The organism is Pseudomonas sp. S1_G07 (genome assembly GCF_054668565.1).
In genome coordinates this window covers 1826691-1883625 of the sequence record NZ_CP162778.1, presented here as the reverse complement: position 1 = coordinate 1883625, position 56935 = coordinate 1826691, and the positions used below count along the sequence as shown (strand labels likewise).

At 59.1% G+C, this 56935-nt stretch carries 52 protein-coding genes, 4 tRNA genes, 3 rRNA genes and 2 pseudogenes (2 of these 61 only partly in view); 33 read left to right on the top strand and 28 right to left on the bottom strand.

The features are described from left to right. The 18 genes from lolB to AB4O05_RS08495 form a co-directional block, all read left to right on the top strand. On the top strand, positions 1 to 474 hold the 3' portion of the coding sequence (lolB, locus tag AB4O05_RS08580) for a lipoprotein insertase outer membrane protein LolB (RefSeq protein WP_460131622.1). The gene continues 144 nt to the left of window position 1, outside the view; only the last 474 of its 618 coding nucleotides appear in the window; the start codon falls outside the window, past its left edge; the stop codon is at positions 472 to 474. Between the two features lie 49 nt (positions 475 to 523). After that, positions 524 to 1327: a 4-(cytidine 5'-diphospho)-2-C-methyl-D-erythritol kinase gene (ispE, locus tag AB4O05_RS08575; protein WP_460137639.1), complete on the top strand. Its 804-nt coding sequence runs from the start codon at positions 524 to 526 to the stop codon at positions 1325 to 1327. 37 nt (positions 1328 to 1364) lie between these two features. Then, positions 1365 to 1439 (top strand) — tRNA-Gln (locus AB4O05_RS08570). A 46-nt stretch (positions 1440 to 1485) separates the two neighbouring features. Continuing rightward, positions 1486 to 2427: a ribose-phosphate pyrophosphokinase gene (locus tag AB4O05_RS08565; RefSeq protein ID WP_003171603.1), complete on the top strand. Its 942-nt coding sequence runs from the start codon at positions 1486 to 1488 to the stop codon at positions 2425 to 2427. 139 nt (positions 2428 to 2566) lie between these two features. Further along, complete coding sequence (locus AB4O05_RS08560; RefSeq protein ID WP_460131623.1) at positions 2567 to 3166, top strand: 50S ribosomal protein L25/general stress protein Ctc; 600 nt, start codon at positions 2567 to 2569, stop codon at positions 3164 to 3166. A gap of 168 nt (positions 3167 to 3334) precedes the next feature. Next, positions 3335 to 3919 carry an aminoacyl-tRNA hydrolase gene (gene pth / locus AB4O05_RS08555; protein ID WP_460131625.1) on the top strand — a complete coding sequence of 195 codons (585 nt, stop codon included), beginning with the start codon at positions 3335 to 3337 and terminating at the stop codon, positions 3917 to 3919. Between the two features lie 22 nt (positions 3920 to 3941). Beyond that, positions 3942 to 5042 carry a redox-regulated ATPase YchF gene (gene ychF / locus AB4O05_RS08550; protein WP_460131627.1) on the top strand — a complete coding sequence of 367 codons (1101 nt, stop codon included), beginning with the start codon at positions 3942 to 3944 and terminating at the stop codon, positions 5040 to 5042. A 313-nt stretch (positions 5043 to 5355) separates the two neighbouring features. Further along, on the top strand, positions 5356 to 6300 hold the full coding sequence (locus AB4O05_RS08545; RefSeq protein WP_460131629.1) for a sigma 54-interacting transcriptional regulator: 945 nt from the start codon (positions 5356 to 5358) through the stop codon (positions 6298 to 6300). Between the two features lie 173 nt (positions 6301 to 6473). Further along, positions 6474 to 6674, top strand: a complete 201-nt coding sequence (locus tag AB4O05_RS08540) for a hypothetical protein (protein WP_460131630.1) — start codon at positions 6474 to 6476, stop codon at positions 6672 to 6674. Between the two features lie 110 nt (positions 6675 to 6784). Next, positions 6785 to 7150 (top strand): EscI/YscI/HrpB family type III secretion system inner rod protein, encoded by a 366-nt coding sequence (locus AB4O05_RS08535; protein ID WP_460131632.1) that lies wholly within the window; start codon positions 6785 to 6787, stop codon positions 7148 to 7150. Between the two features lie 5 nt (positions 7151 to 7155). Then, entirely contained in the window at positions 7156 to 7947 is a 792-nt protein-coding gene (gene sctJ, locus AB4O05_RS08530) for a type III secretion system inner membrane ring lipoprotein SctJ (protein WP_460131634.1), read from the top strand. Between the two features lie 20 nt (positions 7948 to 7967). After that, entirely contained in the window at positions 7968 to 8516 is a 549-nt protein-coding gene (locus AB4O05_RS08525) for a type III secretion protein (RefSeq protein ID WP_460131635.1), read from the top strand. Positions 8517 to 8527: 11 nt separating this feature from the next. Further along, a complete protein-coding gene (gene sctL, locus AB4O05_RS08520; RefSeq protein WP_460131636.1) occupies positions 8528 to 9121 on the top strand; it encodes a type III secretion system stator protein SctL in 594 nt (197 codons plus the stop codon). A gap of 81 nt (positions 9122 to 9202) precedes the next feature. Then, a complete protein-coding gene (locus AB4O05_RS08515; RefSeq protein WP_460131638.1) occupies positions 9203 to 9421 on the top strand; it encodes a hypothetical protein in 219 nt (72 codons plus the stop codon). A 1-nt stretch (position 9422) separates the two neighbouring features. Further along, positions 9423 to 9815 (top strand): type III secretion protein, encoded by a 393-nt coding sequence (locus tag AB4O05_RS08510; RefSeq protein WP_460131640.1) that lies wholly within the window; start codon positions 9423 to 9425, stop codon positions 9813 to 9815. Between the two features lie 14 nt (positions 9816 to 9829). Next, positions 9830 to 11971 (top strand): type III secretion system outer membrane ring subunit SctC, encoded by a 2142-nt coding sequence (gene sctC / locus AB4O05_RS08505; RefSeq protein ID WP_460131641.1) that lies wholly within the window; start codon positions 9830 to 9832, stop codon positions 11969 to 11971. Beyond that, positions 11968 to 12171, top strand: a complete 204-nt coding sequence (gene hrpT / locus AB4O05_RS08500) for an HrpT family type III secretion system protein (protein WP_460131642.1) — start codon at positions 11968 to 11970, stop codon at positions 12169 to 12171. Before sctC ends, hrpT begins: the two co-directional genes overlap by 4 nt. Further along, positions 12168 to 12536 carry a transcriptional regulator gene (locus tag AB4O05_RS08495; RefSeq protein WP_460131643.1) on the top strand — a complete coding sequence of 123 codons (369 nt, stop codon included), beginning with the start codon at positions 12168 to 12170 and terminating at the stop codon, positions 12534 to 12536. Before hrpT ends, AB4O05_RS08495 begins: the two co-directional genes overlap by 4 nt. On the opposite strand, the gene sctU is transcribed toward AB4O05_RS08495, so the two are convergent. The 11 genes and pseudogenes from sctU to sctW form a co-directional block, all read right to left on the bottom strand. Then, positions 12537 to 13634: a type III secretion system export apparatus subunit SctU gene (sctU, locus tag AB4O05_RS08490; protein WP_460164862.1), complete on the bottom strand. Its 1098-nt coding sequence runs from the start codon at positions 13632 to 13634 to the stop codon at positions 12537 to 12539. After that, positions 13631 to 14419 (bottom strand): type III secretion system export apparatus subunit SctT, encoded by a 789-nt coding sequence (gene sctT, locus AB4O05_RS08485; RefSeq protein WP_460131644.1) that lies wholly within the window; start codon positions 14417 to 14419, stop codon positions 13631 to 13633. The genes sctU and sctT overlap by 4 nt, the downstream gene beginning before the upstream one ends. Positions 14420 to 14429: 10 nt before the next feature. Further along, a complete protein-coding gene (gene sctS, locus AB4O05_RS08480; RefSeq protein ID WP_032886096.1) occupies positions 14430 to 14693 on the bottom strand; it encodes a type III secretion system export apparatus subunit SctS in 264 nt (87 codons plus the stop codon). Between the two features lie 7 nt (positions 14694 to 14700). Then, the gene (gene sctR / locus AB4O05_RS08475) at positions 14701 to 15354 is read right to left on the bottom strand and encodes a type III secretion system export apparatus subunit SctR (protein WP_460131646.1); all 654 of its coding nucleotides are present in this window, start codon (positions 15352 to 15354) and stop codon (positions 14701 to 14703) included. Beyond that, positions 15351 to 16364, bottom strand: a complete 1014-nt coding sequence (locus tag AB4O05_RS08470; protein ID WP_460131647.1) for a FliM/FliN family flagellar motor switch protein — start codon at positions 16362 to 16364, stop codon at positions 15351 to 15353. Before AB4O05_RS08470 ends, sctR begins: the two co-directional genes overlap by 4 nt. Next, positions 16361 to 16711, bottom strand: a complete 351-nt coding sequence (locus AB4O05_RS08465) for a type III secretion system HrpP C-terminal domain-containing protein (RefSeq protein WP_460131648.1) — start codon at positions 16709 to 16711, stop codon at positions 16361 to 16363. Before AB4O05_RS08465 ends, AB4O05_RS08470 begins: the two co-directional genes overlap by 4 nt. Before the next feature lie 101 nt (positions 16712 to 16812). Then, positions 16813 to 17241, bottom strand: a complete 429-nt coding sequence (gene sctO, locus AB4O05_RS08460; protein WP_460131650.1) for a type III secretion system stalk subunit SctO — start codon at positions 17239 to 17241, stop codon at positions 16813 to 16815. Continuing rightward, positions 17228 to 18586 carry a FliI/YscN family ATPase gene (locus AB4O05_RS08455; RefSeq protein ID WP_460131652.1) on the bottom strand — a complete coding sequence of 453 codons (1359 nt, stop codon included), beginning with the start codon at positions 18584 to 18586 and terminating at the stop codon, positions 17228 to 17230. Before AB4O05_RS08455 ends, sctO begins: the two co-directional genes overlap by 14 nt. Continuing rightward, positions 18583 to 19482 (bottom strand): FHA domain-containing protein, encoded by a 900-nt coding sequence (locus AB4O05_RS08450; RefSeq protein WP_460131654.1) that lies wholly within the window; start codon positions 19480 to 19482, stop codon positions 18583 to 18585. Before AB4O05_RS08450 ends, AB4O05_RS08455 begins: the two co-directional genes overlap by 4 nt. 34 nt (positions 19483 to 19516) lie before the next feature. Continuing rightward, positions 19517 to 21610 carry a type III secretion system export apparatus subunit SctV gene (gene sctV, locus AB4O05_RS08445; RefSeq protein WP_460131655.1) on the bottom strand — a complete coding sequence of 698 codons (2094 nt, stop codon included), beginning with the start codon at positions 21608 to 21610 and terminating at the stop codon, positions 19517 to 19519. After that, a pseudogene (gene sctW, locus AB4O05_RS08440) lies at positions 21607 to 22667 on the bottom strand (type III secretion system gatekeeper subunit SctW). The gene sctV and the pseudogene sctW overlap by 4 nt, the downstream one beginning before the upstream one ends. Positions 22668 to 22929: 262 nt before the next feature. Between sctW and AB4O05_RS08435 the strand changes: the two are divergent. Beyond that, complete coding sequence (locus AB4O05_RS08435; RefSeq protein WP_460131656.1) at positions 22930 to 23481, top strand: RNA polymerase sigma factor; 552 nt, start codon at positions 22930 to 22932, stop codon at positions 23479 to 23481. A 43-nt stretch (positions 23482 to 23524) separates the two neighbouring features. Here AB4O05_RS08435 and AB4O05_RS08430 read toward each other — a convergent pair. Then, positions 23525 to 23760 (bottom strand): annotated as a pseudogene (locus AB4O05_RS08430) (MFS transporter); the annotation flags it as partial. 183 nt (positions 23761 to 23943) lie between these two features. Between AB4O05_RS08430 and AB4O05_RS08425 the strand changes: the two are divergent. From AB4O05_RS08425 to AB4O05_RS08405, 5 genes are all read left to right on the top strand, one after another. After that, positions 23944 to 24020 (top strand) — tRNA-Met (locus AB4O05_RS08425). A 115-nt stretch (positions 24021 to 24135) separates the two neighbouring features. Then, a complete protein-coding gene (locus AB4O05_RS08420; protein ID WP_460131658.1) occupies positions 24136 to 24969 on the top strand; it encodes an EamA family transporter in 834 nt (277 codons plus the stop codon). Between the two features lie 163 nt (positions 24970 to 25132). Next, complete coding sequence (locus AB4O05_RS08415; protein ID WP_460131660.1) at positions 25133 to 25912, top strand: PhzF family phenazine biosynthesis protein; 780 nt, start codon at positions 25133 to 25135, stop codon at positions 25910 to 25912. A gap of 36 nt (positions 25913 to 25948) precedes the next feature. Beyond that, a complete protein-coding gene (gene ggt / locus AB4O05_RS08410; protein ID WP_460131661.1) occupies positions 25949 to 27778 on the top strand; it encodes a gamma-glutamyltransferase in 1830 nt (609 codons plus the stop codon). A gap of 25 nt (positions 27779 to 27803) precedes the next feature. Next, positions 27804 to 28526, top strand: a complete 723-nt coding sequence (locus AB4O05_RS08405; RefSeq protein ID WP_460131663.1) for a polyphenol oxidase family protein — start codon at positions 27804 to 27806, stop codon at positions 28524 to 28526. Positions 28527 to 28584: 58 nt separating this feature from the next. Here AB4O05_RS08405 and ddlA read toward each other — a convergent pair whose 3' ends face one another. Continuing rightward, positions 28585 to 29679, bottom strand: a complete 1095-nt coding sequence (gene ddlA, locus AB4O05_RS08400) for a D-alanine--D-alanine ligase (RefSeq protein ID WP_460131665.1) — start codon at positions 29677 to 29679, stop codon at positions 28585 to 28587. A 44-nt stretch (positions 29680 to 29723) separates the two neighbouring features. Then, positions 29724 to 30362: a LysE family transporter gene (locus AB4O05_RS08395; RefSeq protein WP_460137641.1), complete on the bottom strand. Its 639-nt coding sequence runs from the start codon at positions 30360 to 30362 to the stop codon at positions 29724 to 29726. Positions 30363 to 30500: 138 nt separating this feature from the next. Here AB4O05_RS08395 and AB4O05_RS08390 point away from each other — a divergent pair, with 138 nt between their 5' ends. Next, positions 30501 to 31310 carry an AraC family transcriptional regulator gene (locus AB4O05_RS08390; protein ID WP_460131666.1) on the top strand — a complete coding sequence of 270 codons (810 nt, stop codon included), beginning with the start codon at positions 30501 to 30503 and terminating at the stop codon, positions 31308 to 31310. Positions 31311 to 31325: 15 nt separating this feature from the next. Here the strand turns inward: AB4O05_RS08390 and AB4O05_RS08385 are convergent, their stop codons facing one another. After that, complete coding sequence (locus AB4O05_RS08385) at positions 31326 to 31901, bottom strand: flavin reductase family protein (protein ID WP_460131668.1); 576 nt, start codon at positions 31899 to 31901, stop codon at positions 31326 to 31328. Positions 31902 to 32014: 113 nt separating this feature from the next. After that, entirely contained in the window at positions 32015 to 33304 is a 1290-nt protein-coding gene (locus AB4O05_RS08380; RefSeq protein WP_460131669.1) for an MFS transporter, read from the bottom strand. 186 nt (positions 33305 to 33490) lie between these two features. Between AB4O05_RS08380 and AB4O05_RS08375 the strand changes: the two genes are divergently transcribed. The 4 genes from AB4O05_RS08375 to AB4O05_RS08360 all read left to right on the top strand — a co-directional run bounded on the left by AB4O05_RS08375 (position 33491) and on the right by AB4O05_RS08360 (position 38706). Next, a complete protein-coding gene (locus AB4O05_RS08375) occupies positions 33491 to 34909 on the top strand; it encodes a short-chain fatty acid transporter (protein WP_460131671.1) in 1419 nt (472 codons plus the stop codon). Between the two features lie 141 nt (positions 34910 to 35050). Then, on the top strand, positions 35051 to 36751 hold the full coding sequence (gene acpA / locus AB4O05_RS08370; protein ID WP_460131672.1) for an acid phosphatase: 1701 nt from the start codon (positions 35051 to 35053) through the stop codon (positions 36749 to 36751). A 121-nt stretch (positions 36752 to 36872) separates the two neighbouring features. Continuing rightward, entirely contained in the window at positions 36873 to 38042 is a 1170-nt protein-coding gene (locus tag AB4O05_RS08365; RefSeq protein ID WP_460131673.1) for a hypothetical protein, read from the top strand. 142 nt (positions 38043 to 38184) lie between these two features. Further along, positions 38185 to 38706 (top strand): SET domain-containing protein, encoded by a 522-nt coding sequence (locus tag AB4O05_RS08360; RefSeq protein WP_460131675.1) that lies wholly within the window; start codon positions 38185 to 38187, stop codon positions 38704 to 38706. Here the strand turns inward: AB4O05_RS08360 and can are convergent. Beyond that, positions 38703 to 39347, bottom strand: coding sequence for a carbonate dehydratase (can, locus tag AB4O05_RS08355; protein ID WP_003188288.1), 645 nt, complete (start codon positions 39345 to 39347; stop codon positions 38703 to 38705). The two genes, AB4O05_RS08360 and can, sit on opposite strands and share 4 nt — an antisense overlap. Before the next feature lie 138 nt (positions 39348 to 39485). Between can and AB4O05_RS08350 the strand changes: the two genes are divergently transcribed. Then, entirely contained in the window at positions 39486 to 39890 is a 405-nt protein-coding gene (locus AB4O05_RS08350; protein WP_460131677.1) for a serine kinase/phosphatase, read from the top strand. A gap of 121 nt (positions 39891 to 40011) precedes the next feature. On the opposite strand, the gene rimI is transcribed toward AB4O05_RS08350, so the two are convergent. Next, the gene (rimI, locus tag AB4O05_RS08345) at positions 40012 to 40464 is read right to left on the bottom strand and encodes a ribosomal protein S18-alanine N-acetyltransferase (protein WP_460131679.1); all 453 of its coding nucleotides are present in this window, start codon (positions 40462 to 40464) and stop codon (positions 40012 to 40014) included. Then, on the bottom strand, positions 40457 to 41200 hold the full coding sequence (locus tag AB4O05_RS08340) for an energy transducer TonB (RefSeq protein ID WP_460137642.1): 744 nt from the start codon (positions 41198 to 41200) through the stop codon (positions 40457 to 40459). The genes rimI and AB4O05_RS08340 overlap by 8 nt, the downstream gene beginning before the upstream one ends. Positions 41201 to 41387: 187 nt before the next feature. Here AB4O05_RS08340 and mksB point away from each other — a divergent pair, with 187 nt between their 5' ends. Genes mksB through mksF form a run of 3 tightly spaced genes read left to right on the top strand, consistent with a single transcriptional unit; the run spans position 41388 to position 46214 of the window. After that, a complete protein-coding gene (gene mksB / locus AB4O05_RS08335) occupies positions 41388 to 42680 on the top strand; it encodes an Mks condensin complex protein MksB (protein WP_460131680.1) in 1293 nt (430 codons plus the stop codon). Then, entirely contained in the window at positions 42670 to 43377 is a 708-nt protein-coding gene (gene mksE / locus AB4O05_RS08330) for an Mks condensin complex protein MksE (protein ID WP_460131682.1), read from the top strand. Before mksB ends, mksE begins: the two co-directional genes overlap by 11 nt. Further along, on the top strand, positions 43374 to 46214 hold the full coding sequence (gene mksF, locus AB4O05_RS08325) for an Mks condensin complex protein MksF (protein WP_460131684.1): 2841 nt from the start codon (positions 43374 to 43376) through the stop codon (positions 46212 to 46214). Before mksE ends, mksF begins: the two co-directional genes overlap by 4 nt. An 89-nt stretch (positions 46215 to 46303) precedes the next feature. Here mksF and AB4O05_RS08320 read toward each other — a convergent pair whose 3' ends face one another. The 9 genes from AB4O05_RS08320 to AB4O05_RS08280 all read right to left on the bottom strand — a co-directional run. Then, positions 46304 to 48607, bottom strand: a complete 2304-nt coding sequence (locus AB4O05_RS08320) for a PqiB family protein (RefSeq protein ID WP_460164861.1) — start codon at positions 48605 to 48607, stop codon at positions 46304 to 46306. Then, a complete protein-coding gene (locus AB4O05_RS08315) occupies positions 48600 to 49223 on the bottom strand; it encodes a paraquat-inducible protein A (protein WP_460131686.1) in 624 nt (207 codons plus the stop codon). Before AB4O05_RS08315 ends, AB4O05_RS08320 begins: the two co-directional genes overlap by 8 nt. After that, a complete protein-coding gene (locus AB4O05_RS08310) occupies positions 49210 to 49863 on the bottom strand; it encodes a paraquat-inducible protein A (protein WP_460131687.1) in 654 nt (217 codons plus the stop codon). The genes AB4O05_RS08315 and AB4O05_RS08310 overlap by 14 nt, the downstream gene beginning before the upstream one ends. A gap of 165 nt (positions 49864 to 50028) precedes the next feature. Further along, positions 50029 to 50144 (bottom strand): 5S ribosomal RNA (rrf, locus tag AB4O05_RS08305). 170 nt (positions 50145 to 50314) lie between these two features. Beyond that, a 23S ribosomal RNA gene (locus tag AB4O05_RS08300) occupies positions 50315 to 53206 on the bottom strand. Positions 53207 to 53446: 240 nt separating this feature from the next. Continuing rightward, positions 53447 to 53522 (bottom strand) — tRNA-Ala (locus tag AB4O05_RS08295). 10 nt (positions 53523 to 53532) lie between these two features. Continuing rightward, positions 53533 to 53609, bottom strand: a tRNA-Ile gene (locus AB4O05_RS08290). A gap of 123 nt (positions 53610 to 53732) precedes the next feature. Further along, a 16S ribosomal RNA gene (locus AB4O05_RS08285) occupies positions 53733 to 55269 on the bottom strand. The 16S, 23S and 5S rRNA genes sit together here with 2 tRNA genes alongside, the layout of an rRNA operon. Positions 55270 to 55839: 570 nt before the next feature. Then, positions 55840 to 56935 carry the 3' portion of a CoA-acylating methylmalonate-semialdehyde dehydrogenase gene (locus AB4O05_RS08280; RefSeq protein WP_460131689.1) on the bottom strand. 398 nt of this gene lie beyond the right edge of the window, so the window shows 1096 of its 1494 coding nt (coding positions 399-1494); the start codon falls outside the window, past its right edge; it ends in the stop codon at positions 55840 to 55842.

The window sequence follows — 56935 nt, the reverse complement described above, 5'->3', positions numbered from 1 at the left end:
TGGCAGATCGAAGGTAAGGTCGGGGTTCGCGCGCCGAAAGATTCCGGCAGCGGTACCTTGTTCTGGCTGCAACGCCAGGATTACTACGACATTCGCTTGTCGGGCCCGCTGGGCCGTGGCGCCGCGCGCCTGACCGGGCGCCCGGGGCAAGTCAGCCTCGAAGTGGCCAACCAGGGGCGCTATGAGGCGACCTCGCCGGAAGCGCTGCTGGAAGAGCAGATTGGCTGGAAGTTGCCCGTCTCGCACCTGGTCTGGTGGGTACGCGGCTTGCCCGCGCCGGACAGCAAGAGCCGCCTGAGCCTCAACGCTGACAGCCGCCTGGCGTCGCTGGAGCAGGACGGCTGGCAGGTCGAGTACCTCAGCTACGTCGAACAGGGCGGCTATTGGCTGCCCGAACGGATCAAGCTGCATGGCACCGACCTTGACGTCACGCTGGTGATCAAGGACTGGCAACCGCGCAAGCTGGGGCAATAACGTGACCGCACCGAAACTGACCCTGCCCTCCCCCGCCAAACTCAATCTCATGCTGCACATCCTCGGTCGCCGTGAAGACGGCTACCACGAATTGCAGACGCTGTTTCAATTTCTCGACTACGGCGATGAACTGACCTTCGCCGTGCGCGATGATGGCGTCATCCAACTGCACACCGAATTCGAAGGTGTGCCCCACGACAGCAATCTGATCGTGAAGGCGGCAAAAAAACTTCAGGAGCAATCCGGCTGCACGCTCGGCATCGATATCTGGATCGATAAGATCCTGCCCATGGGTGGCGGTATCGGAGGCGGCAGCTCGAATGCCGCGACTACCCTGCTCGGCCTCAATCACTTGTGGCGGCTGGGCTGGGATGAAGATCGCCTGGCCGCGCTGGGCCTGACATTGGGTGCCGACGTCCCGGTTTTCGTGCGTGGGCACGCCGCATTTGCCGAGGGTATCGGCGAAAAACTCACCCCCGTAGAACCCGAAGAGCTGTGGTATGTCGTGCTTGTCCCGCAAGTATCTGTAAGTACAGCAGAAATTTTTTCAGATCCGTTGTTGACACGTAACTCTTCTCCCATTAAAGTGCGCCCCGTTCCCAAGGGAAACAGTCGAAATGACTGCTTGCCGGTTGTAGCAAGGCGTTATCCAGAGGTACGTAACGCTTTGAATTTGTTAGGTAAATTTACCGAAGCAAAATTAACCGGAACTGGAAGTTGTGTGTTTGGGGGCTTCCCAAGCAAAGCTGAAGCTGATAAAGTCTCGGCCCTTCTTACAGAGACCCTTACAGGGTTTGTAGCAAAGGGAAGCAACGTTTCGATGTTGCATCGCAAGCTGCAAAGTCTGCTCTAAAAGGAACCGAGTACTGGGTACTCGTTGCAACAGATACAGGGGCGTCGCCAAGCGGTAAGGCAGCAGGTTTTGATCCTGCCATGCGTTGGTTCGAATCCAGCCGCCCCTGCCATTTTCCTATACTCATCCAGGTTACCCTCAGCCTCTAGGTACTGCGCGTGTCCAAGATGATGGTCTTTACGGGGAACGCCAACCCCGATCTGGCTCGACGTGTCGTACGTCAGCTGCATATCCCTCTCGGTGATATCTCTGTCGGTAAATTTTCCGACGGCGAAATTACTGCCGAGATCAATGAAAACGTTCGCGGTAAAGACGTCTTCATTATTCAGCCGACCTGCGCTCCGACCAACGATAACCTGATGGAACTCGTCGTGATGGCTGATGCCTTCCGCCGCTCCTCAGCAACTCGAATCACAGCTGTAATCCCTTACTTTGGTTATGCCCGTCAGGATCGCCGTCCGCGTTCCGCACGTGTGGCTATCAGCGCGAAAGTCGTTGCCGACATGCTGACCGTGGTAGGCATCGACCGTGTTCTCACGGTTGACCTGCACGCTGACCAAATCCAGGGGTTCTTCGATATTCCGGTAGATAACATCTACGGCTCCCCCGTACTGGTGGACGACATCGAAGACCAGCGCTTTGAAAACCTGATGATCGTGTCCCCGGACATTGGCGGCGTCGTGCGTGCACGGGCTGTTGCCAAATCCTTGGGCGTCGACCTCGGGATCATCGACAAACGCCGCGAGAAAGCCAATCACTCTGAAGTGATGCATATCATCGGTGATGTCGAAGGGCGTACCTGTATTCTGGTTGATGACATGGTCGACACCGCCGGCACCCTGTGCCACGCGGCAAAAGCCTTGAAAGAGCACGGTGCGGCAAAAGTCTTCGCCTACTGCACACACCCTGTGCTGTCGGGCCGAGCGATCGAGAACATCGAGAATTCCGTGCTGGACGAGCTGGTGGTGACCAACACCATCCCGCTGTCCGCCGCTGCTCAAGCCTGTGCGCGTATCCGCCAACTGGATATCGCACCGGTAGTTGCCGAAGCGGTTCGCCGTATCAGCAACGAAGAATCGATCAGCGCGATGTTCCGTTAAGGGTCAAACCTTTCGGAATACCTCACTGACGAAAAGCGCCCCGCCCCAGCATACTGTTGGGGCGGGGCTTTTTTGCCCATATCGCCTTTAGCGCTGGTCGCAAACGCTGGGGCGAATGTGGTTATTTTGGAGATACAACATGAACGAATTTACCCTGAATGCTGAAGTGCGTTCCGACCTGGGGAAAGGTGCGAGCCGCCGCCTGCGTCGTCTCGCAAGCCTGGTTCCAGCTGTAGTTTACGGTGGCGAAAAAGCCCCTGAATCCATCAGCATGCTGGCTAAAGAAGTTGCCAAACTGCTCGAAAACGATGCTGCCTACAGCCACGTTATCGAACTGAACGTTGGCGGCAAAAAGCAGAACGTTATCATCAAGGCCCTGCAGCGCCACCCGTCCAAGGGTCACGTACTGCACGCTGACTTCGTGCGCGTTGTAGCCGGTCAGAAACTGACTGCTGTCGTGCCTGTACACTTTGTTGGTGAAGAAGCTCCGGTCAAGAAAGGCGGCGAGATCTCTCACGTTCTGAACGAAATCGAAGTGACTTGCCTGCCGAAAGATCTGCCTGAGTTCATCGAAGTCGACCTGTCGGCTCTGGAAATCGGCGCAATCGTTCACCTGTCCGACCTCAAAGCCCCTAAAGGCGTTGAGTTCGTTGCACTGGCTCACGGTGACGACAAAGCTGTTGCAAACGTTCACGCTCCACGCGTTGCACCAGAAGCTGAAGAAGGCGCTGCAGAGTAATTCACTCTGTCTTGCCGGAGCTTGAGGCAACATCGCGGACCGAAACGTAGCGAGAAAGCGGGCGATAACGCGAAGTTTATCTCTGGATAAGTTAGCTCCTGTCGCCCACTTTCGCCGCACAACCGTTGCGGCGATGTTATCCACAACTCCAAAGGAAGGGCCCCTGTCGTGACTGCCATTAAACTGATCGTTGGCCTGGGAAATCCAGGCGCCGAATACGAACAGACCCGGCATAACGCAGGGGCCCTTTTTGTTGAGCGCATCGCCCACGCCCAAGGCGTGAACCTTGCGGCCGATCGCAAATATTTTGGCCTGACCGGGCGCTTCTCGCACCAGGGTCAGGATGTTCGTCTGCTGATTCCCACCACCTACATGAACCGCAGCGGCCAGGCTGTCGCGGCGCTTGCGGGTTTCTTCCGGATCAAACCCGAAGAAATCCTGGTGGCCCATGACGAACTGGACCTGCCACCCGGCGTTGCCAAGCTCAAGCAAGGCGGCGGGCATGGCGGGCACAATGGTCTGCGCGACATCATTGCGCAGTTGGGCAATCAGAATAATTTTTACCGTCTGCGGCTCGGCATTGGCCACCCAGGCGTCGCCAGTATGGTTTCAAATTTCGTCCTGGGTCGCGCGCCACGCGCCGAACAGGAAAAACTCGATGCCAGCATCGACTTTGCCCTCGGCGTGCTGCCGGATATCTTCGCCGGGGAATGGAACCGCGCGATGAAAAACCTGCACAGCCAGAAGGCCTGACTTTTTTCCGAGGGGAAACACCATGGGATTCAATTGCGGCATCGTCGGCCTGCCCAACGTCGGCAAATCCACCTTGTTCAACGCTTTGACCAAGTCCGGTATTGCGGCGGAGAACTTCCCCTTCTGCACCATCGAACCCAACAGCGGTATCGTGCCGATGCCGGACCCGCGCCTGGAGGCGCTGGCAGCGATCGTCAATCCCAAGCGCATCCTGCCGACCACCATGGAATTCGTCGATATCGCAGGCCTGGTCGCCGGCGCATCGAAAGGTGAAGGCCTGGGCAACAAGTTCCTGGCCAACATCCGCGAAACCGATGCCATCGCCCACGTGGTCCGCTGCTTTGAAGACGACAACGTGATTCACGTCTCCAACAGCGTCGACCCGAAACGCGACATCGAGATCATCGACCTGGAACTGATCTTCGCCGACCTCGACAGTTGCGAGAAACAACTGCAGAAAGTCGCGCGCAACGCCAAGGGCGGCGACAAGGACGCCGTGGTACAGAAAGGCCTGCTGGAGCAGTTGATCGCTCACTTCACCCTGGGCAAGCCGGCACGCAGCCTGATGAAGACCATGGGCGTTGACGAGAAGGCCGTGATCAAGGGCTTCCACCTGCTGACCACCAAGCCGGTGATGTACATCGCCAACGTCGCTGAAGACGGCTTCGAGAACAACCCGCTGCTCGACGTGGTCAAGGCCATCGCCGACGAAGAAGGCGCGATCGTGGTGCCGGTGTGCAATAAGATCGAAGCGGAAATCGCCGAACTCGATGACGGCGAAGAGAAAGACATGTTCCTCGAGGCCCTGGGCCTGGAAGAACCTGGCCTGAACCGCGTGATCCGCGCTGGCTACGAAATGCTCAACCTGCAGACCTACTTCACCGCCGGTGTCGAAGAAGTCCGCGCCTGGACCGTCAAAGTCGGCGCCACCGCGCCACAGGCCGCCGGCGTGATCCACACCGACTTCGAAAAAGGCTTTATCCGCGCGGAAGTGATCGCCTACAACGACTTTATCCAGTTCAAGGGTGAAGCCGGCGCCAAAGAAGCAGGTAAATGGCGCCTGGAAGGCAAGGATTACATCGTCAAGGATGGTGATGTGATGCACTTCCGCTTTAACGTGTAATCCTTAAGCGCAATTACCGCCACAAATAAAAAAGCCGATGCAATGCATCGGCTTTTTTATGCGCGCTTTAAATCCACAAAAAACAAACACTCGTACTCAATCATCAGACGTTCCCTACTGACGCACCCTGCTATTCCAACCAACCGAACTTCTGTGCAACTTCATACATAACCGTATCGACATAGTCCTACAACATTCCGGTATATGACTACTTAAAGAACGGATGACACTTTATACAATCTGCGTTCTACTGACCGGCACCTGCCTACCGTTTTCAACAGTGAAGTAATCGCGATAATGGAGCACCCTCTCGATGTCGGCCGTCTTCAACAAGGAAAATGAAACAGACATCTCGCTTATAGAAAGCCTGGATATCGAAAAAACGCTTAACAGCACTGCCTCTCTCAATATTGACATCTTACTCTTGGGTGAAACCGGCACCGGTAAAGACACATTGGCGCAGCGCGTCCATCGCCTATCGGGGCGCCGCGGAAATTTTGTTGCCGTCAATTGTGCGGCCATCCCTGAAAGCCTCGCCGAAAGCCAGCTGTTTGGCGTCAACAGCGGTGCGTATACCGGAGCGATGCAATCACGCGCCGGGGTTATCGAGGCTGCCCACCTGGGCACCCTATACCTGGATGAGATCGACAGCATGCCATTGAACCTGCAAGCCAAGCTGCTGCGGGTGCTGGAGTCTCGGGGAGTGGAACGACTGGGCTCAACGCGCTTTATCCCGGTGGACATGCGCGTCATAGCGTCAGCGCAACAGTCGCTCGGCGAAATGGTCGAGCAAGGCGCCTTCAGGCGTGACCTGTACTTTCGCCTGAATGTTGTCTGCGTCGAGCTTCCGGCCCTGCGGGCTCAACGTGAGCGCATCATTCCGTTGTTCCTTGAAATGATCGAGCAGGAAGCTGAGCAGTTCAAATGCACGGCGCCGCTGCCTTCTGAAGGGCTACTGCAACAGCTGATATGCCACCCCTGGTTGGGCAATGTGCGCGAACTGCGCTCGACTGCCAAACGGTTCGTGTTGGGCCTGCCACCGCTGTCTCCCGCCGTGAGCAGTCAGCAAAATATCCAAATAGGCCTTAAGGCACGCCTTCAAGAAATTGAAAAAGCACTGATTGAAGAGTCGATGTACCGACACAACCACTGCGTAGACACCGTGGCTGTCGAACTGAGACTTGCGAAACGCACGTTGTACTACAGGATGAAACAATTGGGTATCTCACTGGGACAACGCACCGTACCGCTTGCATGATTCAAACCCGCATTGAACATTTAGAAATACTTAGCCCTGGAAATATCTGGAACGCTTTATTCGCGCCAACCACACATTTAGAGCCGCGTTCAAGTCACTGAAATTCAATGCATCAACAACACTTGAACGCGGATGTGCGAACTAACCTTAAAAATTAAAATTGGAGTCTTATTATGGCGATCTCAGGTGCATCTGGAGGCAGCACGCTTAATTTTAATACATCAAAGCCTATTGGCGGTCCGGGAAGCTCAGGTGGCTCAGGTGGCGATGACTTGCTTGGACAAGCAGAGGCCGTAGCTCGGGAAGGTTTCCTGCTGAGCCTGAAAGCGAAACAAATCACAAACAAGTACGCCGCCGCTAAAGAAGTCAGGTAACAGGGGCCTCCTCGGTTCACCTGCCGGGGAGGTCTTCAGATCAGTTTGAGTCTCTGCGAGCGTCGGCAAACACTCAAACTTTTTCCCCACCTCCATACAGCAGGTTTTACATGCGCATAGAAACATTTCAAGCCTCGGAGAATAATCGTTTCGAGAGCGGCTATAAAACGCGAGAGCAAACAGCTTCAACTGCCGATGCCGGTTTTTTTACCTCTATGGTTGAACAGCAGGCACCCACGCAAGCGCTCTCGAGCAGCTCAAGCTCCCGCACGACACTATCTGAGACAGCGCAACAACTTAAGCTCACAGAAAACAATCTTGTGCGCTTGCTCAAGTCATCGCGAAAAGGCACCGACATGGAGGAGTTTACGGAGTACCCACGCGAACTTTCTAAAGCAGTGCTGACATCACAGCTGCTCACAAAGTGCCTTGGCAAGACAACCCAATGCATTGACAAATTAAGTAACCTTCAATAGTGAACATGAATAACTTTCTGTCCGCAGCTCTACTTCTGGCTGCCGCTTTTATATTTAGCGGTTGTAGCGAACGTGTCGAGCTTCATCGCCAGCTTTCCGAACAAGAAGCCAATGAGGTAGTCGCAGAGTTGGCGGACAAACATATTCGCGCCCAGAAGATTCCGGCCAAAGATGGTGTCGTCGTGGTGGTTAATGCGACAGATATCGGGCGCGCGGTACGTACGCTGGAAGCCGTTGGCTTGCCTAGGGTGGCAAGAACTACGCTGGGCGATACGTTTCGCAAGGAAGGGGTTATTTCCACGCCGCTGGAAGAGCGGGCACGCTATATCTATGCCTTGTCCCAGGAGCTCGAGGCTACGTTATCCAACATTGATGGCGTTATCGTTGCCCGAGTCCATGTGGTGTTGCCAGAACGCATCGCTCCAGGAGAACCCATCCAGCCGGCATCCGCGTCAGTATTTATCAAGCATGATCCACGCCTGGATCCCGATAACATCCGCGCTCGCGTGCGCAGGATGGTGGCAAGCAGTATTCCGGGCATGACATCTGCTGTGGACAACTCGCAAAAACTGACCGTGATATTCGTGCCAGCCACCACCTATCAGGAACAGCAGCGCCTGGTGTATTTCGGCCCTTTCCTGGTGTCGAGCAACGATATCGGTTTTTGGCGAACCACCCTTATGGTTTCTCTGCTTGGGCTGGTAGCCGCCGTGGCGGCCGCACTGTTCCTGCATAACCGACGCCAACGTCTTGTTCAAGCGCACCCCGTAGCGGGCGAACCGATCGGCCCGTCATGATGCCTGAACCGGATCACCCCATGCGTGAGAATCTGGCCTGGGCTCAGTGGTGGGCATTTCCTTGGGAACACGCTCACGAAGACTGGAAGGGTGACGAGTACCTTGCGATTAATGTGCTTTATCACCGTCAGCGACTGTCGCCGAGAGACCTCAAGGGTATAGCTACCTGCTTGCCTGCGCCCCCCCACCCTACAGTGCTTCGCTTGGCCCTTGCTTCAAACGAACAACTTGAGTTGGCGTTGACGCTGGTTCGGGGCACCGTCAATCCCGAAGCTGCATCGCCGTTGAGCGGCAGCCACCACTTGTGGTGTATGCGGCTATCCAAAGCGCTCCCTCCAGACATGCTGGATCCTGAGACTGATCCATTACAACTGCTTTATAGCTGGGTAGACCCTGCCACCTGGCAGCGCCTGCGATTACGTTTCTCGCGTGAACGGGTATGTAAGGTTGAACAACAAATTGCCCCAGCCGAGACCGCCAGCAGTCGACTGAACACGCTCTGGCAAGCCGTGGTCTGGCGCGTTACGACGCTGGCAGATGACCCCACCCCCTCTGGTGCGAACGAGTAAGGAGATCAGCGATGTTATGCCGATACACCATCGAGTCGCGTAACGCCCCCTCCGGGTCGCGCCGCAGCCTGATCCCCCGAGAGGAACTTGCAAACTGGGAGCATGCCGACCAGCTCCTGGAGCGCACCAATGCCCAGGCCGATGAGTTGATAAATCAGGCGCAGAGAAAGTGCGAAGCGCTGCTGGAAAAGGCTTCGCTGGAAGTCTGGCAACGCGCAGATGCTCAATTCAAGCGCTGGGAACGCGACCGTCAAGCGATGTGTGACAGCCTGGAGCACTATGCGACGTCAATTACCAACCAGGCCATTCGCTGCCTGCTTGATGACACTGTAGCCCCCAAGAGGCTGGCTGCCCTGCTGAGGCATTTGCTGGCCAACCAAATTCAGGAAATCGAGGCGGTGTTGCTTTGTCACCCACAGGACCTGGAAGAAATAAAACACCGTCTTGCTAATCACAAGAGCCCCTTTTGGAAACTCCAGGCAGATGAAACGATCCCCTCTCAGACACTCATACTGAAAACAGATGAGGGCGACTTCCGTGTCAGTTGGACGTCACTGGTCGAAACTTTCTTTAACCAAGGTAAAGAATATCGAATAAACATCTAACAACACATCACATGCTCATAGAGCACCCCGAATAACAATTCACTGCTCAATACCCACTAAAAAACAGCAACAGGAAAGCGCATGGATTTCTACAACGATCTGTCACGCCATCTTTTAAAAAGTAGCAACTCCGCCAATAAGGCTTACAAGACAATGTCCGATGAAGGCATAGAAAATAGCGATGATGTAAATATGTTCTTTGATTTGGCGGTCAAGGCCACGACATCCCAAATGGCCTACCTGGAACATAACCGAGCCAACCACCTGATGCTCAAAAATGTGTTTGAGAGTTTTCAATAAAATGAAGGCTCTGGTCAGTGACTGGTACAAAAACCGCACAGAACAACTCACGTTATTTGAGGGCGATGACGAAATCACTCTGAAATACCAGGGAGAGGCTTTGTTACTGGGAGCGCAACTGACCTCAACGCGCACGGATAAGACGGACTTACAGCGTTGGATGCGCCTGGGAGCCGCCAGCCTGAATCATTTCCGGGGCGCATTGGCTCAAAAAGCAGACACCGGCGCGCTATGGCTGATTCAGAGCCTAGGGGGTGATCGTGAGGCAAGCGAGGTGATCGGTTGCCTTGAAACTCTGCTCAACCAACGCGACACATGGCGCGCGATTGTCGCGCGCATCGCTCGTCCAGCCCAGGACCTAAGACCTACCTCATTACGTTCACGCGCGTACTAATCAGAGAACTGCCTATGCCTAACCAGACCCACAAGCGCAGCCGCTTACGCCTTGATTCGCCCGGCGAGTCATCAAAAAAAGTGCATTGGCGCCATGCGATCTTTTTTTCCTGGATGATGATTCCGGCTGGAAACGCGTTGGCCGCCATCCCCCCCGAATGGAAAAATACCGCCTACGCTTATGAAGCCGAACATAAGCCCCTGCGCGAAGTTCTCGAAGACTTCACTCAAACCTTTGGTACGCAACTGCAAGTCGATGGTCTGCTGGAAGGCAACGTTAATGGCAAGATACGCGCCAATACTCCGCAGTCATTGCTAGACAGGCTGGGTGGAGAACATCGTTTTCAGTGGTATTTGTACAACAACACACTGTATATCAGCACCCTGGACCTGCAGGAGTCTGCACGTATTGAGGTCTCTTCGGAAACCATCTCCGATCTCAAGCAAGCACTGACCGATATCGGCCTGCTCGATAGTCGCTTCGGTTGGGGTGAGTTGCCCGACGACGGCGTCGTGCTCGTTTCCGGTCCTCGACGCTATATCGAGCAGATAAAGCAGTTCAGCAGCCAACGTCGTACTCCGGATGAAAAGCAGAGCGTACTGAGCTATCCGTTGAAGTTCGCTAACGCGGCTGACCGCATTGTGGATTATCGAGGTGAAAAACTGACCATCCCGGGTATCGCCAGCATGATGCGTGGATTGCTCGAGCCTCGTGATTCTTCGACGTTTTCAAACAACACAAAGCGCTCTAGCGCCCCGTCACAATCGGCCATGGTCACGCCGAACTTTCCTCGGTTGAATAATCCGCTACTGGAGCAGATGCTCGGTAATGCGACAAACGCCGGGCAACTGGCGACAGGTGCGACGCTCACCCCACGGGCAGCTACGTCAACCAGTCGAATACGTGTCGAGGCCGATGTCCGCAACAATGCCGTGCTGATTTACGACTTGCCGGAGCGCCAGGCGATGTACCGCGAGTTGATCACCCAGCTCGACGTCGCACGCAAGCTGGTGGAAATGGATGCAATCATCCTGGATATCGAGCGAACGCAGTTGCGAGAGTTCGGAGTCAACTGGGGCTTTCAAAACAGTCGCTTCCGCGGGGGCGTCAATATGGCGCCTGGCACCTCATCGCAAGTATCAATTGAAAACCGCGAACGTTTCTATGCCGACATACGAGCCCTGGAATCCAGAGGCTTGGCAACCATGGTCTCCAACCCATCGGTACTCACCTTGGAGAATCAGCCGGCGGTCATCGATTTCAACCGCACCCAGTACCTCAAGGCAGGCATTGAGAACGCAACGATTTTGCCCGTCACCGTCGGCACCAGTCTGCAAGTAGTGCCGAGGGTCATCACCAGCCGTGGCAGCCACCAGATTCACTTGGAGGTCGATATTGAGGACGGCAACTTTGATGACTCCAACCCGACGCTTGACGGGCTGGACGTGCGCCGAGGCAAAGTCAGCACCCAAGCGGTGATGGCGGAAAAGCGCTCGTTAGTGGTGGGCGGGTTTCACGTTACCAACAGCAAAGACAAGCAAAACAGGGTGCCATTCCTGGGGAGCATTCCATTGCTGGGTAAGACGCTGTTCTCATCGACTGAACGCGAGAACAACCGGCGCGAGCGCTTGTTTATCCTGACCCCGCGGGTCATAGGCGACCAGTCCGATCCTTCACGCTATTTGCCCCAAGAGGATCAGGCCCAATTGCAGGCGGCCCTCAAACCGCTGGCTCGCCGCTATGCTCCCCACCTACCGGAGATCAAGCGCAACACCATCACCAGCGCCCTGGCCCACCTCGTCAGCGGGCAAGTGCCAGACGGTTTCAAGGCCGGGGCAATGCCGCTGGGCCTGGACACGTTGTGCACCACCCGCGACTTATTGGCGCTCAACACCGAACGCAGCCAGTGGTACACAGGCAGCGAGTTCAACGTTGCGATCGTGGTGCTACGTAACCAGTTCAACCGCAATGTGCGCATCGATGAAAAGGAATGCAGCAACTCCCAGACCCTGGCCGTAAGCGTTTGGCCGCGCGCCTGGTTGAAACCGGGCGAAGAAGCGGAAGTGTTGATCGCCATGCGTCCTGTGGTGAAGGATGAACACATCGCCGTTCCTCGCCCTTCCCTCCTCACGCCAACCCAGAAGACTACGCCATGACATACAAACTATTGGGCACCACCCTGATCGGCGCGATGCTGCTCATCGCCGGCTGCACCCCTACCTGCAAGGGCGATTCCTGCTCACGCCCGCAGTCGGGCAAGGACAAGCTGGTGATCTGGTGGCCCTCGTCCATGCGTGTCGAGCCTGGCCCGTCGGGGGAGCGAGCAGACTACCAGACGGTGTCGCTGGAACGATGACCCCACCTCCAATACCTGACGGTCATGATCGCCCGGTAGTGCTGGACAACCTGATGAGCGGCGGCGCCGCTCACCAGACCCTCGCACCCGGTATCACGGTAGGCACGCTGCATGCTGGCAATCGTCCGGGTCTGGCCTTGCATGTCGCTCGCCAAGCACTGCAAACCGGCCAATTGCAGCGGGCATTGGAGCGGCGCTTTGACCAGGCCGTGGCCTACGACGGTTTTTTTATCTATCTCGACGCTCAGGGCGCCCTGGTGATCTGGCACGCGCTGCCGGCACCGCACGGCACGCTCGACAAGACCATCAGCCGGATGCTGTCGCTGGCCAACCTCGAAGCACTGGACAGCCGCTCCACCCGCTGATCAGCGCCGCTCAAGCTCAGGCAGTTCCAAGGTTTCGCGCTTGGCTTCATCATCCAGTTCGCGCAACGTCCGGTAGATCAGCGCAACGGCCTGCAAGGTTTCGCGGGGAATATTCGCGCCCAGCTTCTTCCTGTAAAGCGTGCGAGCCAACCATACACACTGGATCACCGGCACCTCAGCCGCCTTCGCCCGCGCGATCAAGCGGCGGGCATCGGCATCCGTGCCTTTGCCGATCAACATGGGCAGCGGCGTACGACCGGGACGGTAATACAGGGCGACGGCAAAATGCGTCGGGTTGACCACCAGCATATCGGCCTCCTCCAGCTTCGGCAGTTTGACCTTCGGCTCCTCCTGGGCCAATTCCTGCGCCAACGCGCGGCGCTGCCCCTTCACATGCGGGTCGCCTTCCATGTCCTTGTACTCTTTAATCACCTCGACGTGGGTCATGCGCATGCGCTTGGCAAAAAAGTGCTTCTGCAATACCAGGTCGATCAGCGCCAGCACCAACAGCAGCCCAAGGCAGGCATGCAGCAGATAGCGGAACAGGGCAATCAGCGCCAGCAGGTAACTCTGCAGGTCGCTGTTGGCCAGGTTGATCAACGTGCCCAGGGAGGGCCAGACCACCACATATATGATCAGCCCCAGAAGGAACGCCTTGGCGACGCTCATCAGCAGATTCATCAGCGACTGGGCAGAAAAAAACTGCTTGAGCTGACTGACAGGGTTGAGGCGATTGAAATCGGGCTTCAGGGTCTCCGGGGCGAACAGCAACCCGAATTGCATCCAACTGCTGATCAGCTTGGTGAGAATGGCCAACCCAGCCATCAGCAGTGAGAACGAGAAAAACACGATCAGGCCATCCACCAACACCTCTTCCAGCACGCGCCCAAAGGGTTGGCCCAAGCGAGAGATCGGCAACATCATCATTTGTTGGAAACGTTGCAAGCTGGTCTCGGCGGTGAACAAGGCGATCTCGCTGATGGCCGTCAGCGCCAGCAACTTGCTCACATCCTGGCTTTGGGCGACTTGACCTTTCTTGCGTTGATCACGCAGTTTCTTGGCGGACGCCGGGTGCTTTTTTTCCCCCGAATCACTCATGGCATCGGGGCCTTGAATAACAGCCCCAACGAATGCTTGAGATCGCCCAGTTGGCCCATACGCCCGACCATCAGGTCCTGTAACAGCGCGAAGTACAGCAGCAGCACGCCAATACCTGCCAGGCACTTGACCGGCGGCGCCAGCGTGCTCACTTGCAGTTGCTGGCTGTAGACGCCCAGCAGCGCGATGCCGAATTCCAGCAACAGCAGCACCGCGATAAAGGGGGCAGCGTAGAGCATCATGTGCGTGAACGTGTCACCCAGCAGGTCGATAAAGACGCTCATGCCATTGGCCGCCGGCAGCGGGAACCACACGGTAGGTGGCCAGATCAGGTAGCTGTCCCAGATCACCTGGGTCAACGCGCCCAGCCCCAGGGTGGCCATCAGCAGATAAATCGCCAGTTGCTTGAACAAGTGACCGATCGGCGTCGCATCCGGCCCCAGTGAAGGGTTGAGTTGACCGCCGGCCAAGGCGCCGCGCTGGTTATCCAGCAGCGCCCCTACCGATTCGAACATCCAGAACGGCATCGATAGCAACACCCCCAGCAACAACCCGAGTGCCACTTCCTTCAGTACCAGCGCAGCAAGGATGAGCGCGGAAAGCTCATGCCCCTCCAGCGCCGCATGAATGCCCGGCGCGGGTATCAGCGCCATGACCATCACGATGACGTGCCTGGGCATGCCGCGTATATGTTGAAAACAGAACGCCGCTACCAGGATGCCGCAGGGGTATATACGGGCCATGCCGATCACCAAGCTGGGCAGCAAATCAAGATAAAGCAGCACAGGACAGGTCTCAGTTCAGGGCCGAACGGCCGATCATGTCGAAGGTCAGGTTGATCAACTGGATCAATTCAACGCCAATCCAACGACCTGTCAGAATCAGCGTGATACCCACTGCCACCAGCTTGATGCCAAAGGGCAGCGTCTGATCCTGAATCTGCATCAGCGCCTGCACCAGCGACGTCAACACGCCCACCACCACCGCCACAATCAACGGTGGCGCCGACAGCACCACCACCAGCAGCATGCCCTGCTTGAACAATACGATCGGTTCCATAGGGCACTCAGAGATAGGAGAGGAACAGGCTGTCGAGCAACCGCGACCAGCCGGATACCAGCACGAACAACAGCAGTTTGAGCGGCAGGGAAATGGTCATGGGCGAGACCATCTGCATCCCCAGCGCCAGCAGCAGGTTGGAGACAATCAGGTCGATCACGATGAACGGAATGTAGATCAGGAAACCGATCTCGAAGCCCGCCTGCAATTGCGACAGCACGAACGCCGGGATCAGCAGGATCAGGTCTTCGCGCTGCACCTCCTGGGCCATTTGCGCGGGCCACAGGCGCGCGGAGTTTTCCAGCAGATGCGTCAGCACATCCGGGTCCACGTTGCGCAGCATGAAGGCACGCAACGGTTGGATGGCCTCATTCCCGGTCTGTAGAAACGTTTGCACATTGCTCATGTCCAGAGGCGACGTCTTGACGCTCTCGGCGATCTCGTACCCCACCGGCGCCATAATGAATAGGGTCGCTGCCAGTGCGATGCCATTGATAGCCATGCTCGGCGGAACCTGCTGCACGCCGATTGCGTTGCGGGTGATCATCAGCACGATGACAATCTTCAAAAACGATGTGCAGATGATCAACAGCAGGGGCATCAACGAAAGCGCCCCAAGCACTACCGCCAGAATGAGCGGGTCCAGGCCCTGGATTGTCATCGGCCAAACACCACGCGGGACAACTGCAACCCCAGGCGCCCGTCGACGTCCACCAACTGGCCGTGTCCAATAGGCCGGTCACCATAATAGAGACCCGCCATGCCGGGCGCGTAACCGGCAATACCCAGCACAGCACCAGGCGCGAGGTTGCGCAGCTCGCCCAGGGTCAGGTTCAACGTCCCGCAGCGTACGTTCAACGCCATGCTCAATTCATCGAAGGGCTCTGAGCCAAATACATCCTCCACTGGTTCATCTTCCTCATGCCCCGAGTAGTGGGGTGCCGCAAAATCTTCGTCCACAGACGTGTCCTCGATAGAAGTAAGGGTCAGACACAACTGCCCGGTGTGATCGTCAATACGCCCATGCAACCGCTGCCTGCCAGCCTGCACATAACCGCTGCCCTGAGCGCAAAAAAAAGTCGGGCCAAGCACCAGCACATCACCGCTGCGCAGGCTGCGCGCCTGCGCAATCGGTAACGACACGCGTCCCAGGGTTACGGCAACGGCCAGCTGAAACGACGCCGGCAGCGGGGCGGCCGTGGCACGCCATGGCCCAGCCGCGCACAACGCCAGGAAGCTCTCGGGGGTCAGCCACACATAACCGACCACCCGTGATGCGCCCAGTGTCACGCTGAGTCGGCAGCCAAACCCTGTGGGGCGATCGGTTTGCAGCAAACGCACATAACCAAACAGCGCTCTCACCTGAGGGCTCAGGTGATACTGGAACAACGCCCAGAACCACGAGTCCGGATCATTACCGGAGGGGGCCAATGTCACCGGGCACTCGCCGAGCAGGCTGAGCAGCGGCCCCGCCTCAGCGAAAGCCAACACGCCACACACCGTCTCAAAGCACAGAGCCTCGCCAGTTGCCGGTGCGCGTCCGGGCTCGAGCCGCAATTCACCGTCCTGACCGGCGACACGAAACGGCAGGCACAGCCCACGTCCCAGCCGATGGCGCGCGGCAAGGGTGTCGCTCCTGACCAGGGGGAATGTCAACGGCGGCATCATCATGCTCTGCCGACATTGAGTAGCAGGCTGACTGGCTGCCCCAGTGCTCCCGCAAAGCGTTGTTCACACTGTTGCCGTACGCCATTGAGCCAGTGCGCCGTGCTGTCTTGCTCCGCCTCCAGCTCAATCGTCCAGGCACTCTGCTCACGGCGCACGCTGGCATTGATCCGCCCCAGGCGGGGCAAATACAACACCGCCTGCAGTGGCCATTGGGAACCGGCCATCACCCGAGGCACCAGTTGCTCGGTAAGCGCCTCGATCATGGCAACAGCCGACGCCGTCTTCGCCCCCGCCAAGGAGGCCCCTGCCCCGCCCTCATCGCCTTTATCGGCAAACAGCTGAGCAAACAATTGCCTGTGCTCCCATGGCACTCCCCCAATGGCTCCCGGCTCACGTTCCTCTCGCGGCTCACGCGACCGTGAACGCTCAGAGGGTTTATGGACAACCTGGGTCATATAGGCTCCTGTGTCAGTAAAAGGGCTAACTCCTGAAGCTTCTCAACCTGACGCAGGCATTCAGTAACCTGCTTCTGGGCACGGCCAACGTGGATTTCCTTTTCCTCCCGCTGGCCCTGTAATGACTCCAGTTGCCCCTGTTCGCGTCGGGTACTGGCAGATAAAGAATGTTCCTGCGCGCCCCACGACTTGAGTGCCTGAAGGGTCAGCACCTGCCCCTGATGCTGGCTGAGCAACAGGGCACTTTGTCGAATCTCCTCCTGTCGGGTTTGTTCAAGCGCGTCCTGGGCCTGCTGGATGTGGGCGAACAGGGCCTGCTGGGCTCGTTTCGCCTCGCGCAAGGCGCGCTCGGCGCGGTCGGCCCGATGCCTGCGCAGGCGCCGCAGCGTCTCCACTTCACCGAGCATTACGTCAGAATGGGACATGGGTGGTCAGCTCCTTGAGTTGCTCCAGCGTCTGCGCCATCGGCGTCGGCTCACGCAGATCCTGGCGCAGGAAACCATCGACCGCCTGACGGCTGTCCACCGCCAGGTCCGTCAAGGCATCGCTGCCGGCCTGGTATTCCCCCAACTTGAGCATCAGCTCGATCTGTTGATACGCCGACAACAAACGTCGCAGCGCCGTACCGGCCTGGATATCCGCAGGCTCGGCAACGTTGCTCAGGATCCGTGACAGGCTCGCCAGGACATCCACCGCCGGGTAGTGCCCACGCTCGGCCAATTTGCGCGACAGCACGATGTGCCCATCGAGCAGCGAGCGAACTTCGTCCGCCACCGGATCGTTCATCGAGTCCTGCTCGATCAGTACCGTGTAGATCGCCGTGATCACACCCTCGCGGGTCAAGCCAGCGCGCTCCACCAGCCGCGGCAGCAAGCTGTACACCGACGGCGGCAGACCACCGCGCCCAAGCGGCTCGCCAGCCGCCAGGCCGATTTCGCGCTGGGCCCTGGCGAAGCGGGTCAAAGAGTCAATCAGCAGCAGCACCCGTTGCCCTTTGCGCCGAAACCCTTCGGCCAAGGCCGTGGCGGTGAACGCGGCGCGGGCACGCTCCATGCTGGAGCGATCGGAGGTGGCGCACACCAGTACCGCCTTGGCGCGCAGTTGTTCATCCAGTTCATGGTCAAGAAACTCACGCAGCTCCCGACCTCGCTCGCCGATCAGGCCGAAGACGATCACATCGCACTCCACGTTACGTGCGATCTCGGCCAGCAAGGTGGTCTTGCCGCACCCGGCGCCGGCGAACAGCCCAACACGCTGACCTTCGCCGAGCGTCAGCAGGCCGTCGATCGAACGCACCCCGGTGGCCAGCGCCCGGTTGATCCGCGGTCGCTCCGTGGGCAGCGGCGCCTCACACAGCACCGCACTGGTATCCGGCAAGTCAGCCTCGACGAAAGCGCTGGCGCCCTGGCCCGTGATCGGCCGCCCGAAACCATCCAGCACCTGGCCCAGCAATGCCTCGCTGACCTGCACACGATGCGAGACGCCCAGGCGCTCCACCCCCGCGCCAACCCGCACGCCCTCAAGGTTGCCCAAGGCACTGAGCACCGCGTCCTGCTGGTCGAAGCCGATGATTTCGGCGAGCATGTAGTCGCCCGGTTTTTTTTCCACCTGGCACAAGTCACCGATACGCGCCTGAGGCAATCGGCATTGCAGCAGCATGCCATTGACGCGCTGGATGCGACCACGCACCGTCACCGGAGTAAAGCTGCTCATCGATTGAACCTGACGCTGCTGCCAGGCATCGAGGCGTGCTTGCAGTTCGATGCTCACCAGCGCACCTCATAACGCTGCGCGCCGTCGAAGACGACCTTGCTGTTATCGATCAGTACCAGGCGCAGCCCTTCCACTTCGTCACCGACGAAGAGTCGGCTGCCGTCGTCCAGGGCTACATGACCATTCGGCCCGCCAACGATCTGCACGATCCTGAACGGCAGTGCCTCATCGCGCACACGCACACGGCTGATCACCGGCACCGCGCTGTCGAACTGCTCACCAAAACGGCTGAGCATGCGCGCTACCAGTTCCACCTCATCCTGGGAAACATCCCCGCTGAGCGCGACCTGGCCATTGATCACTTGCAAGCTGACTCGCTGGGTCAACTCGCGCTCGTTGAGCATTTTCAACAATTGCTGGCGCACCTCGAACGGCGAGGCCAATTCCGACTTGCTGGCCACGGGCGGCATCAAGGAAGCCTGCGCCTCACGCTCTCCCGTGGAGACCGTGCCTACCGCCGCGATGACCACCGCCACCACCAACACCAGGCTGATCAGGCGCTTTTGCTGCGTGTGCGAAATGGACGATAACGGCAAGGCCCGCGCAGGCTCACCGGGCGGTTGCGGCGCTACCGATGCATGCGTAGTCGGCTGCGGCCATGGCTGATCGGCCAAGGTGACGCACAGTCGCACGCCCCCCACCGAAAAGACACCGTTCAGCGCCAGGTCCGCGATCTGCGCAAGCACCTGACCCTCAGCCCCGTATAACAGCCCCGCCTCGGCCTGCACCGACCAGCTATTGTCTATAAGCCGCAACCGCGCATGCTGCTCGACGACACCCAAGTCACTCAGTATCAAGTCAGCGTCAGCGTGGGCGCCGATGCTCCACTGCTCGCCAAACAGCGGCAGCGCCGCCCCCTGGTGCAGCCCATCCAGCACCCGTAGTTCAAACATCAGCGAGCGCTCCGCAGTGACCAAGGCTGAGAACTCATGCCGCCGCACCACGCATCAACTCGTCCTGCCCCAAGTCAATACGCCCCAATACCTTGACCTTGGACGTGCTGCCCAACTCGGCGAAAGACAGCACCGGCACATGGTTGAACTCTTCCAGCAGCAGGGTGCGCAACGGGCTGCGAAGATCCTGCGCCACCAACATCACACTTTTGCGCTTGGCCCTTAAGGCAAAGGCCTGATTGAGCAGATTGATCAGCGCCGCGCTGTGCTCGTCGTCAAGGGCGAAGAACACCCCGGTCTGGGTCTGGCGCAGGGCCTCGCGCAGAATATTTTCGCTCTGTGGCGACAACAACCAGGCATGCAAGCCATCGGCCTCGCTGTACTGGTGAAAGATCTGCGCCTTGAGGGCGATCCGCGCATAGTCGGCCAGCGCTTCCGGCTCACGTTCATGCTGGCCGTACTCGATCAGCGACTCGACAATCAGCCGCACGGCCCGCAACGGTACCCCTTCGCCAGCCAGGCGTTGCAATACCGCGGAAAAACGCGACAGCGGCATGATGCGCTGCAGTTCCTGCACCAGTTCCGGCTGGTTGCTCTCCAACCAACTGAGGATCGACTTGCTCTCCTGGATGCCAAGGAACTGCGGCCCGCTGAGCATCATGGCCTGCTTCATGCGATCGACGATAAGGCTCGTCGCACTGAAGCGTTCCAGCTGCGGGTCATCGAGCAGCGGATCATCCGGTGCCAACCACAGCCAATCCTGCTCATCACGCTCAGCCAGCCCCGCTATCGCGTGCTCGGGCTCAACCGTCAGCGCCTTACGCTCAACGGCCACAAGGCTGACAACCGACGCCTTGACCATCGGCACTTCATGCACACAAAAGCGCATTTCGTCGGCGGCCAGCGAGTCATCGAGCTCGACTTCGAAGGGCGGCAATGTCAGGCCAATATTGGCGACCAACGCATTGCGGGCCTGGCGAATGCCCTGAATAAGCTCCGTCACTTCTGGTGTGCCGCGCAGCACCGGGGAAAACTGCAACAGGTAAGGCCGCGAAGGATCGAACGCGCGCAAGTCCTCGGTGCCGTTCTCCTCGGGGCGAACGGCTTCGGCGGCGTCAGAGGCCGGCCGTGCCTGTCGTTGGCGCTGGCGCACCAGGTAATAACCCAGGCTTCCGGTTATCAGCGCGATAAGGATAAATACCCCAGTCGGCATGCCGGGTACCGCTGCAAACGCCAGCATCCCTACCGAAGCGATCACCCAACTCTTGGGTTCGCTGGTCATCTGCCGGGCAATTTCGGTGCCCATGTTGGTGACGCCCCGGCGGCCGTCCGGCGCCACCCGGGTGATGATCATGCCGGCGGTCAGGGAGATCAGCAGCGCCGGAATCTGCGCAATCAGGCCATCGCCGATTGTCAGTACCGAATACAACGCCATCGAATCGGCAGCACTCAACCCATGCTGGAACATGCCCGTGGAAAAGCCGCCCAACAGGTTGACCACGACAATGATCAAACCGGCAATGGCGTCGCCCTTGACGAATTTCATGGCGCCGTCCATGGCCCCGAACAATTGGCTCTCGCGGGACAACTGTTCCCGCTTGTCCCGCGCCTGCGCGCCGTCAATCAGGCCGGCGCGCAAGTCGCTGTCGATGGACATTTGCTTACCTGGCATCGCATCCAGGCTGAACCGCGCCGCGACCTCGGCCACCCGCTCCGAGCCCTTGGTGATCACCAGGAAGTTGACCAGGGTCAGGATCAGGAAGATCACCATCCCCACCGCCAGGTTGCCTCCCACCACGAAGTTTCCGAATGCCTCGACGATGTCACCGGCGTCCTGCTCCAGCAGGATCAGGCGCGTGGTCGCGATCGACAGCGCCAGTCGAAACATGGTGGTCAACAGCAGAATCGACGGAAACGACGAAAACGCCAGCGGCCCCGGCAGGTACAGCGCCAAGACGATCAGCAGGCACGAGATGCAGATATTCAGTGCGATCAGAATATCCACCAGCCAGGTGGGCAGCGGCACGATAAAGATAAAGATGATGGCCATGACCACCACGGCACCCAGCACTTCGGCGCGCTGTGCCACTTTGAGCAGCAGGCGGTTGATGGTCGACACCACCGTCACGTCATGACCCTCGGCACACCGGCCGTACGCTTGGCTCCGCGCACGATCCGGTCCAGCTCATCCATTACTGCCACAAAGCTAGTCAGTGTTTCCTGACGTACTCGACTGTCGGGCCACAGGGCCAAGGGCATTTGCTGGATCAAGGGATAAAGGGCGTTGAGCGACACCAGTTGCCGTGCAGTCGCCCCCCTCCCAGATCATCCCCCAGCCGCAGGATTTCACCGGCTGCAATGCCGGTACCGGCATAACCCACCAGGCGCTGCAACAGGGCAATGGCATCGTGACCGATGCCCAGGCGCTGGATCAGTGCCTGGCAACCCGCCCACACGGCGCTCAACTGCCCGCAGCTTCGCAAACCCAGCAGCAAGGTGCGCAACAGTGGCGTGGGCATCGACGACACCAGCGCCGCAATATCGTCCGCCAAGGCTTTGCGCATCACCTTGAGCCCTACGTGAAACTGCTCGCCACCGTATACACCCAGCAGCGCCTGCATCATCGTCGCCAGGGATTGCCGCGTGACCACGCTGGCGTAGTAGAGCGAACGTAGCGCCTGGCGCTCCTGCGGGTCGACACTGGCCGCCTGCAAGGCTACGGCGATGTTCAGGCCTGCCTGGATCTCCCCTTTGAAACGGGCTTCCAGCTTAGTAACGGCATTACGCGCCAGCGCGGCCTCGGATGGGCGCACTTCAGCGTCGGCCTGACCCGCCACATACTTGAGCACCACGAAAGCACGCGCCGGGTCGCCGCCCACGATCTCGAGCAATTTGTCGACCGTGGGGTTTTGCAGCAACTGCATCCTGATTCGGCGCGAAATGGCTGCCATGGTTGCCTGGGCGGGATGGCCCAACTGATCGTACAGCTGTACAAGCTGTTCAGTTGGGGGCACACGCACCCCCATCTTCCGCTGGTTCAGCGTAAGGTTATTGACCGCCACCTCCTGGTTGAACAGATGAGAAAGCTCATCGACGCCCTTAGCGGACGCAGGGACGGAAGAACTGGGAGCAGGTTGATCCAGGCGCTGGACCGATTGCACATCTCTGTTGGATTCGACTTTCATGGACAGGCCAGTACAGGAAGAGTGTTTTCCTGTGTGGCAAGACCCGCCAATACAGTTCCATCCAAACCGATCCTAAGGCCCATTTGAAAAGACTTGCACACGCCCGTGGCGCCCTGTGCAAGTCGCTGCGCAAAAAAGGCTTAATTCAAGATATTTATCTATATAAATCAAACAATTGCATGATTTTCTCCATCTGGCACAACCAGTGCAATCGGGGTCCCGTCGATACATTTTCGACTGCGTCTACCCTGAGGAAAAAATCATGAATATCCCCATTGAAGCCTTAGCTAACCTCGTTGGCAGCCCGCCTCAATTCATGCTCCACCTGACAGACGACCAACAGAAAAAACTCCGGCGCTTCGTTCACAAACGGGTGCTCAACCCGGAAGATGCGGACGATCTTCTGCAATTGACCTACCTGGAGGCCTGGCGCAACCGCGAGCGTTTCAGCGGCACTGCGACACTCAGCACCTGGATGTGCGGCATCGCACAAAACCTCATACGCAATCACTTCCGCCGCCTGTACGCCAAACCCGTGCATTGCGAATTTGATGAAGCGTTGTGGCACGGCCAGGAAGAACACAGCAACCTGGACTGGGAGTTCGAGATCAACCGCCGCCTGGAAAATACCCTGAACGCTATTGATCACCTGCCCACGGAGATGCGCAAAACCCTCTACGCCTCACTCGAGACCGACGGCAGCTACCAGGACACTGCCGACGTACTGGACATTCCTATCGGCACCGTTCGCTCACGCTTGTCGCGAGCACGTGAACAGCTCAAACGCGCCACTCACAACTCGATGTACCCGTAACATAGATGGCATGTTGGGCGGCAGGGATATCTGCGCAACGCGCTCAGCCCCTTTGGGCACGTGACAGAAAGATCGCCAATAGCCCGAACAGCGGCAGCAACGAACACAGCCTGTACACGTATTCGATGCCGTGAATATTCCGCCAGGTGCCCCAACAGCGCCGCACCGATCCCGCCAAAACCGACTATCAGCCCGAAAAACACCCCCGGTGATCATCCCCACATCGCCCGGCACCCGCGCCTGCGCGTACACCACGATGGCCTGGAACACCGAGGCCAGCCGCGCGACAATGGGCAACCGTCGGGAAGCCAACGACCCCAAGGGCGTGCTTCACGCAAGAGATGAATCCTGAACCACTCGTCGCCCAAGCAGCGGTTTTCGTTAAACAGTTGAAAGCGTAGAAAAAAACTCAACAAAAACGCTTGACGCATTGCCGTTCTGCGCGAATAATGCGCGCCACTTGGCTACATAGCTCAGTTGGTTAGAGCATAGCATTCATAATGCTGGGGTCCGGGGTTCAAGTCCCTGTGTAGCCACCAAGTACTAAAAACGGCTTACCGAAAGGTAAGCCGTTTTTTTATGCCCGCAGAAAAAGTGCTGAGGCATACTTGCAGTGCCCTCCTCACAACGCCCCTTTGAACGACAGGCCCTTTCATGAGCGCTGATGTATTCGCCATCATCCTGCTGGGCGCTGCGCTTCATGCCACCTGGAATGCGGTGGTCAAAGGCGGCAGCGACAAGTTGCTGACCACCTGCATGATCACCTCTATCGCGTCATTGCTGGCATTGGTGGTGATTCCATTTCTGGAACTCCCGGCGAAAGAAAGCTGGCCCTTCATTGGCGCCTCGGTGCTTTTGCAGGTGGTCTACTTTGTGCTGGTTGCCTCGACTTACCGTATCGCCGACATGAGCCAGACCTATCCGATCATGCGCGGCACCGCGCCGCTGCTGGTGGCGACGGCAAGCGCTTTTCTGCTGTCCGAGCCGTTGTCGGCGTTTGCCTGGATGGGTATCGGCGTGATCTCCATGGGTATTTTGAGCATGGCCGCGGCCCCGTCGATGGGGCCACGCAAAGGGCTTATTCTTGCGCTGCTGAACGCTGCGGTGATCGCCGCCTACACCCTGGTCGACGGCCTGGGCGTACGCAAGTCCGGCGCCCCGACGGCCTACACCCTGTGGATATTCCTGCTGACCGGCATCCCTATGGCCGCATGGGCGCTCGCCTTCAGGCGTCGTGCGTTCTGCGGCTATGTTGCACGCCACTGGCGCATGGGGTTCATCGCAGGCGTTGGCACGCTCGCGTCCTATGGCCTGGCCCTGTGGGCAATGACGGCCGCGCCGATCGCCACGGTTTCAGCGCTACGGGAAACATCGATTCTGTTTGCCGTACTGATCTCGGCGCTGGTGCTCAAGGAGCAACTGACCCGTACCCGTATCATGGCCGCGTGCATCATTGCCGTCGGGGCGATGGTGTTGCGCCTGGGCTGAGGCAGGACCCCACGTTGAATTGGCTCATCAACGGGATCGACGGCCACCAGAGAGAACTCCCGCAAACATCACATGCGCTCAAAAAAACGCGCCATCTGTATTTTGACGCCCGCGCAAACCCACTGTTAGTGTCCAGCCTCACCCACACACGGAGTGCCCCACGGTGAAACTGGACATCTACCAAGTCGACGCCTTCAGCCAACACCCTTTCGGTGGCAACCCCGCCGCAGTGTGCCCACTCGCCGAGTGGTTGCCTGACGCACAACTGCAAGACATCGCCGCCGAAAACAACCTTTCCGAAACCGCCTACTTCGTGCCCCGTGACGGGCTCTATGAGTTGCGCTGGTTTACCCCGGAGGTTGAAGTGGACTTGTGCGGCCACGCCACGCTGGCAGCGGCGTGGGTGTTGATCCATCAGTTGGCGGATGCGCCCGAAGTGTTGCGTTTTGCCACGCGCAGCGGCGAGCTGCGAGTGACGCGCAATGGCGACGAACTGGCGATAGATTTCCCGGCCAAAGCACCACAACCCTGTGAGCCGCCAAGCGGGATGTTGAATGCGCTGGGCATTGAGCACGCCGAGGTATTCGGCACCGATGACTACATCGTGCTGGTGGACGATGAGGCGCAGGTCGCCGCGCTCACGCCCGACTTCGCGCGCCTCAAGGGCCTGCCAAAACGCGGGATTGCGGTGACCGCCAGGAGCACGCGCTTTGATTTCATTTCGCGCTGGTTCGGCCCCAACGTGGGTGTCAATGAAGACCCGGTCACCGGCTCGGCGCATACCTCGCTGGCGCCTTTCTGGGCCGCGCGCCTGGGCAAGTCGCAACTGACGGCGGAGCAAGGCGGCACGCGCAAGGGGCAGTTGCGTTGTGAACTGCTGGGCGACCGGGTGATCATCTCCGGCAAGGCGGTACTGTACCTGCAAGGCACGATTTACCTGTAAAACGCAGTATCCCAAGGACAACAGGTCATTCTCAAAATGAACGGAGTTCAGCGCGTGTTTTCGATTTGCCGTCGGCCATTGTCGGTCATTGCCGTCGCCCTGGCCCTCGCGGCCTGCCACACCCCGGTTAACGAGCCGCCACCGGCACCGGAGCTGGCTTCGGGGTATCGCTCCGACCTCGGCCCCCGCCATGCCGAGCGCCACATGGCCGCCGCCGCCAACCCGCTGGCAGCCGAAGCCGGGCGTGAGATGTTGCGCCGAGGCGGCTCGGCCATCGACGCGGCCATCGCCATGCAGGCGGTGTTGACCCTGGTGGAACCGCAGTCCTCCGGCATCGGTGGCGGCGCGTTCATCATGCTGTGGGACGGGCAACAAGTGCACGCCTATGACGGTCGCGAGACAGCACCGGCCGGCGCCACCGAGCGGTTATTCCTGAAAGCCGACGGCACGCCCATGGCCTTTACGGACGCGCAGATCGGCGGGCGCTCGGTCGGCACGCCGGGGGTGTTGCGCGCGCTGGAGATGGCGCACAGGAAGACCGGACACCTGCCATGGGCCACGTTGTTTGAACCGGCGATTCGGCTCTCGGAGCAAGGCTTTGCGATTTCCCCGCGCCTGCACAGCCTGATTGCGGCGGATCGTTTTATCGCGCAATCGCCGGACATGGCGGCCTACTTTCTGAACGCCGATGGCACGCCCAAAGCCGCCGGCACGCTGTTGAAAAACCCGGCGCTGGCCGCGGTGTTCAAACGCATCGCCAAGGAGGGACCGGACGCGCTGTACCACGGGCCGATTGCCGCTGAGATCGCGCGCAAGGTGCAGGGCAACGCCAATGCAGGCAGCCTGTCCGTGGCTGATCTTAACGGCTACACCGCCAAGGAACGCGCGCCGCTGTGCACCGACTACAAACACTGGAAGGTCTGCGGCATGCCGCCGCCCTCGTCGGGCGGGATTGCGGTCGCGCAGATGCTGGGGACGTTGCAGGCGCTGGAAGCCCGCGATCCGCACTTGGCCATCGCGCCGATGACCCCGGCCAAAAGTGCCTCGCCGGCCGGCCTTGAGCCGACGCCCGAGGCCGTGCACCTGATCGCCGAAGCCGGGCGCCTGGCCTTTGCCGACCGTGCGTTGTATGTGGCCGATTCGGACTTCACGCCGGTGCCGGTTGCCGGTCTCGTCGCGCCGGACTACCTGGCCCAACGTGCCAGGCTGATCGGCGAACGCAGCATGGGCATCGCAGCACCCGGCCAGCCGGCCGGCATTCAAGTCGCTTACGCGCCGGATCGTTCGCCGCTGCGCATCTCCACCTCACAGGTGGTGGCGGTGGATGACCAGGGCGGCGCCGTGTCGATGACCACCACGGTGGAATCGGCATTTGGCAGCCATGTGATGGTCCAGGGCTTTTTACTCAACAACCAGATGACCGACTTTTCGTTTATCCCCGAGGAAAACGGCCAGCCCGTCGCCAACCGTGTGCAACCGGGCAAACGCCCACGCTCGTCCATGGCGCCGACGCTGGTGTTCGATCGCCAGAGCGGGGAACTGCTGGCCGCGCTCGGATCGCCCGGTGGCTCGCAGATAATCGAGTACGTGAGCAAATCCCTGGTGGCAATGCTCGACTGGCAACTGGACCCACAGGCCGCCATCAGCCTGCCCAACTTCGGCAGCCGCAACGGCGCGACCGAGCTGGAAGCCGGTCTGTTCAGCCCGGCGTTGAAACAGGCGCTCAAGGACAAGGGCCATGCGTTGAGCGAGATCGACATGACCAGCGGCATCCAGGCCATCGTTCGCACGCGGGATGCCCACGGCAAGGTGGTGTTGAGCGGTGGCGCCGATCCTCGACGTGAAGGCGAAGCGTTGGGCGACTGACCACGTAATCAACTGAGACCATGCCTTGCACAAAGCCAGCAACCTCAGCGAAATCCCCGGCATCCGCCACGGTTTTTGTTCGATCAATGACCCCTTGCGCCCAGAGGATGTATTCATCTGCAAGCAGGTGCATAGCGCCTCGGTGATTGAATGGCAGGCAGGCCAGACAGCCAACACCGTAGAGGCCGATGGCGTGTTCAGCCGCGCCCGGCATCCCATTGCGGTGATCACGGCGGACTGCTTGCCCCTATTGATCGCCGCCCAGAACGGCGATGGGGTCGCCGCGATTCATGGCGGCTGGAAGGGACTGCAACGCGGGATCATCAGCAATGCCGTGCAGCGATTTTCCGAGCAAGGAATAGCAGTCGATCAGTTGCGGGTGGCGATAGGGCCGTCAATCAAGCCGTGCTGTTATGAAGTCAGCGCAGGATTTATCAGCGAGTTTCAGGCAGATCAAGGGCCCTTGTGGAGCAACGGCGAAGCGCCCTGGCACCGGGTGCAACCGCCACCGCTGCTGGCGCCGCGGATCCCGCCGCCCTCTGCACGACAAGCGGCAAGCGCCTGGTTCGACTTGAGCGAGTATGGGCTGATGCTGCTGCAAGCGGCGGGGGTCAAGCGCGAGCAGGTGGAGGTAAGTGACGTGTGTACTTACTGCACCTCATCGACATTTGCCAGCTACCGCAGACGGACGCATCACCCGGAGGAGGCGAAAACGCTGATCTACTCCTGGATCACCCGGCATGGATGATGCGCCCTGTGGCGAGGTTGCTCCGTCGCCACACTGATCGACGCACAGCAGGAAGCTATCAGCGACTGATCTTCAAGCCCCTGCGCCCGGCATGCCGCTCCAGCGCCAGGTCGATCAAGCGGCTCACCAGCTCGCTGTAGCTCATGCCCGCCGCCTGCCACAGCTTGGGGTACATGCTGATGCGGGTAAAACCGGGCAATGAGTTGATTTCGTTGATCAGCACTTCACCGTCATCGGTGAGAAATACGTCGACCCGTGCCAGGCCGGCGCAACCCAATACCTCGAACGCTTCAAGGGCCAGGCTGCGAATACGCTCGCTGGCCGCATGGCTGATCGCCGCCGGCACCACCACCTGGGCGGCCTGGTCGTCGATGTACTTGCTGTCGTAGGAATAAAACCCGCTGCTCACCACGATCTCGCCGCAGCCACTGGCGATGGGGTTGTCGTTGCCCAGTACCGCGCATTCGATCTCGCGGCCCTGGACGGCGGACTCCACCAGCACTTTTTCATCAAAGCTCAGCGCCAGTTCGACGGCGGCGTGGTACTCGGCGGCGTCGGTGACTTTGCTCACGCCCACCGAGGAGCCCTGGTTCGCGGGCTTGACGAACATCGGCAAACCGAGGGTGCGCACGGCAGTGTCAAAGGAGGTGCGCGCGGCATTGCCACGGGTCAAGGTGATGAACGGGGTGACGGCAATCCCGGCGTCGCGCAGCAGGCGCTTGCTGATGTCCTTGTCCATGCACACCGCCGAGCCGAGCACGTCGGAGCCGACAAAAGGCAAATCCGCCATGCGCAGCAGGCCTTGCAGGCAGCCGTCCTCACCGAGGGTGCCGTGAACGATAGGGAAGATCACGTCGATAGGCTCCAGCACGCCCTGGCCTGAGGTTTCCACCACTTGCTGGCTGGCCTTGCCAGGCACCACCGCCAATTCGCGGTGGGACTGATTGAGGGCAATCAGGGCCGGGTTTTCGCCGTTGATCAGGAAGTTCGAGGCGTCGTTGAGGTGCCAGTGGCCCGCCTTGTCGATGCCGATCAGGACGGGCTCGAAGCGCGAACGGTCCAGCGCATCGACGATATTGCGCGCCGATTGCAACGACACTTCGTGTTCGGCCGAACGGCCACCAAAAATAATCCCTACCCGCACCTTGCTCATGAACCGGCCTCACTGTTGAACGTAAGGCTTATTACCATGGGCCGTCAGCGATTCGCTACCAGGTGTGCGCCGAAGAGCATGTAGCAACCGCCGGCAAACCGGTCGAGCCACTTGCGCGAGCGGCTGTAGAGGTTGGCCATGTGCTGGCTGGAGAACACCAGTGCCACGCTGGAATACCAACTGAACGACAAGGTGGCCATGGTGATCACCGCCAGGGCCAGCAACCCCGGCGGCGGCGACGGCGGCATGGTGGAGGCGAAGATCGTGGCGACGAACAATGCCGCCTTGGGGTTGGACAAGTTGCCCAGCAAACCCAGGCGCCAGGCGGAAAACAGTGAGCGCCGCGGCTCATCGGGCAATAGACTCTGGCTCATGGCCGGCGCCGAGCGCTTGAACAGCTTCACGCCCAGGTAGATCAGGTAGCAACCGCCGATGATCTTGAACGCCAGGTACAACATCGGCGCGGCGCTAAACAGCGACTTGATCCCCAAGCCACCGGCCAGCCCCCACAGGATGGTGCCCGTGGCGACGCCCGCCGAGGCCGCCACGCCATGGCGACGCGAACAGCTCGCCGCCAAGCGTGCCGCGTTGAAGAAATTGGGCCCTGGCGTGACCACCGCCACGGTCCACAGCAAGGCCAGCGAAACCAGCGGCGCTACGTAGTCGGGGTTGAGCAATTCCATGGCAGGCAGTTCCATCGGCAAGGCACGAGCCAGGATCATAGACCTCGCCCACCACCCTGCACAATCGTACAAGACCCCGGCAGACAGGGCGTACAGACTGGGTTACCGTACTTCCAACTCATTTTGTGACAAGTCACCATGGGCAACCCGACCCACACCCTCGACTGGCTGCACCGCGCCCCGCACGCCAGTGGCGTGGACCGTATCGAAGCATACTTTGCCGGCTTCGCTTTCGATCCACATCGCCACGACACCTACGCCATCGGCCGAACCTTGTTCGGGGTGCAGAGTTTTCATTATCGCGGCGGCATGACCCACAGCCTGCCCGGCACGACCATGGTGATTCATCCCGACGAAACCCACGACGGCCGCGCCGGCAGCGAAGAAGGCTTCAAATACCGGATGATTTACGTGGAGCCGGCGTTGATCCAGCAGATCCTCGGCGGCAAGCCGTTGCCATTTATCCCCGGCGGCGTGTCTACCGACCCGAGGTTGTTCCGTGCCAGCGAAGTGCTGCTGCAGAACCTGGATTGCCCGATTGATCCCTTGCTGGAACAGGACGCCCTGTTCGACGTCGCCCAGGCGCTCAGCGAGGCATCGGGGCGCATCGTCAGCCGCAAGACCTTCGATTACCTCGCCGCCGAGCGCGCCCGCGAGTTCATCCACAGCGCCCTGGGCCGCAGCATCACCCTGGATGAAATGGCCGACCACGCCGGCCGTGACCGCTGGGCATTGTCGCGGGACTTCCGTTTATTGTTCGGCACCAGCCCCTATCGTTACATGACCATGCGCCGACTGGACCTGGTGCGCAGCCTGCTGGCCCAGGGACAATCGTTGGTCGATGCGGCGATGACCGCCGGCTTCTCCGACCAGAGCCATATGACCCGGCAATTTCGCAACACCTATGGCATGCCGCCATCGCGTTGGGTGAAGATGCTCGGGCGCTGAGATTCGGTCGAGGGCCTATAGCTGATGCCCATCAATGGGCTCGCCAATCGTCAGGAAATGCCCGCCCGCCACATGGTGCAAGGTGCGCCGTTCATCCTGCCCCTCAAAGTGCCAACGACCCTCACTGAACACGCGCTCGTCGGCATAGGCCGCGATCACTTCGCCCAGGAACAAATCATACGTCTGTTGGTTATGCGGCTCTGGCAGCAAGCGGCATTCCAACCAGGCCACGCAGCCTTCGAGCAGCGGCGCGTCGGTGTGTTGGCCCGCGAAGGTGTGCAGGCTGTAGGCGGTGAATTTGTCGCGTTCACTACCGGTGGTATTGCCGACGGTTTGCACCAGGTCGGCCTGGGCCGCGCAAGGCACCTGAAGCACAAAAGTGCCCGCGTTTTCCAATAGCTGGCGGGTCCAGGTGGCCTTGTCCAGCACCACCGCAACCTTCGGCGGCTCGAAATCCAGCGGCATTGCCCAGGCGGCGGCCATGATATTGCGCTGGCCCTCGTGGGCCGCGCTCACCAACACAGTCGGCCCATGGTTGAGCAAGCGGTAGGCCTTGGACAGCGGGACGGGGCGACGGTGAGTAGGGCTCATGGGGGCGGCTCTTCAAGCGAAAAAACCTACGATACCTCAAAGCCATCGCGCCCATAGCCACGTTCTGGATGGTGCGTGAGTACGTTGGTGTTGGGTACTTTCTGACCTGATCTTCACGCGGCCAACGTGTGGCGCTTTCCAAACAGCGCCACACTCCCCACGCCCACGGCCCCCATCACCACGCAATAAATCACACAAATCCACGGGCTCGTTGGCATCAGTGCAATCAGCATCAGCGGTGTGGTACTCGCCCACAGCGCATAGGCGATGTTGTAGGTGAAGGAGATGCCCGACACGCGCACCGGCGCCGGAAACAGGCCGACCATCACCGAAGGCACCGCGCCCACTACCCCGCAACTCAAGCCCGCCACGGCGTAGGCCGCGCCCAGCCACACGCCGCCACTGATCAGGCTGGCGTACAGCAGCGCAATACCGACTGGCAGCAACAGGCTGTAGACCAGCACCGCGCGCCAGGCGCCGATGCGGTCCACCAGCAGGCCGGCCAGCACGCAGCCGATGTTCAGGAACACGATGCCCAGGGCGCTCAGGGCGAAGGTATGGCGGGGGCTCATGCCGAAGGTTTTCTGCATCATGGTTGGGGTGATCACGACGAGCACCACCACGGCGGAGGTGAGCACGCAGGTGAGAATCATGGCCGGCAGCAACACCGCGCGGTGATCGCGCAGCACGGTGCGCAGCGGTAGTTCAGCGGCAGCCTGGCGGCGGGCCTGCATTTCGAGGAACACAGGGGTTTCGCTGAGCCAGCGACGCAGCCATACGCCGATCACGCCGAACACACCGCCGAGCAGGAACGGTAAACGCCAGGCGTAGTCGAGGATCTCGGTTGGGGTGAAGACCTGCGCGAGCAGCGTCGCCGTCAGGGCGCCGAGCAGGTAGCCAAAGGTCAGGCCAGCCTGCAGGAAGCCCAGGGCGTACCCTCGGTGATTGCGCGGTGCATGCTCGGCCACGAAGGTCCAGGCGCTGGGCACTTCACCGCCCACCGCCGCACCTTGCAGCACGCGCAGCGCCAACAGGATCAACGGGGCGAAATAACCGATCTGCGCGTAGGTTGGCATGACCCCGATCAGCAGGCACGGCAACGCCATCAGCAGGATGCTGAGGCTGAACACGCGCTTGCGCCCCAAGTGATCGGCAAAGTGCGCCATCAGGATGCCGCCCAATGGGCGCGCCAGGTAACCGGTGACAAAGATGCCGAAGCTTTGCAGCAGGCGCAGCCACTCGGGCATTTCCGGGGGGAAGAACAGCTGGCTGAGGGTCAGCGCGAAAAACACGAAGATGATGAAATCGTAGATTTCCAGGGCACCGCCCAGGGCGGCCAGGCCCAGGGTTTTGTAGTCGGAGCGGGAAAATCGCTGCGCCTGTGCAACAGAGGTGGCAGTCATGACGGGGCTCGGCAGACAAACAAAAATGGCGTGCAGGTTATGAGCAGAACCGGGTGATGGCAATCGCGGCAGATATATTTGTTTTCCTCATGGATCGATGAAGATAACTGCATTCCCATATCAATGGCTGTGGAGGAACATGCGCGAAAACTGCCGCCCCCATAATAAATACAAGAGGTAAGACTCGTGGCCGATGCTATCGAAGAAAGCCGCTATGCCCGATTTGCCCTGCGCTGTTCCAACTTCGCTGAACGCTGGTTTCCCGACTCATGGGTATTCGCCGCCCTCGCGGTGATCATCGTCGCCGTGGCGACCCTGAGCATGGGCGCCGCGCCGACCGAGGCGGCCAAAGCCTTCGGTGATGGGTTCTGGAGCCTGATCCCGTTCACCATGCAGATGGCGTTTGTGGTGATCGGCGGTTACGTGGTCGCCAGTTCGCCGCCGGCGGTGAAGCTGATTGACCGCCTGGCGCGCATCCCGAAGAACGGCCGTTCCGCCGTGGCGTGGGTGGCGTTGATTTCCATGGTCGCCTCCTTGCTCAACTGGGGCCTGTCCCTGGTGTTCGGCGGTTTGCTGGTGCGTGCGTTGGCCCGGCGTACGGATTTGCGCATGGATTACCGCGCGGCCGGAGCGGCTGCTTATCTGGGCCTCGGTGCGGTATGGGCGCTGGGGCTGTCGTCGTCGGCGGCGCAGTTGCAGGCCAACCCTGGCAGCCTGCCGCCGTCGATCTTGTCGATCACCGGGGTCATCCCGTTTACCGACACCATCTTCCTCTGGCAGTCCGGCGTGCTATTGCTGGCGCTGATCGTGGTGTCGCTGATCATTGCCTATGCCACCGCACCCGGCCCGAACAGCGCCCGTGACGCCAAGGCCTGCGGTGTCGACCCGGCCTTCAACCTGCCCAAGCCGCCAGCACCGAGCCGCCCCGGCGAATGGCTGGAGCACAGCCCGCTGCTGACTATCCTGCTGGCGCTGCTGGCCGCCGGTTGGCTGTTCCATGAGTTCTCGACCAAGCCGGCGATCAGTGCGATTTCCGGGCTCAACACCTATAACTTCCTGTTCATCATGGTTGGTGCGCTGCTGCACTGGCGCCCGCGCAGCTTCCTGGACGCCGTGGCCCGCGCCGTGCCGACCACCACCGGCGTGCTGATCCAGTTCCCACTGTATGGCTCGATCGCCGCGCTGATGACCGTGGTCAAGGGCGGCGACGGCCAGACCCTGGCGCACCATATCTCAACCTTCTTTACCTCCATCGCCTCTCACGACACCTACGCGCTGCTGATGGGCGTGTATTCGGCGGTGCTGGGCTTCTTTATCCCGTCGGGCGGCGGCAAGTGGATCATCGAAGCGCCGTACGTGATGCAAGTGGCCAACGAGCTGCAATACCATCTGGGCTGGTCGGTGCAGATCTACAACGCGGCCGAGGCATTGCCGAACTTGATCAACCCGTTCTATATGCTGCCGTTGCTGGGGGTGTTGGGGCTGAAGGCGCGGGATCTGATCGGGTTTTCGTTTGTGCAGTTGCTGGTGCACACACCGCTGGTGTTGTTCCTGTTGTGGGCATTGGGGACGACGTTGAAGTATTTGCCGCCGGTGATGCCATAGGAGCAGCGAAAAGCTTCAAGTTGTCAGCTTCAAGCTTGCCGCTTGAAGCTTGGGACTTGGAGCTGCCTTTATTCCGTCACATTGCATTGCTACCGTCCATCGAAATATCTTGCAACAACTCCTCAGCAAGGACCTCCCGCAATGAGTGACGAGCACGAAGATCGCCTTCCGCCCGATTCCGTGGCCCAACCGCCGGTAGACAGCAGCCGGCGGCGTTTCCTGGGAGGCGCGGCGGTGCTGGGGGTTGGCGCGACCTTGAGTGCCTGCGGCAATACCAGCGAAGCACCGAGCAAACCGGTAGCGCGCCCGCTGACGCCCCAGGAGCTGGACAAGGCCTTGAGCGACCAGGTGAAAACCGTGGTGGTGATCTACGCCGAGAACCGTAGTTTCAACAACTTGTTTGCTGACTTCCCGGGTGTTGAGAAGCCGTTGTCGGCGCTGTCCGCTGCCGACACTCAGCAGCGCGACCGCGATGGCAGCCTCTTGCCCGCCCTGCCCCCAACCTGGGGCGGCGTGCTGCAAGTCGGCCCGCAAAGCGTGGATGGGGTGACCTACCCCAGCGAAGTGCAATTCCAGGAAAACCTGCCCAACGCGCCCTTCGCCCTCAAGGGTCCGAATGGCGAAGACCTGCCCTTGAGCCTGGTGACCCGCGACCTGTGGCATGTGTTCTATCAGAACCAGATGCAGATCAACGGCGGCAAGAACGACGGTTTCGTCGCCTGGGCCGACGCTGGTGGCCTGGTGATGGGCCATTACGCCCAGAGCCGCTACTCCCTGCGCCTGTGGGACGTGGCCAAGGAGTTTGTGCTGTGCGATAACTTCTTCCAGGGCGCGTTCGGTGGTTCGTTCCTCAACCATCAATACCTGATCAGCGCTACCGCGCCGTTCTATCCAGATGCCGCGCAATCAGTGGCCAAAGCCCAGATCGCCACGCTGCAAAGCGCTGACCCGACCGACCCGCGCCTCAAGCCGCTGGACAAATCCCCGGCCAGCGCCATGACCGGCCCACCGCAGTTCGGCCCCAGCGCGCTGACCCCGGACGGTTACGCCGTGAACACCCTGGCCCCGCCCTACTGGCCAACCTGGATTCGTGATCCGCAAAACCCGGATTATGCAAAGCCGGACCTGCCTAACGTGCTGGTGCCGCAAACCCACGAACACATTGGCGACAAGCTGTCGAAAAAGAACGTGGACTGGGCCTGGTACGCCGGTGCCTGGCAGGCAACGCTGGAGCAATTCAAGGATTCGGGCGGTATCCCGAAGATTCCGAACTTCCAGTACCACCATCAGCCGTTCAATTACTTCAAGAAACAGGGGCCCGAGAACCGTGCAGAACGCGATAAGCGCCTGCGTGACGGCGGGTTGGGCGATGAGGCCAGCACCAACAAGTTCTTTGCCGACGCCCAGGCTGGCAAGCTGCCGGCCGTGACGTTCTACAAACCCCAGGGCAATTTGAACATGCACGCCGGTTACGCCGACGTGGCCTCGGGCGACCGTCATATCGCCCGCGCCCTGAAAGTACTGCAGGAAAGCCCGCAGTGGAAAAACATGGTGGTCATCGTCACCGTCGATGAAAACGGCGGCTGGTGGGACCACGTCGCCCCGCCCAAGGGCGACCGCTGGGGCCCCGGCACAAGGGTCCCGACGCTGGTGGTCTCGCCCTTTGCGCGTAAAGGCACGGTGGACCATACGGTGTACGACACCGCGTCGATCCTGCGTTTGATTACGCGGGTCTTCCAGCTGGAAACCCTGGACGGGCTCAAGCATCGCGATGACGCCATGATCGCCCGAGGCCAGAAACCCATGGGGGATTTGAGCAACGCCTTGCAATTCAACGTGTAGGACGCTTATCCAATAGCGACATGCCTGGCGATTTAGCACGCGATTTTCCTGGTCAACCGTTACTGTGTGGAAGTGGGCTCTCATCCCGCGCAGACGGGTTTTCGCTGACAAGGAACCGACTATGTTCAAACCGACCAGGCTGTCCCTCACCCTGGCCGCACTGTTAGCCAGTGCGGTCGTGCAGGCCGATATCGAAGTACCACTGGGCAGCGTGCAACGCGTCACCCAACTGTTCGCCTACCCCAATAACTGCAATGTGATCTGCTTTCGGCCGTGGACGCTGGAACAGACCGCCGAGCATTATCTGAGCCAGAGCCTGGTACGCGACGGCTACAGCCGGGCCAAGGTCAGCGTCAAGGTCCATGACGGCCAGGTCGCGGCGACCTTCAGCGGCGTACCGGGAAATTACGGCGAGCCCCTGACCACACTGCTCAACACCGCCGACCTGGCCTACCAGGGCGCCAGCAAGCTCAACAGCGATGGCAAATGGGCCTATAACTGGTACCTGTTCCTGCCGCTGGGCATGGCCCTGGAAAACCGCAAGAGCATCGAGTTGCTGCACTTTCCGCCGGACTACTCGCTGACCCAGGCTCAGGACTACCTGGAATCGGCCACCACCGACCGCTGGGCCAGTTTGCTCACCGATAACGGCGTGCCCGCTACCGAAACCCCGGCGTACCAGACCATCATCGACATCGCCCCCATCGCCGCACCGTCCAACGCAGGCAAAGACCTGGAAAGCGTCTACGGCTACTTCACCGACTACCAGACCCGCATGGTCAAGGAACTGACCCTGCTGCCCAACGGTACGCTGCCGATGGTCGCATTCGGTGCGCCGGTGCGCAGTTGGATCAAGCAGCAATACGGGCAAACCGTCGAGGTGCTGAGCCTGGTGCAGATCAGCCCGGAGGCAGGCAAAACCGTCTCGGTACTGGGCGCCAACCACCCGAGTTACATCTGGTACGCAGCCAGCCCGGACACCTACGACGGTAACGAGCAGAAGGCCGACGAGGCCGGCTTGAAGGTGATGGGCCAGGATTTGAGCGCGGCCTGCTGGCAGGCCGGGATGGGTCAGAAAACCGCGAGCGATCCGAACGTACTGCTCAAGGCGTGCATGAACACCTGGCAGGTCACACGCAAAGAGCAGACCTGTGAATTGTTCTACGCCTCAGTGCGCAATCTGAGCCCGGAGAAGGCGAATGCCAAATGCGCCACGCCCGCGATCAAGGCTCAGCTAAAACAGTTGAAAACTGCCGTTCCAGCCCCCGTGACCAGTGTTCCGACGTTATAAAACGCAAAAAAAACGATTTCTACTGTCATATTTGACAGTAGAAATCGGATCCAACTTAGGCGACTCTTGAGCCGGGCCCATTTGCTGCAAGACTGGAAGTGCGCCACTACCCGCAGGTCAATGCAGCCTCACCAGGAGAGTTATGAAAACTCAGGCCATGGATAAGGCTAAAACCGCTGTGGGTGGCTGCCTTTACCCATTCATATCGCAGCTGGGCAAGGGTTACCCCTCGACCACCCACTTCGAAGTGGTACAGGCTACGCAGGGCATGGGCAACGGGATCAAGGCGCGTATCGCCTTTGACAGCCGTACATGCATCGCCAAGGTCTCCGGCTACGCTCTGAGTGAGCGGCGCCTGCACACCTTGCAGCTGTCATCACGCATTCACCTCTACGACTGTTGGTTCTGCGGCCTGCTCCTGCATTCCTGCAAACCGAACGTGTTTCTCGACCTGCATTATCTGGAAGCCTGGACCCTGCGTGAAATAAGTGCCGGCGAGTTGCTGACAATGGACTACGCCAGCACCGAGGAGGTGCTGTTCCGGCAATTCGCCTGCCAATGCGGCGAGCTGAATTGCCGGGGCTGGATCACCGGCAACCAGGAGCCGTTGAACGCCGAAGGTCAGGCATTCATGGCCCAGTGGCGCGACCGTAAACGACCTTAGGCTTCACCCAACGGGCGCAGGCGATATTGCGGCGGCAACTGCTCGAAGCCACTGATGGTGGTGTTCAAGCTTTTCCAGCGGCCATCCTTGATGCCGTAGATGCAGCCATGGATCGACAGGCTCTGCCCACGGTGCCAGGCGTTTTGCACAATGCTGGTGTGGCCGACATTGGCCACCTGCTGAATCACGTTCAGCTCGCACATGCGGTCTACACGTTCCTCTTCCGTCGGCAGTTGGGCCAACACATCACGATTCTCATAATAGAGATCGCGGATGGTACGCAGCCAGCCGTCGATCAGACCGAACTGGCGGTCCTGCATCGAGGCACGCACGCCGCCGCAGCCATAGTGGCCGGTGACGAGGATATGTTTGACCTTAAGCACATCGACCGCGTACTGGATCACCGACAGGCAATTGAGGTCGGTGTGCAGCACCACGTTGGCCACATTGCGGTGTACGAACAGGTCGCCGGGCAGCATGCCGACGATCTCGTTGGCGGGGACGCGGGCATCGGAGCAACCGATCCACAGGTATTCCGGGGTTTGCTGGCGGGCGAGCTTGGCGAAGAATTCGGGATCTTCCTGTTTGATCGCATCCGCCCAGCGTTCGTTGTTATCAAGCAGGTCTTGTAGTTCGTTCATCAGGAAAGCCTCAGGAATGATGCGCAGGTGTGTGACTGACGCCCCCTCGTCCGGGTCACGCCGAGCGCCAATTAGCTTGAATCTTTAGGTAGCTGTGCCTGTCCACACACTATAAGCCCCACAGTATGAGGATTGGCCATGACTGAATCACGACGTCCCTACGGCGCTACGCAGCCCGAACCGATTGATGACACCGAAGACCGCATGGGTGAGATGCGCGAGCTGGATTTTGACGAACAAGACCAGACAGCGGAAATCGGCGATGAACTGCCGCGCCGCGAACGCGATCACCTGATGCCCGACGAACGGGTACGCGAAGCCGGGCTGACCGGCGCTTCGACGGACGACCATGAGTCGACCGATGACGATATGAGCCCGGAAACCCTTATCCATGAGGACGGTGCGCGGGATGCGCGGGAGGAAGGTGAAGACAGTCCGACAGACTACGATCTGAGCGTTGTCGGTGCAGACGATATTGGCGGGGGGAATGGTTTGGATGAGGCCGAATTGGCCGATCTGGACCCGCTCAACGCAAAGCGCTGACACACGGCAGTTTCAGATGTAGGAGCGAGCTTGCTCGCGAATCGGGTACATCAGTCCAGCATATCCGGTGACTGGCGCTCCGCTTTCGCGAGCATGCCCGCCCCTACATTTAGGTTGGTGTTCAGTCGACGAGGGTGCAGGCCATCACGACCGCATCTTCGCGCCCACCTACGGCGGGGTAGTAATCGCGCCGACGGCCGATTTCATTGAAACCGTAACGCTCGTAGAGGCGGAACGCGCCGGTATTGCTGTCACGCACTTCCAGGAAGCACTCCCGTGCATTCGCCGCATAGGCGCGGGACATCAGGTGTTCCAGCAACGCCAGGCCCAGGCCGCGGCCCTGGTTTTCCGGCTTGACGGTGATGTTCAGCAAGTGCGCTTCGTCGAGGATGATCTGCACCACGCCGTGGCCCACCTGCTGCTCGCCTTCGAACATCAGCCAAATCTGGTATTTGCCCAGCCCATCCAGAAAGATCCCGCGGGTCCAGGGGTGACTGTACGCCGCGTATTCGATTTTCAGCACCGCGTCGAGATCGGCCTCGATCATCGGGCGGAAGGATAAAGCCTCACTCATCGATTGTTTTCCAGCGCGCCATCAGCCGGCGCATGGCTTGCCAGACATCAGCCTTACGCTGTGGCTCTTCCATTAATAATTCCAGGCCCGGCAGGGCCCACACCGAGCCGAGGCCGTCGACCTGCAGCTCGCGGTACCAGGCCTCGGCATTGGCCTCACCGGCAAACCGCACGGCGGGCAGGCCGATCAGCCACAGGCACACGCAGGGTTCGTCTTCCAGGCGTGCCGAAACAAAACCTTGTACAAAATCCCGCGCCGCCTCCGGGCCTTGGTCCATGGTGCCGCGCACCAGCAGTGGCCAGCGCACCGGGTCGCCGACGATTTGCGGGCTGTCGGGCAGGCCGGCGGCGCGCAGCATGTCTTTAAGCAGCATGTAGGCCGGGTCACGGGTCTGAAAACGCTCACCGGTGGGCAGCTCCACCAACAGCAGGCAACGCCCGGCGCGCAACAATTGCAGGGCAAAGCGCGGCGGCGGCACCACCGGGGCCTTGGCCACCGGGGCGGCGACGTCGGCAACCGCAGGCTTGGCCATCGGCGCCGGGCGGGGCACCTCGACCTTGGGCCGTTCGACCGCAGAACGCGCTTGCGGCTCTGGCTTGGCCACCACCACCGGGGCAGCGGCCTCCTCACCTGAAGTCTCGAACGCCTCATAGGGCTCAAGCGCCTCTAACAGCTCGGGCCGCGATGGCGCGGCAAACGGCAGTTCGGTGCGGGGCAGCCAGTTGACCACCTGCATGGCGGTCAAGTAAGCGCGACGTCGGGACTCGATAAGCACAGCTCGGCCACTTGTGGATAAGTTAAGAGCGGGGATTCTACCGCTGTTCGGTAACAATCGCCCACTGTGCACTGACCGGCTGTGGATAAATCCCGCGCCTGATGCAGTACAATCGCGACCTTTAATCGCTAACCAGCCGGCCATTCCCATGATCGAACCCAAGCGCGTCCTGCGCGCCCTCGCCGAACACTGGGCCTTACTCGAGCCACTGTGCGAACACTTCGACCAAGGCACCCTGAGCCTGGGCGAGCTGCGCGCGCAACTGGCCGCCCAACAACTGGACAGCACGCCCCAGGACATCACCAGCCTGCTGGACGTGTGGATTCGCCTGGATATTCTGGTGCCTGTCGCCAAGAGCCCTAACCGTTTCGAGCTCAACGCGCAGATCCACGACTTCCTGGCTTATCTTCGCAAGGAGCACCGGCTTGGCCTGTGCCTGGAGATCGAAGCCTACCTGCGCCACCTCGAGCGCCTGGCCGGCTATATTCAGGACGCCTTCGACATTCGTGATGGCCATGATCTGGCCCGCCAGCTGCGCCTGCTGGATATGCGCGTGCGGGATGTGCTGAAAAAGCTCGCCAACGACGAACAGGCCCTCGCCGCTGTGGCCGACCGCGCCAAGACCAGCGACCGGCAGATTCCGTTGCGCCAGCGTTACGCCGAAGTCCTGGCGACATGGGACGAATACGTCGAACCGATGATCCAACTGGTAAACGCCGACGGCGCCTTCGAACAAGGCGTGCGCAAGGTGGAAAACGTGCTGCTGCGCCTGCTCACCGAGCAACAGCGCCTCGGCCACCTGGTGGACGACGACATGCTGCTGCGCACTCACGCGCGGATCCTCGAGATGCAGACCAGCGCCCAGCTGACCTTGCGGCATGCGCGGGAACTGCTGTTGCCGTTGCGCGAAGAAGCGCGCCGGCACAATGCCGTGACCCGTGGTGCGGCGCTGGCCCTGTCGGCCATTCGTCGAAAGGGTCTGGACGCGGTACCGCAGGCGGCGATGCCCATGTTCACCCGGCCGCAAAGCACGTTTCTCGGCAGTGCCAGTCAGGTCGAAGCCTATGTGTACGCACTGGCGAATTTCGAACCAAAACCGGCGCGTTTCCCCAAGGCGCACAAATCCCACAAGGGCGACGCCCAGCGTGCACCGCGCACGGTCAAGGAAATGCTCGAACGCTGCGAAGACGCGCTGCCGATGCCCGACCTGATGACCTGGCTACTGGAGCAGGAACCGAACGGCGCCACCGACGAATTGCTGTACTGGTTCTCGCGCCTGTCCCGCGAAAAACGCTTCAAGCGCGAACGCCTGGAACGCCGCGACTATCACACCCACGAGCATCAGGTCAGCCTGCGCTCATTCGCCCTGCTCCCGGCCACGCCCGACGCCGCCGAGCATTCTGCGAGCACCGCTTATGTAAGGACTTCGCATGCAACTTGATCTATCCGAACTGTCCCAGCTGGCGCCGATCTTTCGTGAGCTGTTCAAGGGCTACCACGTCAGCCGCCGCGACCCGGAGCTGTACGCGCAACTGTCGAACTTCCAGGACCAGTACCGCACATTGTTCAAGGCCCTGGGCTTTGAGCTGGTGTGCGATACGCGGGGTTTCTACTACTTCGTGCCGGATTCGGCGATCGCCAGCGCGCAGGTCAACAAGACCGCCCAGCGCCTGGCGTTGTTCACGTTCATCATTGTCGAGCACCTGGCCGACCAGGGCCGCGACCCGATCGCCGTGCTCGACGGTGGCAGCCTGGGCCGCGATGAGCTGCCATCGCTGCTGGAAAAATACCGCGACCTGTTTATCCAGGCCGAAGTGCAGACCCAGGAAGAACTCGAAGAAAAAATCATGCGCCGCATGACTCAACTGGGCTTTGCCAGCGAAGACAACGGCATCTACCGTTTCCTGCCGCCGATGCACCGTTTCCTTGACGTCTGCCTGTCGGTGCAGCAGGACCGCGACCTCGCTGCCAGCGTGCACAGCGTATTGCCGCTGCCGGCACCGGTGATCATCGACGAAGACAGCGATGAAAAGCTGCTGAAGACCGATGACCCGCTGGACTTGAGTGATTTCGCAGAAGAAAACGAAGAAGACGCCCTGGCCCGCGCCATTGCCGAAGAACAGGAGACCGACGCATGAGTAAGGAACGCTACGGCATCCGCCGCTTCGCCCTATTGAACACCGCCGGTTACAGCCTGGGCCTGTTCCCGCTGGAAGAACCGCTGTCGGTGTATGGCGCGAACAACCTGGGTAAATCCGCCTCGATCAACGCCTTGCAGTTCCCGATCCTGGCACGCATGTCGGACATGAGTTTCGGCAAGTACACCCTGGAACAATCGCGGCGCTTCTACTTCGCCACCGACACCAGCTACATCCTGGTGGAAGTTTCGCTGCCCCACGGCCCGCACGTGATCGGCGTGGTCGGGCGCGGCCCGGGCGGTGGTTTCGGTCACCAGTTCTTTGCCTACGCCGGCAAGCTGGACCTGGCTCACTACCAGAAGAACGACACCTGCCTGCGCCAGAAGGAGTTGTTCACCAACCTGGAACGCGAGGGCCTGAAAGCCTACGAACTCAAGCCCGATGAGCTGCGGCGCCTGCTGGTCGGCGGGCACACCTCGATCCCGCTGGACCTGACGCTGATCCCGCTGCGCTCCACCAGCGAGCAGAGCCTGAAGACCTTCCGTGCGCTGTTTATCAACCTGCTGCACATGCGCGAGATTACCGCGGCCAAGCTCAAGCAACTGTTCCTCGATGCATTCGAACACAGCCTGCGTTCGGGTAGCGTGGATTACATCGCCGCGTGCGAAGAAGCGTTCCGCGATGTGCGGCGCATGGAGCAGGACTACAACTCTCTGGTCGCTGCCGGGCCGCTGGTCGAAGCGCTGGCCAATGGCGTGAAACAGCGCGACATCCTGCGCGGCAAATTGCATCGCCTGTCGCCACTGTTGGATTCGCTGCTGGGCACCTGGTCGGACTATGCCAGTGCGCGCAAGGAAGAGCTGACCATTCAGGCCGAGCACTACCGCAACGAGCAGGACGCGCTGCAGAACGACCAGCGCGGCGGCACCCAGGAACTGATGCGCCTGGAGCGCGAGATCAGCGGCATCCAACGTTGGCTGGGTGAGCTGTCGGTGCTCAAGCATCGCTTTGCCCTGGTGGATGACGTCAAGGTGCTGGAGCAGCAATTGCTGGCGGCCAAGGATGCTCACGATGAACTGGCGGGCGCCCTGGCGCAGTCGCGCCAGTTCAGCGCCGAGGATCTGGACGAGCGTCTGCGCGATCTGGAAAAACGCTTGAAGTCGGTCAAGCAGCAACTCGATCACGCCGACAACAACAGCTACGCCAAGCTGCGCGAAGAATTCTCGCAGCAGGATGTCGAGCGTCTGATGCGCCTGTTCAACAGCTCGCTGTTCAGCCTACCGTTGGGTGAGCATGGCATCACGCTGGACGAGGACGGCCAGTGGGTCAAATCCCTGGAGCAGATCCTCGATGGCTTCAAGGGTGAGCGTTTTGAAGTGCCGGGGCTGTCCATCGACATCTCGCACATCGAGCCGCCGGCGTTGCAGGCCCTGGCGGACCGCGCCGCATTGCGCGACCAGAAGGAACGCCTGGACAAAGAACTCAAACAGCTCAAGACCCAGCAGGCGGTAGCCTCCGACCGCGCGGCGAGCAAGACCCAGACCGAAGCGCTGTACCAGCAGGTGCTGGACGCGCAAAAGGCCCTGGAAGACTTCCGTCGCGCGCAAACCCTGAGTGCGGAAGAAGGCGAGAAACTGGAAAACCTGGCGCAGATGGAAGCTGCCCAGGACGAATTGAAGCGCTCCAGCGATGCCTTTACCGAGCGCGTCCAGCAACTGTCAGCCAAGTTGCAACTGGTCGGCCGCCAGATCGGCGACATGGAAGCCAAGCAGCGCACGCTGGATGACGCCTTGCGTCGTCGCCAGCTGTTGCCGGCGGACTTGCCGTTCGGCACGCCGTTCATGGACCCGGTCGACGATTCCATGGACAACCTGCTGCCGCTGCTCAATGACTATCAGGACAGTTGGCAGGGCTTGTTGCGCGCCGATGGCCAGATCGAGGCGTTGTATGCCCAGGTGCGCCTCAAGGGCGTGGCCAAGTTCGACAGCGAGGATGACGTGGAGCGTCGCCTGCAGCTGTTGATCAACGCCTATGCGCACCGTACCGATGAAGCACTGACACTGGGCAAGGCACGCCGCGCGGCGGTCACCGATATCGCGCGGACCTTGCGCAATATCCGCAGCGACTACGACAGCCTGGAACACCAGTTGGCCCTGTTCAACCGCGAGATCAACAAGCGCCAGGTGTCCAACCTGCAGAGTTTCCGCATTGTGCTGGCACCGAACAAGGAAGCGCTCAAGCATATCGACCAGATCATTCACAGCGCTGGCCAGTACGAAGAAGGCGAAACCTTGTCGGTGTTCGACCTCAGCCAAAGCGCCGAGCAGGACAACAAGAACGAAGAGGCCAAGGAATACCTGGCGCGCCTGGTAGCCGCCAACCATAACCAGTTGGGCCTCAAGGACCTGTTCGAGCTGGCCTTCGAGATCACCAAGGTGCATGGGCAGCCGGTGATTCATACCGACATCGACGGCGCTGCCTCCAACGGCACCACCATGACCATCAAGGCGCTGACCAACATGTACCTGTTGTTGCACTTGATGGACCGCGACCAGGCCGGTCGTGTGCGCTTGCCGTACTACCTCGATGAAGCGGCAGACATCGATGAAAAGAACCAGGCGGCGCTGCTGGAAACCAGCTTGCAGTTGGGCTTTGTACCGATTCTGGCGAGTGTGAAGCCACAGGTGTCAGCCCAGGTGGCGATTGACCTGGAAGGCGGCAGCGGGCCGAACGGGATCTATATCGATGAGGCGGACTGGAAGTACATCCGTCGCCATGATGAGGTGAAGGCCACGGTGAATGTGCAGGCGGATGAGCCGGAGTTGGATGAGGTCTGACATTCGGCGTTGAAATGCCAAAGGCCGCGATTCTATGGATCGCGGCCTTTTTTGTGGGCCAGGGGTTTTTGAGGGTCTCGCGCCTCGGTCTACTTGCCCAGCGGAATCTTCGGCGCCCAGGTCAGCCATTCGTCTTCGAACTTGTCGAACAGCGGGAAGGTCTGCTGTGGCCGTGCGGCGTTGCCCATGCGCTCGCCCTCTGGCGTGGCAAAGGCGATACCGCCGGCGACCAGGGTTTCCAGGGACTCGGTGCGTACCGTCGCGCCCTTGAACAGGCCGAAGTCGAGACCGAAACCGCTGGTGTTCCAGAAACGGCTGCCACTGCGTACCAGCGGTGCGTACTTGGGTTCGATCAGGATATGGATCAGCACGCGGTCGGCGGTCTGGCCCAATTCGTAGCCAGTGACCTTGCCCACGGTGACTTCACGGTAGGTGACCGGCACCCCTTCCTTCAGCGAACCCCGGCGCGCAGCACTGAGTGTGAGGCTCAGGCCAGCCTCTTGGTGAGCGGCTTCGGGCGGCTGGTCCAGGGCGACGAAACTCTTTTGCGGGCCAGCACTTTTCGCGGCCGGCTGCACCTCGATGTATTGCCCGGTGACCAAGGTTTCGAGGTTGGCGGTTTTCATCAGCCCCAGCTCAGGCTTGACCACCCAGAACTGGCTGCCGGCCCGCGCAATACGGTCAGCCACCTGGGTGATGCGAGCGCTGAGCAGCACCGATTGCATGTCGGCACTCAGATCGACGCTCTCGATCTTGCCCACATCCAGGCCCTTGAAACGTACAGGTGTACCAGGGCGCATGCCGTCGGCGCGGTCGACCCTGATGGTCACCAGAGTGCCGTGCTGATTGGCGGCTTCGCGATCAGCGAACAGGCGGAAACGCGGAATGCGTTTTTTCAGGGGGACGTTCGGCTCCGGGGTTTCGAACGCGATGCCGCCGGCCATCAGGCTGGCCAGGGATTCGCTCTTCACTTGGATGCCGCCAGTGAGGCCGCCGGTCAGGGTAACGCCGCTGGCATTCCAAAATCGTGTAGAGCCGTTCACCAGGTTTTCGTATTCCTTTTCGATGTGCACGCCGATCACCAGTTGCTTGTTCTTGCGCGAGAACTGGTAGCTCTGCACCGAGCCGACTTTGACTTGCTTGTAAAGGATCGGGCTGCCGACATCCAGGGAGCCGAGGTTATCGGTAAACAGCACCATGTGCAGACCGGGGGAGCGAAGGTCCAGCGGCGGCGCTTTGGCGCGAGCAACGAATTCACGCTGGGGGGCGCTGCCTTTGTCACCGGGCCGGATGGCGATGTAGTTACCTTTGACTAACGCCTCCAGGCCAGTGATCCCGGCCAGGGAGATCGACGGTTTGACCACCCAGAATTGGGTATCCTGCACCAGGTAGTCTTCGGCCAATGGGTCAAGGGTCAGCTCAGCATTGGCGCTGGACAGATCCGGATCGATCTTCAGGGTTTTCAGACTGCCGACCTGAATACCTTTGTACATCACCGGAGTGCGCCCGGCCTGCAGGCCTTCGAAGTCAGTGAGTTTGACCTTGACCCTGATGCCGGCAGCCGCAGCGTCGAAGTCTTCGTACAAACGGAACGGCAGGCTTGGATCGGTAGGCGGGCTGTCTTTACGGTTTTCCGGCGTGGCGAAGGCGATACCGCCGGCGACAATGCTGGAGAGAGATTCGCTCCGCACTTTCACGCCGGAAAGATTGGCGTCGATGCTGATGCCGCTGGCATTCCAGAAACGCGTATGTTTGCGCACCAGGCTGGCATAGGTAGGCTCGATGTAGACCTTGATTTCAACGGTGCTCTGGTCTTCGGAGAGCAGGTAGCTTTTGACCTGGCCGACCTGAATCTGCTTGTAGAACACAGGGCTGCCACGGTTGAGCGAGCCGAGGCGATCAGCCTTGATGGTCAGGTGCAGGCCAGGCTTGGCGTCAGACAACGGCGGCTCTTCGGAGAGCGCCTTGAATTTGCGGGTAGGCTCGCCATCGCCTGGGCTGGCGGCGATGTAATTGCCCGAGACCAGGGTTTCCAGGCCGGTGATGCCGGCCAGGCTCACGCTGGGCTTGACCAGCCAGAAGCGGGTATTGGTCTTGAGGTATTGATCGACATCCTTGTTCATCTCAATGGTGGCGATGACCCCACGATTGTTGCCCTCGTCATCCAGGGCCAGGGCTTTGACCTTGCCAACCGGCATGCCTTTGTAGACGACTTCGGTCTTGTTGGCCTGGATGCCTTCGCCACTTTCAAAGCGCACCTGGATCTCAATCCCCTGCTGGGAATAGGCACGCCACCCCAGCCAGCCACCTATGATCAGGGCAACCAGGGGCAACACCCAGATGGCCGACCAATTGGAGGCCGGTCGGGTTTTAGCTTTAGGCAAATCACTCATGGTCGTCGTCCGACTCCGTGTTATCCCAAATCAGTCGGGGATCGAAAGTTACAGCGGCAAGCATCGTCAAGATCACCACACTGGCGAACGCTGCTGCACCGAGGTTGGCCTCGACACTGGCAAGTCGTCCAAAGTTTACGACCGCCACCAGAATGGCGATCACGAAGATATCCAACATGGACCAGCGTCCAATGAATTCGATAAAGCGGTACATCACGATGCGCTGTTGCGCAGAGAGCGGTTGGTGCCGCTGTACTGAGAACAGTAGCAGGCCAATACCCACCAGCTTGAACGTCGGTACCAGAATGCTCGCGATGAACACCACGGCGGCAATGGGGAACATGCCGTGCTGCACCAGTTGGATGACACCCGCCATGATGGTACTGGGGTCACCCTGGCCGAGGGAGTTGACGGTCATGATCGGTAACAGGTTTGCAGGGATATACAAAATCGCTGCGGTGATCAGCAAGGCCCAGGTGCGCGCGAGGCTGTTGGGGCGCCGGGCATGGATCAGCGCACCGCAACGAGTACAGGTTTGCTCTGCGGTATCCGCCTCTTGTTTGTTCAATTCGTGACATTCGGTACAAATCAGAATACCCGCATCAATCGCCCGCATGATCGTCCTCTCCTGACAGTGCTTGCCAGATCTGGTGGGGCGACATCACCACCTCAAGCAGAACCTGAACCATTAATAGACTGACGAAGCAGACCAGACCCAGGCCAATCGTAATGGAGGCCATGTCGGCGAGTTTTACGATCGCCACCAGCACCCCCATCAAGTAGACCTCCAACATCCCCCAATCTTTCATGTGATGGTAGATGCGATACAGCAGCAGCCCATAGCTGCGGCCGATCTTCCAGCGAATACTGAGCAGTACTGCCAATTGGCAAAGCAATTTGAGCAAGGGAATGCCCATGCTGCACAGGAACACCACCGCAGCGACGCCTTGCATGCCGCTGTCGAATAGGCCGACTACACCGCTCCATACGGTGTCCTCTGAGGACTGCCCGAGTAGATTGAGCTGCATGATGGGTAAAAAGTTCGCCGGTATGTAAAGCAACAGTGCGGCGAGTACCAAGGCGAGGCTTCGCTCAACGACGTTGTGGCGGTGCGCGTACAACTCATAACCACAACGCGGGCATTGGGCTTTTTCGCCAAGAGCGAGCACGGGCTTGCGCATCAGCAAGTCGCACTCATGACATGCCACCAGGTCGTCAAGTGGTAAATCCCCGAGGGCATCAACCGGATCCGGCATAGGTAGGGCTCTGACTCTAAAAAAGGTTAGGTGCCTATTCTAGTGGTCTGGCTCAGAAATAACTGTGCAAATTTGTCGGGCAGCAACCACAGCCGCACGCTTGCTTTTCGACCGCGCAAAACAAAACCCCTGTCTGCGTTAGCAAACAGGGGTTTCGGAATTTAATCTTGACGATGACCTACTCTCACATGGGGAAACCCCACACTACCATCGGCGATGCATCGTTTCACTACTGAGTTCGGGATGGGATCAGGTGGTTCCAATGCTCTATGGTCGTCAAGAAATTCGGGTACCGAATCGTGGCCAGTTGGCCGCGCTTCAGCAAATTGGGTATGTGACAGCTTTTGGTGATTTGTGAGATTCGAACTTTCGGTTCATTTCGTCTTCACACACCGCAATCTGGTGCTCTTTTGCCTCTCGGCTTGAAGCAAGCAAATTGCTTGGGTGTTATATGGTCAAGCCTCACGGGCAATTAGTATTGGTTAGCTCAACGCCTCACAGCGCTTACACACCCAACCTATCAACGTCGTAGTCTTCGACGGCCCTTCAGGGAACTCAAGGTTCCAGTGAGATCTCATCTTGAGGCTAGTTTCCCGCTTAGATGCTTTCAGCGGTTATCTATTCCGAACATAGCTACCCGGCAATGCCACTGGCGTGACAACCGGAACACCAGAGGTTCGTCCACTCCGGTCCTCTCGTACTAGGAGCAGCCCCTCTCAAATCTCAAACGTCCACGGCAGATAGGGACCGAACTGTCTCACGACGTTCTAAACCCAGCTCGCGTACCACTTTAAATGGCGAACAGCCATACCCTTGGGACCGGCTTCAGCCCCAGGATGTGATGAGCCGACATCGAGGTGCCAAACACCGCCGTCGATATGAACTCTTGGGCGGTATCAGCCTGTTATCCCCGGAGTACCTTTTATCCGTTGAGCGATGGCCCTTCCATACAGAACCACCGGATCACTAAGACCTACTTTCGTACCTGCTCGACGTGTCTGTCTCGCAGTCAAGCGCGCTTTTGCCTTTATACTCTACGACCGATTTCCGACCGGTCTGAGCGCACCTTCGTACTCCTCCGTTACTCTTTAGGAGGAGACCGCCCCAGTCAAACTACCCACCATACACTGTCCTCGATCCGGATAACGGACCTGAGTTAGAACCTCAAAGTTGCCAGGGTGGTATTTCAAGGTTGGCTCCACGCGAACTGGCGTCCACGCTTCAAAGCCTCCCACCTATCCTACACAAGCAAATTCAAAGTCCAGTGCAAAGCTATAGTAAAGGTTCACGGGGTCTTTCCGTCTAGCCGCGGATACACTGCATCTTCACAGCGATTTCAATTTCACTGAGTCTCGGGTGGAGACAGCGCCGCCATCGTTACGCCATTCGTGCAGGTCGGAACTTACCCGACAAGGAATTTCGCTACCTTAGGACCGTTATAGTTACGGCCGCCGTTTACCGGGGCTTCGATCAAGAGCTTCGCGTTAGCTAACCCCATCAATTAACCTTCCGGCACCGGGCAGGCGTCACACCCTATACGTCCACTTTCGTGTTTGCAGAGTGCTGTGTTTTTAATAAACAGTCGCAGCGGCCTGGTATCTTCGACCGGCATGAGCTTACGGAGCAAGTCCTTCACCCTCACCGGCGCACCTTCTCCCGAAGTTACGGTGCCATTTTGCCTAGTTCCTTCACCCGAGTTCTCTCAAGCGCCTTGGTATTCTCTACCCAACCACCTGTGTCGGTTTGGGGTACGGTTCCTGGTTACCTGAAGCTTAGAAGCTTTTCTTGGAAGCATGGCATCAACCACTTCGTTAACTAAAAGTTAACTCGTCATCAGCTCTCGGCCTTAAGATCCCGGATTTACCTAAGATCTCAGCCTACCACCTTAAACTTGGACAACCAACGCCAAGCTGGCCTAGCCTTCTCCGTCCCTCCATCGCAATAACCAGAAGTACAGGAATATTAACCTGTTTTCCATCGACTACGCTTTTCAGCCTCGCCTTAGGGACCGACTAACCCTGCGTCGATTAACGTTGCGCAGGAAACCTTGGTCTTTCGGCGTGGGTGTTTTTCACACCCATTGTCGTTACTCATGTCAGCATTCGCACTTCTGATACCTCCAGCAAGCTTCTCAACTCACCTTCACAGGCTTACAGAACGCTCCTCTACCGCATCACTTACGTGATACCCGTAGCTTCGGTGTATGGTTTGAGCCCCGTTACATCTTCCGCGCAGGCCGACTCGACTAGTGAGCTATTACGCTTTCTTTAAAGGGTGGCTGCTTCTAAGCCAACCTCCTAGCTGTCTAAGCCTTCCCACATCGTTTCCCACTTAACCATAACTTTGGGACCTTAGCTGACGGTCTGGGTTGTTTCCCTTTTCACGACGGACGTTAGCACCCGCCGTGTGTCTCCCATGCTCGGCACTTGTAGGTATTCGGAGTTTGCATCGGGTTGGTAAGTCGGGATGACCCCCTAGCCGAAACAGTGCTCTACCCCCTACAGTGATACATGAGGCGCTACCTAAATAGCTTTCGAGGAGAACCAGCTATCTCCGAGCTTGATTAGCCTTTCACTCCGATCCACAGGTCATCCGCTAACTTTTCAACGGTAGTCGGTTCGGTCCTCCAGTTAGTGTTACCCAACCTTCAACCTGCCCATGGATAGATCGCCCGGTTTCGGGTCTATTCCCAGCGACTAGACGCCCTATTAAGACTCGCTTTCGCTACGCCTCCCCTATTCGGTTAAGCTCGCCACTGAAAATAAGTCGCTGACCCATTATACAAAAGGTACGCAGTCACCCAACAAAGTGGGCTCCCACTGCTTGTACGCATACGGTTTCAGGATCTATTTCACTCCCCTCTCCGGGGTTCTTTTCGCCTTTCCCTCACGGTACTAGTTCACTATCGGTCAGTCAGTAGTATTTAGCCTTGGAGGATGGTCCCCCCATATTCAGACAAAGTTTCTCGTGCTCCGTCCTACTCGATTTCATGACTAAGAGATTTTCGCGTACAGGGCTATCACCCACTATGGCCGCACTTTCCAGAGCGTTCCGCTAATCTCAAAGCCACTTAAGGGCTAGTCCCCGTTCGCTCGCCACTACTAAGGGAATCTCGGTTGATTTCTTTTCCTCAGGGTACTTAGATGTTTCAGTTCCCCTGGTTCGCCTCTTGCACCTATGTATTCAGTACAAGATAACCATCTTATGATGGCTGGGTTCCCCCATTCAGACATCTCCGGATCAAAGTCTGTTTGCCGACTCCCCGAAGCTTTTCGCAGGCTACCACGTCTTTCATCGCCTCTGACTGCCAAGGCATCCACCGTATGCGCTTCTTCACTTGACCATATAACCCCAAGCAATCTGGTTATACTGTGAAGACGACATTCGCCGAAAATTCGATAATACTCAATTAAGAGATACTCACAAATTTTACCTTAGCCTGAGCCGTTACCAGTGAAAGTAACGTCCAGTCTATCTTTCTATCACATACCCAAATTTTTAAAGAACGATCTAATCAAAGACTAGAAATCAATATTCACGCCGGAATATTCATTTCTAAACTCTAACAAGTAAAAGCAGTTAATGGTGGAGCCAAACGGGATCGAACCGTTGACCTCCTGCGTGCAAGGCAGGCGCTCTCCCAGCTGAGCTATGGCCCCATAACAAAATTGGTGGGTCTGGGCAGATTCGAACTGCCGACCTCACCCTTATCAGGGGTGCGCTCTAACCAACTGAGCTACAGACCCAATTTCGAGCGCGTAACTGTTAGCTTGGAGCTATCAGCTTGGAGCTTAAAGCTGCTTCTATCGTCTTCTTCAATGAATCAAGCAATTCGTGTGGGAACTTATGGAGCAGCTGATGTCGTCGATTAAGGAGGTGATCCAGCCGCAGGTTCCCCTACGGCTACCTTGTTACGACTTCACCCCAGTCATGAATCACACCGTGGTAACCGTCCTCCCGAAGGTTAGACTAGCTACTTCTGGTGCAACCCACTCCCATGGTGTGACGGGCGGTGTGTACAAGGCCCGGGAACGTATTCACCGCGACATTCTGATTCGCGATTACTAGCGATTCCGACTTCACGCAGTCGAGTTGCAGACTGCGATCCGGACTACGATCGGTTTTATGGGATTAGCTCCACCTCGCGGCTTGGCAACCCTCTGTACCGACCATTGTAGCACGTGTGTAGCCCAGGCCGTAAGGGCCATGATGACTTGACGTCATCCCCACCTTCCTCCGGTTTGTCACCGGCAGTCTCCTTAAAGTGCCCACCATTACGTGCTGGTAACTAAGGACAAGGGTTGCGCTCGTTACGGGACTTAACCCAACATCTCACGACACGAGCTGACGACAGCCATGCAGCACCTGTCTCAATGTTCCCGAAGGCACCAATCTATCTCTAGAAAGTTCATTGGATGTCAAGGCCTGGTAAGGTTCTTCGCGTTGCTTCGAATTAAACCACATGCTCCACCGCTTGTGCGGGCCCCCGTCAATTCATTTGAGTTTTAACCTTGCGGCCGTACTCCCCAGGCGGTCAACTTAATGCGTTAGCTGCGCCACTAAGAGCTCAAGGCTCCCAACGGCTAGTTGACATCGTTTACGGCGTGGACTACCAGGGTATCTAATCCTGTTTGCTCCCCACGCTTTCGCACCTCAGTGTCAGTATCAGTCCAGGTGGTCGCCTTCGCCACTGGTGTTCCTTCCTATATCTACGCATTTCACCGCTACACAGGAAATTCCACCACCCTCTACCATACTCTAGTCAGTCAGTTTTGAATGCAGTTCCCAGGTTGAGCCCGGGGATTTCACATCCAACTTAACAAACCACCTACGCGCGCTTTACGCCCAGTAATTCCGATTAACGCTTGCACCCTCTGTATTACCGCGGCTGCTGGCACAGAGTTAGCCGGTGCTTATTCTGTCGGTAACGTCAAAACCACCACGTATTAGGTAATGGCCCTTCCTCCCAACTTAAAGTGCTTTACAATCCGAAGACCTTCTTCACACACGCGGCATGGCTGGATCAGGCTTTCGCCCATTGTCCAATATTCCCCACTGCTGCCTCCCGTAGGAGTCTGGACCGTGTCTCAGTTCCAGTGTGACTGATCATCCTCTCAGACCAGTTACGGATCGTCGCCTTGGTGAGCCATTACCCCACCAACTAGCTAATCCGACCTAGGCTCATCTGATAGCGCAAGGCCCGAAGGTCCCCTGCTTTCTCCCGTAGGACGTATGCGGTATTAGCGTCCGTTTCCGAACGTTATCCCCCACTACCAGGCAGATTCCTAGGCATTACTCACCCGTCCGCCGCTCTCAAGAGAAGCAAGCTTCTCTCTACCGCTCGACTTGCATGTGTTAGGCCTGCCGCCAGCGTTCAATCTGAGCCATGATCAAACTCTTCAGTTCAAACATCTTTGGGTTTTTAAGAAACCCTAAACTTGGCTCAGCAATCGTTGGTTATTCTTTGATTTCTCGCGGAGTAACTTGTGATGCTGATAATCTTGTTGACTATCAGTGTGACCCCACAAGCACCCACACGAATTGCTTGATTCAGTTGTTAAAGAGCGGTTGGTTAAGAGCTTTCGTCTCAACCGAGGCGCGCATTCTACAGCAGCCTCATTTGCTGTCAAGTGGTTATTTTCAGAAGCTTTCGAAGAATTCTTCAACAACTTCAACCACTTGCGCCTCCGATCTCTCGTCAGCGGGAGGCGAATTCTACAGCGTTACACGCTGCTGTCAACACCTCTTTTTCAACTTCCTTCTGGCTTCGATGAACTGAAGCAACTTGCTGCTTAAAACTGATTAACTCATTGTTTAGCAAGGAGTTTTCAGTTTCGGCAGCGCCGGAAGTGGGGCGAATTATAGGCGTCTAGAATCTGCCGTCAATCTTCTTTTTCACATTTCTGTCATATAGACCCAAAAAACCCAGAACGGCGAAGGCCGACCCCAAGAGGCCGGCCTTCCAGTAACCGAGACTTACAAGCTTGGAAAGGCAAATTGCGATGCCTCATGACTGGCACGCTGCGGCCAACGCTGGGTAATCGCCTTGCGACGGGTGTAGAAACGCACGCCATCCGGCCCATAGGCATGCAAATCACCAAACAGCGAACGCTTCCAGCCGCCAAAGCTGTGATACGCCACCGGCACCGGCAGTGGAACGTTCACACCTACCATACCCACTTCAATCTCGTCACAGAACAGACGCGCCGCCTCACCGTCACGAGTAAAGATGCAGGTACCGTTGCCGTATTCGTGATCATTGATCAACTGCATCGCGGCTTCCAGGCTATCTACCCGGACCACGCACAATACCGGCCCGAAGATCTCTTCCTTGTAGATACGCATCTCAGGCGTCACACGATCAAACAAGCTACCGCCGAGGAAGAAACCTGCTTCATGTCCGGCAACACTCAAACCACGACCGTCAACGACCAGCTCCGCGCCCGCCGATACACCATCCTCTATATAGCCACTGACCTTATCCCGCGCCTGTCCCGTCACCAGCGGCCCCATATCCAGGCCGCAAGAAGTGCCCGCGCCGATCTTCAGCGCCTTGACCTGCGGCACCAGCTTGGCGATCAACGCATCCGCCACCTGATCACCCACGCAGACAGCCACCGAGATCGCCATGCAACGCTCACCGCAAGATCCATACGCCGCGCCCATCAGCGCACTGACCGCATTATCCAGGTCCGCATCCGGCATCAGCACCGCATGATTCTTCGCCCCGCCCAGCGCCTGTACACGCTTGCCGCGCTTGGTCGCCTCGGAATAGATGTACTCGGCAATCGGCGTCGAGCCCACAAAACTCAGCGCTTTGACTTCCGGCGCTTCGATCAAGGCATCCACCGCGCCCTTGTCACCGTGCACCACGCTCAGCACACCTTTGGGCAGACCGGCCTCCTGCAGCAATTGCGCGATCAACAGCGTCGAACTCGGATCACGCTCCGAAGGCTTGAGGATGAAGCAGTTACCGCAAACGATCGCCAGCGGGTACATCCACAGGGGCACCATCGCCGGGAAGTTGAATGGCGTAATACCCGCCACCACACCCAGCGGCTGGAAATCCGAC

What these genes read in the sequence shown, in the direction of transcription:
- ispE (WP_460137639.1), top strand. Translation starts at nt 524, where the DNA reads ATGCTGCACATCCTCGGTCGCCGTGAAGACGGCTACCACGAATTGCAG.
- AB4O05_RS08560 (WP_460131623.1), top strand. Translation starts at nt 2,567, where the DNA reads ATGAACGAATTTACCCTGAATGCTGAAGTGCGTTCCGACCTGGGGAAA.
- ychF (WP_460131627.1), top strand. Translation starts at nt 3,942, where the DNA reads ATGGGATTCAATTGCGGCATCGTCGGCCTGCCCAACGTCGGCAAATCC.
- AB4O05_RS08545 (WP_460131629.1), top strand. Translation starts at nt 5,356, where the DNA reads ATGTCGGCCGTCTTCAACAAGGAAAATGAAACAGACATCTCGCTTATA.
- AB4O05_RS08540 (WP_460131630.1), top strand. Translation starts at nt 6,474, where the DNA reads ATGGCGATCTCAGGTGCATCTGGAGGCAGCACGCTTAATTTTAATACA.
- AB4O05_RS08535 (WP_460131632.1), top strand. Translation starts at nt 6,785, where the DNA reads ATGCGCATAGAAACATTTCAAGCCTCGGAGAATAATCGTTTCGAGAGC.
- sctJ (WP_460131634.1), top strand. Translation starts at nt 7,156, where the DNA reads ATGAATAACTTTCTGTCCGCAGCTCTACTTCTGGCTGCCGCTTTTATA.
- AB4O05_RS08525 (WP_460131635.1), top strand. Translation starts at nt 7,968, where the DNA reads ATGCGTGAGAATCTGGCCTGGGCTCAGTGGTGGGCATTTCCTTGGGAA.
- sctL (WP_460131636.1), top strand. Translation starts at nt 8,528, where the DNA reads ATGTTATGCCGATACACCATCGAGTCGCGTAACGCCCCCTCCGGGTCG.
- AB4O05_RS08515 (WP_460131638.1), top strand. Translation starts at nt 9,203, where the DNA reads ATGGATTTCTACAACGATCTGTCACGCCATCTTTTAAAAAGTAGCAAC.
- AB4O05_RS08510 (WP_460131640.1), top strand. Translation starts at nt 9,423, where the DNA reads ATGAAGGCTCTGGTCAGTGACTGGTACAAAAACCGCACAGAACAACTC.
- sctC (WP_460131641.1), top strand. Translation starts at nt 9,830, where the DNA reads ATGCCTAACCAGACCCACAAGCGCAGCCGCTTACGCCTTGATTCGCCC.
- hrpT (WP_460131642.1), top strand. Translation starts at nt 11,968, where the DNA reads ATGACATACAAACTATTGGGCACCACCCTGATCGGCGCGATGCTGCTC.
- AB4O05_RS08495 (WP_460131643.1), top strand. Translation starts at nt 12,168, where the DNA reads ATGACCCCACCTCCAATACCTGACGGTCATGATCGCCCGGTAGTGCTG.
- sctU (WP_460164862.1), bottom strand. Translation starts at nt 13,634, where the DNA reads ATGAGTGATTCGGGGGAAAAAAAGCACCCGGCGTCCGCCAAGAAACTG.
- sctS (WP_032886096.1), bottom strand. Translation starts at nt 14,693, where the DNA reads ATGGAACCGATCGTATTGTTCAAGCAGGGCATGCTGCTGGTGGTGGTG.
- sctR (WP_460131646.1), bottom strand. Translation starts at nt 15,354, where the DNA reads ATGACAATCCAGGGCCTGGACCCGCTCATTCTGGCGGTAGTGCTTGGG.
- AB4O05_RS08470 (WP_460131647.1), bottom strand. Translation starts at nt 16,364, where the DNA reads ATGATGATGCCGCCGTTGACATTCCCCCTGGTCAGGAGCGACACCCTT.
- sctO (WP_460131650.1), bottom strand. Translation starts at nt 17,241, where the DNA reads ATGTCCCATTCTGACGTAATGCTCGGTGAAGTGGAGACGCTGCGGCGC.
- AB4O05_RS08450 (WP_460131654.1), bottom strand. Translation starts at nt 19,482, where the DNA reads ATGTTTGAACTACGGGTGCTGGATGGGCTGCACCAGGGGGCGGCGCTG.
- AB4O05_RS08435 (WP_460131656.1), top strand. Translation starts at nt 22,930, where the DNA reads ATGAATATCCCCATTGAAGCCTTAGCTAACCTCGTTGGCAGCCCGCCT.
- AB4O05_RS08420 (WP_460131658.1), top strand. Translation starts at nt 24,136, where the DNA reads ATGAGCGCTGATGTATTCGCCATCATCCTGCTGGGCGCTGCGCTTCAT.
- ggt (WP_460131661.1), top strand. Translation starts at nt 25,949, where the DNA reads ATGAACGGAGTTCAGCGCGTGTTTTCGATTTGCCGTCGGCCATTGTCG.
- ddlA (WP_460131665.1), bottom strand. Translation starts at nt 29,679, where the DNA reads ATGAGCAAGGTGCGGGTAGGGATTATTTTTGGTGGCCGTTCGGCCGAA.
- AB4O05_RS08395 (WP_460137641.1), bottom strand. Translation starts at nt 30,362, where the DNA reads ATGGAATTGCTCAACCCCGACTACGTAGCGCCGCTGGTTTCGCTGGCC.
- AB4O05_RS08390 (WP_460131666.1), top strand. Translation starts at nt 30,501, where the DNA reads ATGGGCAACCCGACCCACACCCTCGACTGGCTGCACCGCGCCCCGCAC.
- AB4O05_RS08385 (WP_460131668.1), bottom strand. Translation starts at nt 31,901, where the DNA reads ATGAGCCCTACTCACCGTCGCCCCGTCCCGCTGTCCAAGGCCTACCGC.
- AB4O05_RS08380 (WP_460131669.1), bottom strand. Translation starts at nt 33,304, where the DNA reads ATGACTGCCACCTCTGTTGCACAGGCGCAGCGATTTTCCCGCTCCGAC.
- acpA (WP_460131672.1), top strand. Translation starts at nt 35,051, where the DNA reads ATGAGTGACGAGCACGAAGATCGCCTTCCGCCCGATTCCGTGGCCCAA.
- AB4O05_RS08365 (WP_460131673.1), top strand. Translation starts at nt 36,873, where the DNA reads ATGTTCAAACCGACCAGGCTGTCCCTCACCCTGGCCGCACTGTTAGCC.
- AB4O05_RS08360 (WP_460131675.1), top strand. Translation starts at nt 38,185, where the DNA reads ATGAAAACTCAGGCCATGGATAAGGCTAAAACCGCTGTGGGTGGCTGC.
- can (WP_003188288.1), bottom strand. Translation starts at nt 39,347, where the DNA reads ATGAACGAACTACAAGACCTGCTTGATAACAACGAACGCTGGGCGGAT.
- AB4O05_RS08350 (WP_460131677.1), top strand. Translation starts at nt 39,486, where the DNA reads ATGACTGAATCACGACGTCCCTACGGCGCTACGCAGCCCGAACCGATT.
- rimI (WP_460131679.1), bottom strand. Translation starts at nt 40,464, where the DNA reads ATGAGTGAGGCTTTATCCTTCCGCCCGATGATCGAGGCCGATCTCGAC.
- AB4O05_RS08340 (WP_460137642.1), bottom strand. Translation starts at nt 41,200, where the DNA reads ATGCAGGTGGTCAACTGGCTGCCCCGCACCGAACTGCCGTTTGCCGCG.
- mksB (WP_460131680.1), top strand. Translation starts at nt 41,388, where the DNA reads ATGATCGAACCCAAGCGCGTCCTGCGCGCCCTCGCCGAACACTGGGCC.
- mksE (WP_460131682.1), top strand. Translation starts at nt 42,670, where the DNA reads ATGCAACTTGATCTATCCGAACTGTCCCAGCTGGCGCCGATCTTTCGT.
- mksF (WP_460131684.1), top strand. Translation starts at nt 43,374, where the DNA reads ATGAGTAAGGAACGCTACGGCATCCGCCGCTTCGCCCTATTGAACACC.
- AB4O05_RS08320 (WP_460164861.1), bottom strand. Translation starts at nt 48,607, where the DNA reads ATGAGTGATTTGCCTAAAGCTAAAACCCGACCGGCCTCCAATTGGTCG.
- AB4O05_RS08315 (WP_460131686.1), bottom strand. Translation starts at nt 49,223, where the DNA reads ATGCGGGCGATTGATGCGGGTATTCTGATTTGTACCGAATGTCACGAA.
- AB4O05_RS08310 (WP_460131687.1), bottom strand. Translation starts at nt 49,863, where the DNA reads ATGCCGGATCCGGTTGATGCCCTCGGGGATTTACCACTTGACGACCTG.